This is a genomic window from Pseudomonas sp. COR18 (genome assembly GCF_048568395.1).
Classification (GTDB): Bacteria; Pseudomonadota; Gammaproteobacteria; order Pseudomonadales; family Pseudomonadaceae; genus Aquipseudomonas; species Aquipseudomonas fuscovaginae_B.
On sequence record NZ_CP183808.1, the window covers coordinates 6,856,822 to 6,914,492 of the forward strand.

At 65.5% G+C, this 57,671-nt stretch carries 43 protein-coding genes (1 of these 43 running past the window's edge); 21 read left to right on the forward strand and 22 right to left on the reverse strand.

The annotated features are described in order from the left end of the window. The first annotated feature begins 66 nt into the window (after positions 1 to 66). The 10 genes from ACM62G_RS30755 to ACM62G_RS30800 all read left to right on the forward strand — a co-directional run bounded on the left by ACM62G_RS30755 (position 67) and on the right by ACM62G_RS30800 (position 14,774). Complete coding sequence (locus ACM62G_RS30755) at positions 67 to 513, forward strand: DUF411 domain-containing protein (protein ID WP_419736391.1); 447 nt, start codon at positions 67 to 69, stop codon at positions 511 to 513. Positions 514 to 576: 63 nt separating this feature from the next. After that, entirely contained in the window at positions 577 to 1,599 is a 1,023-nt protein-coding gene (locus ACM62G_RS30760) for an alpha/beta fold hydrolase (protein WP_419736392.1), read from the forward strand. A 10-nt stretch (positions 1,600 to 1,609) separates the two neighbouring features. Further along, entirely contained in the window at positions 1,610 to 2,563 is a 954-nt protein-coding gene (locus ACM62G_RS30765) for a D-2-hydroxyacid dehydrogenase family protein (RefSeq protein WP_419736393.1), read from the forward strand. A gap of 476 nt (positions 2,564 to 3,039) precedes the next feature. Continuing rightward, positions 3,040 to 4,605: a glycogen synthase GlgA gene (gene glgA / locus ACM62G_RS30770; RefSeq protein WP_054056711.1), complete on the forward strand. Its 1,566-nt coding sequence runs from the start codon at positions 3,040 to 3,042 to the stop codon at positions 4,603 to 4,605. Between the two features lie 13 nt (positions 4,606 to 4,618). Further along, positions 4,619 to 6,424: a malto-oligosyltrehalose trehalohydrolase gene (treZ, locus tag ACM62G_RS30775; RefSeq protein ID WP_419736394.1), complete on the forward strand. Its 1,806-nt coding sequence runs from the start codon at positions 4,619 to 4,621 to the stop codon at positions 6,422 to 6,424. Further along, positions 6,421 to 8,502 (forward strand): 4-alpha-glucanotransferase, encoded by a 2,082-nt coding sequence (gene malQ / locus ACM62G_RS30780; protein ID WP_419736395.1) that lies wholly within the window; start codon positions 6,421 to 6,423, stop codon positions 8,500 to 8,502. Before treZ ends, malQ begins: the two co-directional genes overlap by 4 nt. Beyond that, on the forward strand, positions 8,499 to 11,237 hold the full coding sequence (locus tag ACM62G_RS30785) for a malto-oligosyltrehalose synthase (RefSeq protein ID WP_419736396.1): 2,739 nt from the start codon (positions 8,499 to 8,501) through the stop codon (positions 11,235 to 11,237). Before malQ ends, ACM62G_RS30785 begins: the two co-directional genes overlap by 4 nt. Positions 11,238 to 11,259: 22 nt before the next feature. Further along, complete coding sequence (locus ACM62G_RS30790; protein ID WP_419736397.1) at positions 11,260 to 11,541, forward strand: DUF2934 domain-containing protein; 282 nt, start codon at positions 11,260 to 11,262, stop codon at positions 11,539 to 11,541. A 188-nt stretch (positions 11,542 to 11,729) separates the two neighbouring features. Then, on the forward strand, positions 11,730 to 13,874 hold the full coding sequence (gene glgX, locus ACM62G_RS30795; RefSeq protein WP_054056944.1) for a glycogen debranching protein GlgX: 2,145 nt from the start codon (positions 11,730 to 11,732) through the stop codon (positions 13,872 to 13,874). 141 nt (positions 13,875 to 14,015) lie between these two features. After that, positions 14,016 to 14,774 (forward strand): PIG-L deacetylase family protein, encoded by a 759-nt coding sequence (locus ACM62G_RS30800; RefSeq protein WP_054056943.1) that lies wholly within the window; start codon positions 14,016 to 14,018, stop codon positions 14,772 to 14,774. A 68-nt stretch (positions 14,775 to 14,842) separates the two neighbouring features. Here the strand turns inward: ACM62G_RS30800 and glgB are convergent, their stop codons facing one another. The 3 genes from glgB to ACM62G_RS30815 are packed head-to-tail and all read right to left on the reverse strand — an operon-like array spanning position 14,843 to position 22,433. Next, positions 14,843 to 17,071, reverse strand: coding sequence for a 1,4-alpha-glucan branching protein GlgB (glgB, locus tag ACM62G_RS30805; RefSeq protein ID WP_054056942.1), 2,229 nt, complete (start codon positions 17,069 to 17,071; stop codon positions 14,843 to 14,845). Next, a complete protein-coding gene (treS, locus tag ACM62G_RS30810) occupies positions 17,068 to 20,406 on the reverse strand; it encodes a maltose alpha-D-glucosyltransferase (protein WP_419736398.1) in 3,339 nt (1,112 codons plus the stop codon). The genes glgB and treS overlap by 4 nt, the downstream gene beginning before the upstream one ends. Before the next feature lie 29 nt (positions 20,407 to 20,435). Continuing rightward, positions 20,436 to 22,433 (reverse strand): alpha-1,4-glucan--maltose-1-phosphate maltosyltransferase, encoded by a 1,998-nt coding sequence (locus ACM62G_RS30815; protein WP_419736399.1) that lies wholly within the window; start codon positions 22,431 to 22,433, stop codon positions 20,436 to 20,438. A gap of 207 nt (positions 22,434 to 22,640) precedes the next feature. On the opposite strand from ACM62G_RS30815, the gene ACM62G_RS30820 reads away from it, so the two are divergent. Continuing rightward, positions 22,641 to 22,808, forward strand: coding sequence for a hypothetical protein (locus ACM62G_RS30820; protein ID WP_273820406.1), 168 nt, complete (start codon positions 22,641 to 22,643; stop codon positions 22,806 to 22,808). A 104-nt stretch (positions 22,809 to 22,912) separates the two neighbouring features. On the opposite strand, the gene ACM62G_RS30825 is transcribed toward ACM62G_RS30820, so the two are convergent. Next, positions 22,913 to 23,413, reverse strand: a complete 501-nt coding sequence (locus ACM62G_RS30825; RefSeq protein ID WP_054056940.1) for an MgtC/SapB family protein — start codon at positions 23,411 to 23,413, stop codon at positions 22,913 to 22,915. A 144-nt stretch (positions 23,414 to 23,557) separates the two neighbouring features. On the opposite strand from ACM62G_RS30825, the gene ACM62G_RS30830 reads away from it, so the two are divergent. From ACM62G_RS30830 to mapR, 3 genes are all read left to right on the forward strand, one after another. Continuing rightward, a complete protein-coding gene (locus ACM62G_RS30830) occupies positions 23,558 to 23,797 on the forward strand; it encodes a DUF3203 family protein (RefSeq protein ID WP_054056939.1) in 240 nt (79 codons plus the stop codon). 207 nt (positions 23,798 to 24,004) lie between these two features. Beyond that, positions 24,005 to 25,420 (forward strand): cytochrome c oxidase accessory protein CcoG, encoded by a 1,416-nt coding sequence (ccoG, locus tag ACM62G_RS30835; RefSeq protein WP_273820405.1) that lies wholly within the window; start codon positions 24,005 to 24,007, stop codon positions 25,418 to 25,420. Positions 25,421 to 25,597: 177 nt separating this feature from the next. After that, positions 25,598 to 27,007 carry a GntR family transcriptional regulator MpaR gene (gene mapR / locus ACM62G_RS30840; protein WP_054056938.1) on the forward strand — a complete coding sequence of 470 codons (1,410 nt, stop codon included), beginning with the start codon at positions 25,598 to 25,600 and terminating at the stop codon, positions 27,005 to 27,007. 126 nt (positions 27,008 to 27,133) lie between these two features. On the opposite strand, the gene ACM62G_RS30845 is transcribed toward mapR, so the two are convergent. The 6 genes from ACM62G_RS30845 to ACM62G_RS30870 all read right to left on the reverse strand — a co-directional run bounded on the left by ACM62G_RS30845 (position 27,134) and on the right by ACM62G_RS30870 (position 34,368). Further along, positions 27,134 to 27,880, reverse strand: a complete 747-nt coding sequence (locus tag ACM62G_RS30845; RefSeq protein WP_054056937.1) for an SDR family oxidoreductase — start codon at positions 27,878 to 27,880, stop codon at positions 27,134 to 27,136. 120 nt (positions 27,881 to 28,000) lie between these two features. Next, on the reverse strand, positions 28,001 to 29,734 hold the full coding sequence (locus tag ACM62G_RS30850) for a hypothetical protein (protein ID WP_419736400.1): 1,734 nt from the start codon (positions 29,732 to 29,734) through the stop codon (positions 28,001 to 28,003). Between the two features lie 38 nt (positions 29,735 to 29,772). Further along, complete coding sequence (locus tag ACM62G_RS30855; protein ID WP_419736401.1) at positions 29,773 to 30,933, reverse strand: bpX6 domain-containing protein; 1,161 nt, start codon at positions 30,931 to 30,933, stop codon at positions 29,773 to 29,775. Positions 30,934 to 30,943: 10 nt separating this feature from the next. Continuing rightward, positions 30,944 to 32,752, reverse strand: coding sequence for a hypothetical protein (locus ACM62G_RS30860; RefSeq protein ID WP_419736402.1), 1,809 nt, complete (start codon positions 32,750 to 32,752; stop codon positions 30,944 to 30,946). A gap of 57 nt (positions 32,753 to 32,809) precedes the next feature. After that, positions 32,810 to 33,241: a hypothetical protein gene (locus ACM62G_RS30865; protein WP_419736403.1), complete on the reverse strand. Its 432-nt coding sequence runs from the start codon at positions 33,239 to 33,241 to the stop codon at positions 32,810 to 32,812. Continuing rightward, positions 33,238 to 34,368, reverse strand: a complete 1,131-nt coding sequence (locus ACM62G_RS30870; RefSeq protein WP_273820401.1) for an AAA family ATPase — start codon at positions 34,366 to 34,368, stop codon at positions 33,238 to 33,240. The genes ACM62G_RS30865 and ACM62G_RS30870 overlap by 4 nt, the downstream gene beginning before the upstream one ends. Positions 34,369 to 34,577: 209 nt before the next feature. Between ACM62G_RS30870 and ACM62G_RS30875 the strand changes: the two genes are divergently transcribed. Continuing rightward, on the forward strand, positions 34,578 to 35,543 hold the full coding sequence (locus ACM62G_RS30875; protein WP_419736404.1) for an aliphatic sulfonate ABC transporter substrate-binding protein: 966 nt from the start codon (positions 34,578 to 34,580) through the stop codon (positions 35,541 to 35,543). Between the two features lie 3 nt (positions 35,544 to 35,546). On the opposite strand, the gene ACM62G_RS30880 is transcribed toward ACM62G_RS30875, so the two are convergent. The 5 genes from ACM62G_RS30880 to ACM62G_RS30900 all read right to left on the reverse strand — a co-directional run bounded on the left by ACM62G_RS30880 (position 35,547) and on the right by ACM62G_RS30900 (position 41,885). Further along, entirely contained in the window at positions 35,547 to 36,992 is a 1,446-nt protein-coding gene (locus ACM62G_RS30880) for an efflux transporter outer membrane subunit (protein ID WP_419736405.1), read from the reverse strand. Further along, complete coding sequence (locus tag ACM62G_RS30885) at positions 36,989 to 38,050, reverse strand: HlyD family secretion protein (protein ID WP_419736406.1); 1,062 nt, start codon at positions 38,048 to 38,050, stop codon at positions 36,989 to 36,991. Before ACM62G_RS30885 ends, ACM62G_RS30880 begins: the two co-directional genes overlap by 4 nt. A gap of 25 nt (positions 38,051 to 38,075) precedes the next feature. After that, positions 38,076 to 39,617, reverse strand: coding sequence for an MFS transporter (locus ACM62G_RS30890; RefSeq protein WP_273820397.1), 1,542 nt, complete (start codon positions 39,615 to 39,617; stop codon positions 38,076 to 38,078). A 138-nt stretch (positions 39,618 to 39,755) separates the two neighbouring features. Continuing rightward, a complete protein-coding gene (locus tag ACM62G_RS30895) occupies positions 39,756 to 40,664 on the reverse strand; it encodes a LysR family transcriptional regulator (RefSeq protein ID WP_054062784.1) in 909 nt (302 codons plus the stop codon). 93 nt (positions 40,665 to 40,757) lie between these two features. After that, positions 40,758 to 41,885 carry an MFS transporter gene (locus ACM62G_RS30900; RefSeq protein ID WP_273820395.1) on the reverse strand — a complete coding sequence of 376 codons (1,128 nt, stop codon included), beginning with the start codon at positions 41,883 to 41,885 and terminating at the stop codon, positions 40,758 to 40,760. Between the two features lie 359 nt (positions 41,886 to 42,244). Between ACM62G_RS30900 and ACM62G_RS30905 the strand changes: the two genes are divergently transcribed. The 3 genes from ACM62G_RS30905 to ACM62G_RS30915 are packed head-to-tail and all read left to right on the forward strand — an operon-like array spanning position 42,245 to position 44,812. Next, on the forward strand, positions 42,245 to 43,237 hold the full coding sequence (locus ACM62G_RS30905; protein ID WP_419736407.1) for an aliphatic sulfonate ABC transporter substrate-binding protein: 993 nt from the start codon (positions 42,245 to 42,247) through the stop codon (positions 43,235 to 43,237). Between the two features lie 19 nt (positions 43,238 to 43,256). Continuing rightward, on the forward strand, positions 43,257 to 44,096 hold the full coding sequence (locus ACM62G_RS30910) for an ABC transporter permease (protein WP_419736408.1): 840 nt from the start codon (positions 43,257 to 43,259) through the stop codon (positions 44,094 to 44,096). A 2-nt stretch (positions 44,097 to 44,098) separates the two neighbouring features. Then, positions 44,099 to 44,812, forward strand: a complete 714-nt coding sequence (locus ACM62G_RS30915) for an ABC transporter ATP-binding protein (protein ID WP_419736409.1) — start codon at positions 44,099 to 44,101, stop codon at positions 44,810 to 44,812. A gap of 1 nt (position 44,813) precedes the next feature. On the opposite strand, the gene ACM62G_RS30920 is transcribed toward ACM62G_RS30915, so the two are convergent. The 4 genes from ACM62G_RS30920 to ACM62G_RS30935 all read right to left on the reverse strand — a co-directional run bounded on the left by ACM62G_RS30920 (position 44,814) and on the right by ACM62G_RS30935 (position 49,718). Then, positions 44,814 to 46,457 (reverse strand): acetolactate synthase large subunit, encoded by a 1,644-nt coding sequence (locus ACM62G_RS30920; protein ID WP_054060289.1) that lies wholly within the window; start codon positions 46,455 to 46,457, stop codon positions 44,814 to 44,816. 70 nt (positions 46,458 to 46,527) lie between these two features. Then, positions 46,528 to 47,262 (reverse strand): transporter substrate-binding domain-containing protein, encoded by a 735-nt coding sequence (locus tag ACM62G_RS30925; RefSeq protein WP_273820392.1) that lies wholly within the window; start codon positions 47,260 to 47,262, stop codon positions 46,528 to 46,530. A gap of 29 nt (positions 47,263 to 47,291) precedes the next feature. Then, on the reverse strand, positions 47,292 to 48,599 hold the full coding sequence (locus ACM62G_RS30930) for an MFS transporter (protein ID WP_273820391.1): 1,308 nt from the start codon (positions 48,597 to 48,599) through the stop codon (positions 47,292 to 47,294). 66 nt (positions 48,600 to 48,665) lie between these two features. After that, entirely contained in the window at positions 48,666 to 49,718 is a 1,053-nt protein-coding gene (locus ACM62G_RS30935) for a lactonase family protein (protein WP_419736410.1), read from the reverse strand. Between the two features lie 27 nt (positions 49,719 to 49,745). Here ACM62G_RS30935 and ACM62G_RS30940 point away from each other — a divergent pair, with 27 nt between their 5' ends. Beyond that, positions 49,746 to 50,009, forward strand: a complete 264-nt coding sequence (locus ACM62G_RS30940) for a hypothetical protein (RefSeq protein ID WP_273820389.1) — start codon at positions 49,746 to 49,748, stop codon at positions 50,007 to 50,009. Here ACM62G_RS30940 and acnA read toward each other — a convergent pair. From acnA to ACM62G_RS30955, 3 genes are all read right to left on the reverse strand, one after another. Beyond that, complete coding sequence (acnA, locus tag ACM62G_RS30945) at positions 49,984 to 52,668, reverse strand: aconitate hydratase AcnA (RefSeq protein ID WP_273820388.1); 2,685 nt, start codon at positions 52,666 to 52,668, stop codon at positions 49,984 to 49,986. The genes ACM62G_RS30940 and acnA overlap by 26 nt on opposite strands. A 142-nt stretch (positions 52,669 to 52,810) precedes the next feature. Beyond that, positions 52,811 to 53,695, reverse strand: coding sequence for a LysR substrate-binding domain-containing protein (locus tag ACM62G_RS30950; RefSeq protein WP_273820387.1), 885 nt, complete (start codon positions 53,693 to 53,695; stop codon positions 52,811 to 52,813). Between the two features lie 81 nt (positions 53,696 to 53,776). Beyond that, the gene (locus ACM62G_RS30955) at positions 53,777 to 54,949 is read right to left on the reverse strand and encodes a DUF1624 domain-containing protein (RefSeq protein WP_419736411.1); all 1,173 of its coding nucleotides are present in this window, start codon (positions 54,947 to 54,949) and stop codon (positions 53,777 to 53,779) included. 283 nt (positions 54,950 to 55,232) lie between these two features. Here ACM62G_RS30955 and mrdA point away from each other — a divergent pair, with 283 nt between their 5' ends. Next, positions 55,233 to 57,125, forward strand: coding sequence for a penicillin-binding protein 2 (gene mrdA, locus ACM62G_RS30960; RefSeq protein ID WP_273820385.1), 1,893 nt, complete (start codon positions 55,233 to 55,235; stop codon positions 57,123 to 57,125). 381 nt (positions 57,126 to 57,506) lie between these two features. Next, positions 57,507 to 57,671, forward strand: partial view of an alpha/beta hydrolase family protein gene (locus ACM62G_RS30965; protein ID WP_273820384.1) — the beginning only. The gene runs 1,251 nt beyond the window's last position; only the first 165 of its 1,416 coding nucleotides appear in the window; the start codon lies at positions 57,507 to 57,509; the stop codon falls past the right edge of the window.

Sequence of the window (57,671 nt, forward strand, 5' to 3'; positions counted from 1 at the left end):
AACCCCTTGCGATTGGCGTTATCGGCGAAAATGTCGCCCTCTCACCCAGCCTTCCGGAATCTGCCCATGAAAACCCCACTGCGCATGGTCGCCCTCTCGGCCCTGTTGATCGCCTCCCTGGCCAAGGCCGCCGAACCGCTGTCCATCGATGTCCATCGCGATGCCAACTGCGGCTGCTGCAAGCAGTGGATCGCCCACCTGCAAGCCAATGGCTTCAAGGTCAACGACCACGTCGAGGCGGACATGAGCGCGGTCAAGCAACGCCTGGGCGTGGCACCCCGACTGGCCTCCTGTCACACCGCGGTGATCAACGGCAAGTTCGTCGAGGGCCACGTGCCGGCCGAACAGATCAAGGCCCTGAGCCAGCGCGCCGACCTGCGCGGCATTGCCGTGCCCGGCATGCCCATCGGCTCGCCGGGCATGGAGATGGGGGATCGCCAGGACGCCTTCCAGGTCATCGGCCTGACCAAGTACGGCACCGACCAGGTGATCGCCGACTACCCGGCGCGCTGAGCGCCTTAATCGGCCGTTAATCGTTTCTGCGCAGCATCGGGCGGATTCCCCAGGAGGTCGCCCATGCCCACGTCACGCTCCCTTGTCCTTGGCAGCCTGCTGCTCGCCGCCTCGCTGCCGACCCTGTCCCACGCCGCCGAAGGCCCGGCCTACGGGCCGCAGCTGCAAGGTTTCGACTATCCCTATCCGCTCGAGCACTTCGCCTTCCAGTCCCAGGGCCAATCCCTGCAGATGGGCTACATGGATGTGAAACCCAGTGCGCCGGCCAACGGCCAGAGCGTGGTGCTGATGCACGGCAAGAACTTCTGCGGCGCCACCTGGGACAACTCGATCAAGGCCCTGAGCGCAGCCGGCTACCGGGTCATCGCGCCGGACCAGATCGGTTTCTGCACCTCCAGCAAACCCGCCCACTACCAGTACAGCTTCCAGCAACTGGCGGCCAATACCCATGCCCTGCTGGAGAGCCTCGGCATCCACAAGGCCGTGCTGCTCGGCCACTCCACCGGCGGCATGCTCGCCACCCGCTACGCCCTGCTCTACCCGCAGCAGGTCGAGCGCCTGGCACTGGTCAACCCGATCGGTCTGGAGGACTGGAAAGCCCTCGGCGTGCCGTACCGCACCGTCGACCAGTGGAACGAGCGCGAGCTGAAACTCAGCGCCGAGGGCATTCGCAACTACGAGCGCAACACTTACTACGCCGGGCGCTGGAAGCCCGAGTTCGAGCGCTGGGTCGACATGCTCGCCGGGCTGAACAAGGGCCCGGGGCACGTCGCGGTGGCCTGGAACTCGGCGCTGATCTACGACATGATCTTCACCCAGCCGGTGTACTACGAATTCAAGGATCTCAAGGTGCCCACCCTGCTGCTGATCGGCACCGCCGACACCACGGCGATCGGCAGCGATATCGCACCGCCCGAGGTCAAGGCGCGACTGGGCCGCTACGACGTGCTCGGCAAACAGGTGGCCAAGCTGATCCCGCACTCGACACTGGTGGAATTCCCCGGCCTGGGCCACGCCCCGCAGATGGAAGAACCCGACCGGTTCCACAAGGCCCTGCTCGGCTGGCTGGCCGCACGACAATCATGAGGAGCACCCGATGACGTTGCAGATTGCGGTAATCGATGACTGGCAGGGCGTGGCCGGCGAGGTGGTGGACTGGTCGCTGCTGGATGGCATCGGCCAGGTCAGCTTCCTGCATGACTACCCCGCCGCCACCGAGGTCATGGCCGAACGCCTGGCCGGCTATGACGTGATCTGCGTGATGCGCGAACGCAGCACCTTCGACGAAGCCCTGCTGCGCCGGTTGCCGCGCCTCAAGCTGCTGGTGACCGGCGGCATGCGCAATGCCGCCCTCGATATCCAGGCGGCCAGCGCCCTGGGCATCCAGGTCTGCGGTACCGAGAGCTACAAGCATGCGGCGCCGGAACTGACCTGGGCACTGGCCATGGCCCTGAGTCGCAACCTGGTCCGGGAAGCCAACTCCCTGCGCGCCGGCGACTGGCAGGTGGGGCTGGGCAACGACCTCTACGGCAAAACCCTGGGCATCCTCGGTTTGGGCAGCATCGGCCAGAAGATCGCCCGCTATGGCCAGGCCTTCGGCATGCGGGTGATCGCCTGGAGCCAGAACCTCACCGCCGAACGTGCCGCCGAAGCGGGCGTGGAATACGTCAGCAAGCAGGCGCTGTTCGAGCAGGCCGACCTGCTGTCGGTGCATCTGGTGCTCAGTGATCGCTCCCGCGGCCTGGTGGATGCCCAGGCATTGGGCTGGATGAAGCCGTCCGCCTACCTGGTCAACACCGCCCGTGGCCCGATCGTCGACGAGGCGGCGCTGATCAGTGCCCTGCGGCAGGGCCGGCTCGCCGGCGCGGCGCTCGACGTATTCGAACAGGAACCGCTGCCGGCCGGCCACCCGTTCCGCACCCTGGACAACGTCCTGGCCACGCCCCATGTCGGCTACGTCAGCCAGAACAACTACCGGATGTTCTACAGCCAGATGATCGAGGACATCCAGGCCTGGGCCACCGGCGCACCGATCCGCGTCCTCGGCTGACGCCCCGAAACCGGCCACGCCCGTGCCTTGTACGGGCGCGGTCGGCGCCCCCTTCTCGCCCATCCGCCCCTCGCCCCGCGCCAATCCGGTGCAGACCTCCCTGCCCGCTTGTTCCCGAAAGTTGTCGTGAACCACGCGCCTTATATCCAGTAGGAAACTTTTTGAAATTTGTCGTCTAAATACCGCCCCACCAGTCGGCAACATCTCTCCTACACTGTGTTTCTGGGCCTACTGACCAGCCGGTCATTTCCTCGGAAAAAAAATCGAACCTTCTGAACCGGTCGTCAGTCAGGTTAAAGGTAAGGCGCCTGATCCGGGTGGAACAGGCACAGGCGCCACCCCACTCTTTTTCTTGCTCAGGTGCGTCGAGCGGCCTCGTGCCCCAACCACCCGAGCGGGCGTGTCCGACAAAAGGAAGCGGTTTGGGCACGCTGCGTGAAAGCCATGGATCAGATCGGATAAAACGGGAGAGGCACATGATCAGCGCTGCGTTGGAGATTCAGGGAGAAGGTTTGATTCAGGTCAGCGAACCGGTCCACGTGCCCGTCCCTTCAACGGGAGGGAAGACGTTGTCATCGGTGGTAAGCGTCAACCCCAACAAGAAGAAAGTGCTGTTCGTCACCTCCGAGTTCGCCGACCTGGTCAAGGCCGGCGGCCTGGGCGATGTCTCGGCGGCGCTGCCACGGGCCATGCGCCACCTGCATGATGTGCGGGTGCTGATTCCCGGCTACCCGCAAGTGCTGGACAGCGACAACCCGATCCATATCGTCGGCGAGCTCGCCGGCCACGCGGCTCTGCCCCCCTGCCGGATCGGGCGCATGGACATGCCCGACGGCCTGGTGATCTACGTGCTGATCTGCCCCGAACTCTACGAGCGCGATGGCACCCCGTACGGTGCCAACAACGGCCGCGACTGGCCGGACAATCACATCCGCTTCGCCCGCCTGGGCCTGGCCGCGGCCGACATCGCCGCCAACCTGGGCCAGATCCACTGGACCCCGGACCTGGTCCATGCCCATGACTGGCCCGCCGGCCTGGCCCCGGCCTACATGCACTGGCGCGGCCAGCGCACGCCGACCCTGTTCACCATCCACAACCTCGCCTATCAGGGCGTGGTCAGCCTGGCCTGCTGCCCGGAGCTGGGTATTCCGGCCCACGCCCTGCAACAGGAAGGCATGGAGTTCTACGGCAAACTGTCGTTCCTCAAGGCCGGCATGGCCTACTCCAGCCACATCACCACGGTCAGCGCCACCTACGCCGAGGAGATCACCACTCCGGAATTCGGCTGCGGCTTGGACGGTTTCCTTGCCAGCAAGACCTACCAGGGCCTGCTCAGCGGCATCCCCAACGGCATCGACGAAAGCTGGGACGCGGCCACCGACCATCACCTGGTCCAGCCCTTCCACATCGGCGACTGGGAGGGCAAGGCGGTCAATGCCGCCCACGTGCGCCAGCTGTTCGGCCTCGAAGCATCCACCGGCCCGCTGTTCGCCGTGGTCTCGCGGCTGGTCTACCAGAAGGGCCTGGACCTCACCCAGGCGGTGAGCGAGTTCATCGTCCGCTCCGGCGGCCAGATCGCGATCATCGGTCGTGGCGAGCCGGAGGAAGAGGAAGCCATGCGCCAGCTGGCCCTGCGCTTCCCCGGTCGGATCGGCGTACGCATCGGCTTCAACGAAACCGATGCCCGACGCATGTTCGCCGGCAGCGACTTCCTGCTGATGCCCTCGCGCTACGAGCCCTGCGGCCTCAGCCAGATGTATGCCCAGCGCTTCGGCTCGCTGCCGGTGGCGCGCAACACCGGCGGCCTGGCCGATACCATCGAGGACGGCGTGACCGGTTTCCTCTTCGACGAATCCACCGTGCAAAGCTACGAGTCGGCGCTGCGCCGGGCCTTCAAGGTGTTCGCCTACCCGCCGCTGCTCAATGCCATGCGCTGCCGCGCCATGGCCGCACCGTTCAACTGGTGCAAGGCGGTGGAGCCCTACGCCGAGCTCTATGAAACCTTGGTCGCCAATTCCCGGAGCAGGTCGGGCAAGCACTGAGGAGTGGCCAAGGATGTCGCTAAGGACTCTGGAAACCTGGTCCCACGGCGCGGTCATGCTCGACGCGGAACACACCCGTTTCGCGTTGTGGGCACCGGACGCCTTCTACGTCAGCGTCGAGCTGGAGGATGGCCGCTCCCTGGCCATGCTGCCGCAGAACGACGGCTGGTTCACGTTGGAAACCCGCTGCGCCGCCGGGATCCGCTACCGTTACAACATCGACGGCGAACTGCAGGTCTGCGACCCGGCTTCCCGCTCCCAGGCCGGGGGGATAGCCGAACCGAGCCGGGTGGTCGACCCCCTCGCCTATCACTGGCGACACAAGGACTGGCAGGGACGGCCCTGGCACACCGCGATCATCTATGAGCTGCATGTCGGCGCCCTCGGCGGCTACCGCGCGGTGGAGCAGCACCTGCCGCGCCTGGCCGAACTGGGCATCACCGCCATCGAACTGATGCCCCTGGCCGAGTTCCCCGGCGAACGCAACTGGGGCTACGACGGCGTACTGCCTTACGCGCCGCAATCGAGCTATGGAACGCCCGAAGACCTCAAGCACCTGATCGACAGCGCCCACGGTCATGGCCTGGCAGTGATCCTCGACGTGGTCTACAACCACTTCGGCCCGGACGGCAACTATCTGGGGCGCTACGCCCGGGACTTCTTCCGCGAGGACCGCACGACCCCCTGGGGTGCCGCCATCGACTTCCAGCGCCGCGAAGTGCGCAGCTTCTTCATCGACAACGCGCTGATGTGGCTGCTGGAGTACCGCTTCGACGGCCTGCGCCTGGATGCGGTGCACGCGATCGACGACTCGACCTTCCTGCGCGAACTGTCCCGGCAGGTGCACCGTCAGGTCGACCCGGCGCGCCACGTGTGGCTGACCGTGGAGAACGAATTCAACCAGGCCAGCCTCCTGGAAGAAGCCTATGACGGCCAATGGAACGACGACGGCCACAACGCCCTGCACGTGCTGCTGACCGGGGAGACCGAGGCGTATTACGCCGACTATGCCAAGGAAACCACCCACAAGCTGGCGCGCTGCCTGAGCCAGGGTTTCGTCTACCAGGGCCACCCCAACCGCCACGGTCGCTGCCGCGGCGAACCCAGCGCCCACCTGCCGCCCAGCGCGTTCATCCTGTTTCTGCAGAACCACGACCAGATCGGCAACCGCGCCTTCGGTGAACGCCTCAACCAGCTGTGCCCGCCACAGGCCCTGCGCGCGGCCACCGTGCTGTTGCTGTTGTCGCCGATGATCCCGCTGTTGTTCATGGGCGATGAAACCGGCGCCGAGGAACCGTTCCTGTTCTTCACCGACCACCACGGCGAACTGGCCGATGCCGTACGTGAAGGCCGGCGCGGGGAATTCGCCGAATTCGCCGGTTTCGCCGACCCGCAACGCCGCGCGCGGATTCCCGACCCGAACGCCGCGGCCACCTTCGAAGCCTCGCGACCGAACCTGGTCCCGACCACCGAGGGCAACCGTGGCGCCACCGCGCAGCTCTACCGCCAACTGCTGCAGATCCGCCACCGTGAACTGCTGCCCCGCCTGCCCGGCACCCAGGCACTGGACGCCGAGGTGCTGGCCGAGGGAGCCATCAGCGCACGCTGGCGCCTGGGCGATGGCAGCCTGCTGCGTATCGACCTGAACCTGGGGCCCGAGCCGGTCGAACAGGGCGCCGACGGAGTGATCCGTTGGCTGTTCGAAAGCACCGCCGGGGCCGCCCGGCAACTGGATGAAGGCCAACTGGCGCCCTACTGCGCGCTGGTCGGCCTGAGCAACGACGATGACCCGTCGACCCTCGATGGAGAACGCCCATGAGCGATGCGCAACTTGAAATACTCGCCAGCCGGGCGGGCCTGGCCGTTGACTGGATCGACGCCAATGGCCGGCCGCAGAAGGTCCGGCCCGAGGTCCTGCGCAAGGTGCTGGCCGGCCTCGGCCACCCGGCCCATGACGAGGCCGCCATCGAGGCCAGCCTGCTGGAACTGCAACTGGCGCAACAGGACCAGCAACTGCCGCCGCTGCTGACGGCGGACGTCGACAAGGGCCTGGACCTGGCCCGCTATTTCGCCCCCGACACCCACTGCGAGGTCCACCTGGAAAACGGCTCGGTGCTCCGTCTGCGGCTGGACAACGAAGCGGTCCTGCCCGGGGTGGTGCCGGTCGGCTATCAGACGGTGCGCATCGACGGCCAGCAGTTCACCCTGGCCGTGGCCCCCGCCACCTGCTTCAGCGTCGACGCGGCCACCGACACCCGCCCGGCCCGGGCCTGGGGCCTCGGCGTACAGCTCTATAGCCTGCAACGCCCGGCCGACGGTGGCTTCGGCGACACCCAGGCCCTGGAGGAACTGGCCCGGGCCGCCGGCGAGCGCGGGGCCGATGCCCTGGCGATCAGCCCGGTGCACGCGATGTTCAGCAGCGACCCGAGCCGCTACAGCCCGTACTCACCGTCCAGCCGGCTGTTCCTCAACAGCCTGTATGCCGCACCGGGGGCGATCCTCGGCGAACGCGCCCTGCGCCTGGCGATCGACAGCACCGGGCTGGCCGACGAGCTGCACGCGCTGGAGCAGTTGTCGCTGATCGACTGGCCCCGCGCCGCACGGGCCAAGTACCGCCTGCTGCGCGCGCTCTACGAGGGTTTCCGGCTCGGCGACCATCCTCTGGGCGAGGACTTCGCCAGCTTCCGCCGCGCCGGCGGCGAAGCCCTGGAAAACCACTGCCGGTTCGAGGCCCTGCAAACGCGCTGCGTCGCCCGTGGCGAAAGCGGCGACTGGCGCCACTGGCCGCAAGAATGGCGGCAACCGGACAGCCCGGCCCTGGCCCGCTTCGCCGAGGAACACGCCGAAGACATCGAATTCCATGCCTTCAGCCAATGGCTGATCACCCGCAGCCTGGAGCGTGCGCAGGAGGCCGCGCGCAGCAGCGGCATGGCCATCGGGCTGATCGCCGACCTGGCCGTCGGGGCCGACGGCGGCGGCAGCCAGGCCTGGAGCCGGCAGGACGAACTGCTGGCAGAGCTCACCGTCGGAGCACCGCCGGATGTGCTCAATCGCTCGGGCCAGAGCTGGGGCATCTCCGCCTTCGCCCCCGAAGGCCTCAAGCGCCACGGTTTCCGCGCCTTCATCGAAATGCTGCGGGCCAACTTCGCCTATGCCGGCGGCCTGCGCATCGACCACATCATGGGCCTGCAACGGCTCTGGGTGATTCCCCTCGGCTCGCCGTCGAGCGACGGCGCCTACCTCTATTACCCGATCGACGACCTGCTGCGCCTGCTGGCCCTGGAGTCGTCGCGACACCAGGCGATCGTCCTCGGCGAAGACCTCGGCACGGTACCCGATGGCCTGCGGGAAAAGCTGATCGCCCGCTCGATCCTCGGCATGCGCGTGCTGCTGTTCGAACAGGAATACGGCCATCGCTTCAAACCTATCCTCGACTGGCCGGACAATGCCCTGGCCACCACCACCACCCACGACCTGCCGACCCTGAATGGCTGGTGGCACGCCCGCGACATCGACTGGAACATCCGCCTCGGGCTGATCGACACCGCCACCGCCGACCACTGGCGCCAGACCCGCCAACATGAGCGCGACGGACTGCACCGGGCCCTGAGCAACGACCCGCAGAACTTTCGCGACGAAGCCCACGAGACCGACCAGGTCGTCGACGCCAGCGTGCGCTTCCTCGGCCACACCCGCGCCCCGCTGGTGCTGCTGCCGCTGGAGGATGCCCTGGGCGTGGAAGAGCAACCGAACCTGCCCGGTACCATCGACACCCACCCCAACTGGCGCCGACGGCTGCCGGGCTACAGCAGCCAGCTGCTGGACGATGTCGATGCCGCCCGGCGTCTCGAACTGCTGGCCTGCGCCCGGCTGCAGGCCGCCGAGCGTGACCGATGAGCAGCCTGCGCGCCACGCTGCGCCTGCAACTGCACAAGGGTTTCCCGCTGGACGCCGCCATCGAGTGGGTGCCCTATTACGCCCGCCTAGGCATCAGCCACCTCTACGCCTCGCCGCTGCTCTGCGCCCGCGCCGGCTCGATGCACGGCTATGACGTGGTCGACCCGACCCGGGTGAACCCGGAACTGGGAGGCGAGCCGGCGCTGCGACGGCTGGTGGCGGCCCTGCGCGAACACGGCATGGGCCTGATCCTCGATATCGTGTCCAACCACATGGCCGTCGGCGGTGCCGACAACCCCTGGTGGCTCGACCTGCTCGAATGGGGACGACGCAGCCCCTACGGGGAGTTCTTCGACATCCAGTGGCATTCACCGGACCCGCTGCTCGAGGGCCAGTTGCTGATGCCCTTCCTCGGCAACGACTACGGCGCGGCCCTGCTGGAAGGCTCGGTGGTGCTGCGCTTCGATGCCGAACGCGGCGGCTTCCATGTCGAGCACTACCAGCACCATTTCCCGATCTGCCCGCGGGACTATGGCCAGATCCTCGCCGACCTGCCGGAACTGGACGACCTCGCCGCCCGCTTCAAGGCCCTCAACACCCTGCCCGATGCCTACGGCCGGGCCCGGCAGTTGCGCGCGGAACTGGCCAGCCGCACCGCCAGCCACCCCGTCATCGAGGCCAGCCTGCAACGCTACGACGCCCGGGAACCGGAAGGCTTCGAGCGGCTGCACCGGCTGCTCGAACGCCAGCACTACCGGCTCGCCAGCTGGCGCACCGCTGGCGATGACATCAACTGGCGACGCTTCTTCGATGTCAACGAACTGGGCGGCCTGCGCGTCGAGCGTCCGGCGGTGTTCGAGGCCACCCACCAGAAGATCTTCCAGCTGGTCGAGGAAGGCCTGGTCGACGGCTTGCGCATCGACCATGTCGACGGCCTGGCCGATCCCCGCGGCTACTGCCGCCGACTGCGGCGGCGGGTCGACGCCCTGGCGCCGGGGCGACACCTGCCGATCTACGTCGAGAAGATCCTTGGCCAGGGCGAGAAACTGCACCGCGACTGGAGGGTCCATGGCACCACCGGTTACGAATTCATGAACCAGCTGTCGCTGCTGCAGCACGATCCCCGCGGGGCCGAACCGCTGGCCAGGCTCTGGAGCCAGCTCAGCGAGCGGCCCGCCGCGTTCGGCGAAGAAGCCCGGCTGGCGCGCCAGCAGATGCTCAACGGCTCGCTGGCCGGCGACTTCGAGAGCGTCGCCCAGGCCCTGCTGCAGGTCGCCCGGGACAATGTCATGAGCCGCGACCTGACCCTCGGCGCGATCCGTCGGGCGCTGCAGGAACTGATCGTGCACTACCCGGTGTACCGCACCTACATCAACGCGTGCGGCCGCCCGGCCGACGACGAGCCGTTCTTCCAGCAGGCCCTGGCGGGCGCCCGTACCACCCTCGGCGAAGCCGACTGGCCGGTGCTCGACTATCTGCAGCAGTGGCTCGGCGGCCAACCCTGGCGCCAGCGTCCACCGGGCCGCGAGCGCAAGTTGCTGCGCCACGCCTGCGTGCGCTTCCAGCAACTGACCTCGCCGACCGCCGCCAAGGCCGTCGAGGACACCGCGTTCTATCGCTCGGCGGTCCTGCTGTCGCGCAACGACGTGGGCTTTTCCACCGAACAGTTCAGCGCGCCGCCGGCGGACTTCCACCAGGCCAACCGGCAACGGCTGGCAGCCTTCCCCGACAACCTGCTGACCAGCGCCACCCATGACCACAAGCGCGGCGAGGACAGCCGGGCGCGTCTGGCCGTGTTGAGTGAATGCGCCGACACCTATACCGGCTGGGTCGAACACTGGCGTGAGCTGGCGACTGCGCTGCGCAGCAGCCCGGACGCGCCTTCGCCTGGCGATGAGCTGATGCTCTACCAGACCCTGCTCGGCAGTTGGCCCCTGGACCTGGCCGTCGACGACCAGGCCGCCTTGCGCGACTACGCTGAACGTCTCGGCCAATGGCAGCGCAAGGCCCTGCGCGAAGCCAAGTTGCAGAGCAGTTGGAGCGCGCCGAACGAGGCCTATGAAAACGCCTGCCACGACTTTCTCCAGACGCTGCTGCTCAAGCCCGAGGGGCTGGCACTGCGCACGGCGATCGCCACCGCGGTGCACACCATCGCCCCGACCGGTGCGCTCAACAGCCTGGCGCAATGCCTGCTGCGCATGAGCGTGCCGGGGCTGCCGGACCTGTACCAGGGCAACGAGTTCTGGGACTTCAGCCTGGTCGACCCGGACAACCGTCGCCCGGTGGATTTCGCCACCCGGCAAGCGGCACTTCAGGCAGCGGGCACGCCCGGGGAACTGATCGACGACTGGCGCAGCGGACGGATCAAGCAGGCATTGATCGCCCGGACCCTGGACGTGCGGGCCCGGCACCCGGAACTGTTTCGTCGTGGCGACTATCAGCCCCTGGAGGTGTGTGGCGAACACGCCGAAAAGGTACTGGCCTTGCGTCGTGGCCACGCGACGCAACAGGCCATCGTGGTGGTGCCAAGGCTGGCACATGGGTTGTTGGCCGAGGTCGGTCGGCCCTGGGTAGCCCCGGCGACGTGGGGTGATACCCGGATCAAACTGCCGCTCGCCGCCCCGCACGGCAAATTAAGGGGACTTTTTTCCGCAGGTGCAGTCACACCCCATGGGGAGCTTATGGTCGGTGACGCACTGGGAGACTTCCCGGTCAATCTCTTTACCCAAACTTGAGTGTCTGTTCAGGAGCATGGCGATGAGTACCGACGAAAAACGCATCCGCGAGTTTGCCTATCAGATCTGGGAGTCGGAGGGCCGTCCCGACGGCCAGGAGGCCCGCCACTGGGAAATGGCCCGCAAGCTGGCCGAGGCCGAGGCCCTGGCACCGAGCAGGCCGGCCACGGCCGCCAAGGCCAAGCCCAAGGCCGCCACCGCGGCCAAGCCGGCTACCAAGAGCACGGCCAAGCCGGTGGCGACCAAGGCCACGGAGCCGGCCGTCAAGAAGCCCCGGGCGCCACGCAAACCGGCGGCCAACTGAGCCGCTGAAGAACACCTCGATCCTCCTCTCGCTGGAGCCGGCTTGCCGGCTCCCACAGGGTCCGAGTCGCCCATGGATCGGGGGCGGGAACGGGCTTGCCCGCCAATTGCCCCCTCAGGCATGCCCCCACAAAAGTCCGAACGGTGTCGGGGATATTTGAAGGGCCACCACTCTCAGCAGGAGCACCCATGAGCAAGCCAAAGCACGACAAACCCACTCCCCAGGCCTCGCGTATCCGCGAGGGCCTGCCCTTCCCCCTCGGGGCCACCTGGGACGGCCTGGGCGTCAATTTCGCGCTGTTCTCCGCCCATGCCACCAAGGTCGAACTCTGCCTGTTCGACGCCAGCGGCGAGGTGGAACTGGAGCGCATCGAGCTGCCCGAGTACACCGACGAGATCTACCACGGCTACCTGCCCGACGCCCATCCCGGACTGATCTACGGCTACCGGGTGCACGGCCCCTACGACCCGGGCAACGGCCACCGCTTCAACCCCAACAAGCTGCTGATCGACCCCTACGCCAAGCAACTGGTCGGCGAACTGAAATGGTCCGAGGCGCTGTTCGGCTACACCATCGGCCACCCGGACGGCGACCTCAGCTTCGACGAACGCGACAGCGCGCCCTTCGTGCCCAAGAGCAAGGTCATCGACCCCGCCCACACCTGGGGCCGCGACCAGCGGGTAAACGTGCCCTGGGAGCGCACCATCATCTACGAGGCCCACGTGCGCGGCCTGACCAAGCGCCATCCCGCCGTCCCCGAGGCGATCCGTGGCACCTTCGCCGGGCTGATGGTCGACGAAGTGCTGGAGCACATCCGCTCCATCGGCGTGTCCTCGGTGGAACTGCTGCCGATCCACGCCTTCGTCAATGACCAGCACCTGCTGCACAAGGGCATGACCAACTACTGGGGCTACAACAGCATCGCCTTTTTCGCCCCCGACCCACGCTACCTCGCCAGCGGCAAGATCGCCGAGTTCAAGGAGGCCGTCGCGCACCTGCACGCGGCCGGCCTGGAGGTGATCCTCGACGTGGTCTACAACCACACCGCCGAAGGCAACGAGCAGGGCCCGACGCTGTCCATGCGCGGCATCGACAACGCCTCCTACTACCGGCTGATGCCCGACGACAAGCGCTACTACATCAACGACTCGGGCACCGGCAACACCCTCGACCTGAGCCACCCGTGCGTTTTGCAGATGGTCACCGACTCGCTGCGCTACTGGGCCACGGAGATGCACGTGGACGGTTTCCGCTTCGACCTGGCGACCATTCTCGGGCGCTACCACGACGGTTTCGACGAGCGCCACAGCTTCCTCGTCGCCTGTCGCCAGGACCCGGTGCTGCGCCAGGTCAAGCTGATCGCCGAGCCCTGGGACTGCGGCCCCGGCGGCTACCAGGTCGGTGGCTTTCCGCCGGGCTGGGTCGAATGGAACGATCGTTTCCGCGACACCGTGCGCGCCTTCTGGAAAGGCGACGACGGCCAGCTCGCCGACTTCGCCGCGCGCATGACCGCCTCGGGCGAGATGTTCAACCAGCGCGGCCGACGCCCCTACACCTCGGTCAACTTCATCACCGCCCATGACGGGTTCACCCTGCACGACCTGGTGTCGTACAACGACAAGCACAACGAGGCCAACGACGAGAACAACCAGGACGGCAGCAACAATAACCTGTCCTGGAACCATGGCGTCGAGGGCCCCACCGACGACCCGGCGATCAACGCGCTGCGCCTGCGCCAGATGCGCAACTTCTTCGCCACCCTGCTGCTGGCCCAGGGCACGCCGATGATCGTCGCCGGCGACGAATTCGCCCGCACCCAGCACGGCAACAACAACGCCTATTGCCAGGACAGCGAAATCGGCTGGGTGAACTGGAACCTGGACGACGACGGCCACTCCCTGCTCGCCTTCGTCAAACGCCTGGCCAAGCTGCGTCTGGCCTACCCGATTCTGCGGCGCGGGTGTTTCCTGGTCGGCCGCTACAACGAGGAACTCGGGGTCAAGGACGTCACCTGGCTGTCACCCGATGGCAACGAAATGACCACCGAACAGTGGCACGACCGCCACGGCCGCTGCCTGGGCATCCTGCTCGACGGCCGCGCCCAGGTCTCCGGCCTGCGCCGCACCGGGGCCGACGCGACCCTGCTGATCGTGGTCAACGCCCACCATGACGGGGTCAACTTCCGCCTGCCGGCCGTGCCCCAGGGCCGCTACTGGACCTGCATGCTCGACACCAACGACGCGCAGATCCATGGCCGCGAGCAGTTCGACTTCGACCGCGAGTACACCGTGACCGGGCGTTCACTGGTGCTGTTCGAATTGCACCGGGAATAGGGGGCGGCGTCTCGAAGCGACAATAAAAAGTCGCATTTCGGGCCACATGAGCGATACTTGAATTCGGCGCTTCAGGATCGAGGCGCCCGCAGCCCCTCCACCAGGGGCTGCACGAACTTCCCGCACAAGGATGTGGAACCCATGAAATATCAATCCGCTGCCCGACATCAGGCCGCGCCGCCGATCTGGAGTGCTTCCCGGCAACTGGCCAGGGTGCCGTGCCTGAACCTCAACCGCCTGGTCGAACCGGGCGGACGGGTCGTGGTCATTGCCCCCCATCCCGGTGATGAAATCCATGCCTGCGGCGGCGTGCTGCAGATGCTCTCGACCCTCGGGCATCCCCTGCAACTGATTTCCCTGACCGATGGCTGCGCCATCTATCCGGGTTCCCAGCTCTGGTCGGAACAGCGCCTGAGCGTGGTCTGCCCCCAGGAAACCGCCGAGGCGCTGCGGCGCCTGGGGATCGAGTTGCACTGCCTGAAGTGGATACGTGGCGGCTTTCGCCACGGCGCGCTGGAACAGCAGGAGGATGCGATCTGCCAGTATCTGCGGCGTTATCTGCGCCATGACGACGTGGTCTTCACCACCTGGCGCGAGGACGGCGACAGTGACCATGACGCGGTCGGTCGCGCCAGTGCCAGGGCCTGTGCCGCCACGGGCGCGCGGCTGGTCGAGGTGCCGGTCTGGACCTGGTTCCGCCCGCTGCGCGAAGAGTACCTGCTGCCCTGGCACCGGGCCCGCAAGATACGCCTGAACACCTGGGGCGTGGCACGCAAGCAACATGCGCTGCACGCCTTTCACAGCCAGTTGCAGGGCGACCCGGAAAGCGGCATCCCGCCCGTCCTCAAGCCCAACCTGATCGAACAGGCCCGGCAGCCGTTCGAAATGGTGTTCATCTGAGGCCACCGCACCCCATCCTGTAGGCACGAGGAGCCGGGACAAGTGCGGCTCCCGGCGTCATGTCGGCATCAGGACACCGGCTGCAGCATCAGTACCGCCAGCGGCGGCAGGTTCAGCACCAGCGAGGAGCCCTGCCCATGGCTGGCGATGTCCTCGGTGAATGCCCCGCCGCCATTGCCATAGTTGGATCCGGCATAGATCGCCGCATCACTGTTGATCACCTCCTGCCACTGCCCGGCGAACGGCACGCCGATGCGGTAGCCCTCCCGCGGTACCGGCGTGAAGTTGGCGATCACCAGCAGCGGCCGACCTTCGCGACTCCAGCGCAACCAGGCATAGACGCTGTTGCTCGCGTCATCGCCAATCAGCCACTGGAAGCCCTGGGGCAGGTCGTCCTGCTCGTGCAGCGCCGGCTCCTGGCGATACAGCTGGTTCAGATCGCTCACCAGCTTCTGCACTCCCAGGTGCTCGGAGTACTGCAGCAGGTACCAGTCCAGTTGCCGGTCATGGTTCCACTCACGCCACTGGCCGAACTCGCAGCCCATGAACAGCAGTTTCTTGCCCGGGTGCGCCCACATGAAACTCAGGTAGGCCCGCAGGTTGGCGAACTTCTGCCACCGATCACCGGGCATCTTGTCGATCAGCGAATGCTTGCCATGCACCACCTCGTCATGGGAGATCGGCAGGATGAAGCGCTCGGACCAGGCATAGACCAGGCCGAAACTCAGTTCATTGTGGTGATGGGCGCGGTACACCGGGTCCTGCTGGATGTAATGCAGCGAGTCGTGCATCCAGCCCATGTTCCACTTGTAGGCAAAGCCCAGGCCGCCCTGCTGGGTGCCTTGGCTGACCCCCGGCCAGGCCGTCGACTCCTCGGCGATCACCAGCGCCCCCGGCGCCTCGAGGGCCACCACGTCGTTGAGATGGCGCAGGAAATCGATGGCCTCGAGGTTTTCCCGACCGCCGTGGCGGTTGGGCACCCACTCACCGGCCTTGCGCGAATAGTCGCGGTAGAGCATCGACGCCACCGCATCGACCCGCAGCCCGTCGACGTGGAAGTGCTTGAGCCAGTGCAGCGCCGAAGCCAGCATGAAGCCATGCACTTCGGTGCGCCCGAGGTTGTAGATCAGCGTGTCCCAGTCCTGGTGGAAACCCTCCAGCGGGTTGCCGTACTCATACAGGGCGGTGCCATCGAACTGCGCCAGGCCATGGGCATCCGTGGGGAAATGCGCCGGCACCCAGTCGAGAATCACGCCGATACCGGCCTGGTGGCAGGCGTTGACGAACGCGCCGAACTCCTCCGGCGTGCCGTAGCGGGCACTCGGGGCGAACTGCGACAGCGGCTGGTAGCCCCAGGAGCCGCCGAAGGGATGCTCCATGATCGGCATCAGCTCGATATGGGTGAAGCCCAACTGCTGCACATAGGGAATCAGCCGCTCGGCCAGCTCGGCCCAACCGTAGCGGCGGGAAACCTCGCCAACCTCGTCGGTCTCGCACTGCCAGGAGCCGGCGTGCAGTTCGTAGATCGACAGCGCGGCGCTGGTGCGTTGCCGCTCGCCCCGGGACTGCATCCACTCATGGTCCTGCCAGTCGATCCGCAACGGCGCCGCCACCCGCGAGGCGGTGTCCGGCGGCAGCTGGGTGGCCAGGGCCACGGGATCGGACTTGAGCGGCAGAATTGAATGCGGCCCGAGGATCTCGTACTTGTACGACTCGCCGGGCTGCAGCCGCGGGATGAAGATCTCCCAGACCCCGCTGGGGTGACGCAGGCGCATCGGGTGGCGGCGGCCATCCCAACTGTTGAAGTCGCCGACCACCGACACCCGTCGGGCATTCGGCGCCCACACGGCAAAGCGCACACCGTCGATGCCGTCGACCTGGGTCAGTTGCGCCCCCAGGCATGTGCTCAAGTCGCGGTGATTGCCCTCGGCGAACAGGTACAGGTCCATTTCGCCCAGCAACGGGCCGAAGCTGTAGGGGTCTTCACCCACCTGTTCGCCGCCGGCCCACTGGATACGCAACAGATAGGGCCGGGGCGGCTCGAACCGGCCGGCATACAGCCCCGGCACTTCGGTTTCACCGAGGGCGCCGAGCACCTGGCCGTCCTCCCGGGCCAGCACCTCGACACTCAGCGCACCGGGCAGGAACGCACGGATGATCTGCCCGCCCGCCCCGTCGTCATGGGGCCCGAGAACGGCGAACGGGTCCTGGTGTTCGGCCCGCACCAGCGCCTCGATATCACGGGCCGCCGGCAACAGGCCGACCCTGGCTTTACCTTGTTCCTTGCTTGAACTCATAACGACTCTCCACCGGACAAGGTTTTCACCTCACTCAACAGTCTGTCCAGACCGTGCAACGGTACCCGCAGCCAGGTCGGACGATTCTGTGCCTCATAGGCAATTTCATAGGCAGCCTTCTCCAGACTGAACAGGGCCAGGGCCGCTTGCGCGCCCGCCGGATCCTGCCACGCATGAGCAAGACTAGTCGTTGCCTGCTCATATGCCCGGATAAAGGCCTGCCGCGATTCCTTCAGGTAGCGCTCGGTCACTCGCGTCAACGCAGCTTGCGCCGCCTCGGAAGCGTCGACGCTGTGAGAGCTGTCGAGGGCCATCACCGCGGCATAGTCGAACGAGCGCAGCACGCCGCTGACGTCCTTGTACGGACTGTGCTTGCCCCGCCGTTCCTGCAACGAACGCGCCGGTTCGCCCTCGAAGTCGATCAGGTAGGCATCGCCCTGCACCACCAGCACCTGCCCCAGGTGCAGGTCGCCATGCACGCGGATGCGCAAGCCGCCTACCGCCTGGGCGGCCAGGGCCTGGACATGGGCGAGGATGGCCTTTTTCCCGGCGACCAGCCGGGCGACCAGGGCCTGGTCCGCGGCCGGCAACTGCGCCTGGTGCTGTTCGAGCAGTTGCAGGGCACGGGTGACCTGGCTGCCGATGTGCTTGCCCCAGGCCTGGCCGTCCTTGCCGGTGCTGACCTCGGCGCTGAAGGCCGGGTTGTCAGTCGGTGCGGCCAGGACCTGGTGCATTTCGCCCAGACGCTGGCCGAGCAGGCCGGCGAAATTCACCAGTTCGTCGTGGGCATCGATGGACACCTCGTGCTCCGCCGTGCCATCGGCGAGCTCGTCACGAATCGCCCGCTCCAGGTTGTTCTGGGTCCAGACCCAGGCATCGCCCTGGTTGTTCAGCAGGCCCTGGGCAATCATCAGCAGGCTCTCCTCGCCCGCCGGGTCGCGACGCACCACCGAGCCCAGCAATGGCGAAATATGGCGGTAGCCGCCGGCGCCCAGGTAGGCGCTCATTTCCAGTTCCGGGTGGATACCGGCACTGACCTTGCGGATCAGCTTGAGCATCACCCGCTCACCCACCACCACCGAGCTGTTGGACTGCTCGGCCGACAGGTAACGCACTTCGGCATCCGCCGGCAGCGGCTGCGCCAGCAATTCGGCGGTGGCCTGGAAGTGCAGCTCGCCGGCCTCGCCGCTCAGTACGCGGCCCTCCTGCAGTCCCTGGATCACCGCCCGCACGAAGCTGTCGAGGCTGAAGGCATCGGTGATCAGCCCCACCTGCCGTCCACGGCGCACCCGGGCCAGGGCCAGTTGCTGCGGCAACGCGGCGTTGATCTGCTCCTCGGCGAGCAGGCCGAACGGCACCTGGTAGCGACTGACCTGGCCGCCGACGGTGACGTGCACTTCACTGAGCAGCACCGGCCGCTGCGGCTCGCCGAAACGCAGGCCATAGGCGATATGCACCTGCTCGATCGGCGCATGCTTGTCGGCGAACCAGCGGCGCATCGGCAGCCATTCGGGCAGCGAGGTCTGCTCCAGGCTGGTGCGGGCCGGCGCTTCGAGCAGTTCTTCAAGGCGCTTTTTCAACACCAGGGTGGTGAAGTCCGGCATGCACTGCGGCGGCTCCACGTGCCAGGCGGGCATCTGGGTCTGCGAAGCGAGCAGAAACCAGTAGAAGCCGTAGGGCGCCAGGGTCAGCAGGAAGTTCAGTTGACCGATCGGCGGAAAGGCATTGCCACCGAGCATCTCCACTGGCACCCGGCCGGCGAACTGCGACAGCTCCAGCTCCGCCGCCTGGGCCGTGCGCGAGACGTTCGCGACGCAGAGGATGATTTCGCTCTTGCCCTCGGCATCGGTGTACTCGCGGGTGTAGGCGAGAATCCGGCGGTTGGCCGGCGAGAGCATCTTCAGGCTGCCACGGCCGAAAGCCTTCTGCTGCTTGCGCACCGCCAGCAGGCGCCGGGTCCAGTTCAGCAGCGAATGCGGATCGCCGGCCTGGGCCTCGACGTTCACCGACGCATAGCCGTAGAGCGGGTCCATGATCGGCGGCAATACCAGGCTCGCCGGGTCGGCGCGGGAAAAGCCGCCGTTGCGGTCGATCGACCACTGCATCGGCGTGCGCACGCCGTCGCGGTCGCCCAGGTAGATGTTGTCGCCCATACCGATCTCGTCGCCGTAGTACAGGGTCGGCGTGCCCGGCATCGACAGCAGCAGGCTGTTGAGCAGTTCGATGCGCCGACGGTCGCGCTCGAGCAGAGGCGCCAGACGCCGGCGGATGCCAAGGTTGATCCGCGCCCGGCGATCGGCGGCGTAGTAGTTCCACAGGTAGTCGCGCTCGCGGTCGGTGACCATCTCCAGGGTCAGCTCATCGTGGTTGCGCAGGAAGATCGCCCACTGGCAGTTGGCGGGAATCTCCGGGGTCTGGCGCAGGATGTCGGTAATCGGGAAACGGTCCTCCTGGGCCAGCGCCATGTACATGCGCGGCATCAGCGGAAAGTGGAAGGCCATGTGGCATTCGTCGCCGTGGTCGCCCTTCTGCTCGCCGAAATACAACTGGGTGTCTTCCGGCCACTGGTTGGCCTCGGCCAGGAGCATGCGGTCGGGGTAATGGGCGTCGATCTCGGCACGGATGCGCTTGAGCACATCGTGGGTCTCGGGCAGGTTCTCGTTGTTAGTGCCATCGCGTTCGATCAGATACGGGATGGCGTCCAGGCGCAGGCCGTCGACGCCCATGTCGAGCCAGTAGCGCATCACCGACAGCACCGCCTTCATCACCTGCGGGTTGTCGAAGTTCAGGTCCGGCTGGTGGGAATAGAAACGGTGCCAGAAGTACTGGCCGGCCACCGGGTCCCAGGTCCAGTTGGACTTCTCGGTGTCGAGAAAGATGATCCGGGTGCCGTCGTACTTGTCATCGGTGTCGGACCAGACGTAGAAATCCCGCGCGCTGGAACCGCGCCTGGCCCGGCGCGCCCGCTGGAACCATGGGTGCTGGTCGGAGGTGTGGTTGATCACCAGTTCGCAGATCACCCGCAGGCCGCGCTTGTGCGCCTCGGCGATAAAGCGCCGGGCGTCGGCCAGGGTGCCGTAGTCCGGGTGCACCCCACGGTACTCGGCGATGTCATAGCCATCGTCGCGACGTGGCGAGGGGTAGAACGGCAGCAGCCAGATGGTATTGACGCCCAGGTCGGCGATGTAGTCGAGCTTGGCGATCAGCCCGGGAAAGTCGCCGATCCCGTCGTTGTTGGAATCGAAAAAGGACTTTACATGGACCTGGTAGATGACCGCGTCCTTGTACCAGAGCGGGTCGTTGATGAAGGTTGCAGGGCGGGATTTCTTCGCCATGGCGAACTCCTTTGGTTAGCGCCTGCTCATCAGAGCGGCTGGATGCGCCAGATCCCGAACGGCTGGTGCCAGGGCTCGATACGCATCCACTGGGTCTTGCCGTACCAGGTCCAGGTATGGCCATTCATCAGGTCTTCGCCGCGGGTCTGGGCGTCGTCGGGCAGGCCGAACTCCCACAGCGGCAGCTCGAAATGCGCCTCCTGGGCGTTGTGCGGGTCGAGGCTGACCGCCACCAGGATGAAGCTGCTACGGTCCGCGGTGCGCTTGCCGAAATACAGGATGTTGTCGTTCCAGGCGTTGTAGACCTGTAACCCCAGGTGCGTCTGCAACGCCGGATGCTGGCGGCGGATGCGGTTGAGCTGGGCGATCTCGGCGATGATGTTGCCCGGCGCGCTGTAGTCCCGCGGACGGATCTGGTACTTCTCCGAGTCGAGGTATTCCTCCTTGCCCGGCAACGGCGCCGACTCGCAGATCTCGAAACCCGAGTACATGCCCCACAGGCCCGAGCCCATGGTCGCCAGCGCGGCCCGGATGAGGAACCCGGCCCGCCCCGACTCATGCAGGAAGGTGGGGTTGATGTCCGGCGTATTGACGAAGAAGTTCGGCCGGTAGCACTCGCGCCATGGCGACTGATTCAGCTCGGAGAAATAGCTGGCCAGCTCGGCCTTGGTATTGCGCCAGGTGAAATAGGTGTAGCTCTGGGAATAACCGATCTTGCCCAGGCGCGCCATCATCGCCGGTGCGGTGAACGCCTCGGCGAGAAAGATCACCTCGGGGTAACGGCCACGAACGTCGGCGATCAGCCATTGCCAGAACGGCAGCGGCTTGGTGTGCGGGTTGTCGACGCGAAAGATCTTCACGCCCTCCTCGACCCAGCCGACCACGATGTCACGCAGCTCGATCCACAGACTGGGCACGGCGTCGGCGGCATAGAAGTCGACGTTGACGATGTCCTGGTATTTCTTCGGCGGGTTCTCGGCGTACTTGATCGTGCCGTCCGGGCGCCAGTTGAACCAGCCGGGGTGCTGCTGCAGCCAGGGGTGGTCCTGGGAACACTGGATGGCGAAGTCCAGGGCAATCTCCAGGCCGTGCTCGGCGGCGGCGGCCACCAGCCGGCGAAAGTCCTCGCGAGTGCCCAGTTGCGGATGGATCGCCTCGTGCCCGCCCTCTTCGCTGCCGATGGCGTACGGGCTGCCCGGGTCGTCGGGGCCGGCGGTGAGCGAGTTGTTCGGTCCCTTGCGATGACGACGGCCGATCGGATGGATCGGCGGGAAGTACAGCACATCGAAACCCATGTCGCGGATCGCCGGCAGGCGGGCATGCACATCATTGAAGGTGCCATGGCGCGCGGCATCGTCGGTGACCGAACGCGGAAACAGCTCGTACCAACTGGCGAATTGCGCCCGTTGACGCTCCACATCCAGGGCGAAGTCCTGGCTGAGGCTGAGATAGGCCTGGTGGTCGGCCTGGCGCATCAGCACGGCGGTGGCCGGCTTGAGGAAACATTCCACCTGACCCTCGTTCGAACGCTGCGACAGCTCGTCGTACAACGCCGCCAGGCGTTCGGCCTGCTCGCCCTGGCTGCGCTCGCTGGCCTGGCGCACGTGCTCGCGGCCCTCCTGCAATTCCAGGTCGATGGGCACCGCGGCGACGAATTTCTTTTCCAGTTCATAGCAGTAACTGCCGAACTGATCGATCCAGGCCTCGATCCGGTACACGTAACGGCCCTGGCCGCCGACGCGCAGGCGGCCCCGCCAATGGTTGTTGCCCTGGTCGGTCATCACCGCGCGCTGCCAATCCTCGGCCTCGAGCGGCTTCCAGGCCAGCAGCACCGCCAGCTTGTCATGGCCGTCGACGAACACCCGGGCCGTCACGGTCACCTCCTGCCCGACCACGGCCTTGACCGCGAACTGGCCGCCGTCGATGGCCGGCATCACATTCTCGATGGCGATGCGCGGCAGCAATAGCGCCTGGGACAACGGCAGGACTTCGGCGACCTGCTCATCCAGCGGTTTATCAGTTGTCATCGAGCATCGCTCCTTACGTCCTGTGGACGCTCTACCTTGCGTGATCATCCGGCTTCGTCCTGTAAAGGCCGCTCAAGTTCGGAGCCGGTCGGTGGCGCAAAAGTTCAGACGGATTTGGCGAACGGGCCGCTCGTCCAGAAAATGCAGTCGATTGCGTTGCAACGGGGTCAACCGCAGCACCTGATGGCCATGCACCCAGGAGTGCCCATGAACATTCCGATTCCGGCGGAAACCCCCGATCCCAATATCGACCAGCCGACCCTGCCCCCCACCGAACCGCAACCGGTTCCCGAGCGGGAGCCCCCGGAGAGCACACCGCCGCCCAAGATCGATCCACCGACGACCATGCCGCCGGTGATCGCGGAACAAGCATAGTCAAGCCTGAACACGGACACGTCCCTGACGGACACGCTCCCGTAGGAGCCGGGCTTGCCCGCGAAAGCGGTAGTGTCGGCGCCACAATGCCTGGGTGAATGGGATCAGCGACGATCCTTTTCCAACAGCCGGACGATTCCCGGCATCAGGCTGAACACCGCCAGCGCCAGCAGCGTGCTGAGCACCGCCGTGGCCTCGCGCCCCAGGCCCACCGCCACGCCGATGGCGGCGGTCATCCACAACCCGGCGGCGGTGGTCAGGCCCTTGACGTGCTGCCCCGCCTCGTCGGCATGCCCCTTGAGGATCGTACCGGCGCAGAGGAAACCGATGCCGGCGATCACCCCCTGGACCACCCGGCTCATCGCATCGGCCTGGGCACCGGACACCTGCGGCACCAGGACGAACAGCGCCGCACCGAGGGCCACCAGCATGTGCGTGCGCACACCCGCAGCCTTGCCCTTCTGTTCGCGCTCGAAACCGAGCAGGCCGCCCAGCAGCGCGGCGATCAGCAGGCGCAGGGTGATGCGCGTGACCTCGCGGATATCGCCGATATCGGCGAATTCGGCTTGCAGCGTTACCCATACGGTGTGCCACACGGCGTCCATGTCCCCAACCTCTCTGAGCTCGACAGACGGTGGACAGCGGATCGCGGGCAACGGTTCGACCGTTGACCGCTAATCGGCTGCGGCGAACGAAGCCCCCTGCCCGCACCCTAAATCCTGTCAGCCCGGAGAAATGAGGAGAACACCATGCCCGTGCAAATCGATCGCGCCAGCCAGACCTGCACCCTGCAGGAAAACGACACCCGGATCAGCGGCTTGGCCAGGGATGTGAAAATCACCACCGACGACGCCAGGAGCATGTCCCGCGCCGAACTCGATGGCCGGCAGATCTGGATCACCGAGGCCGAAGCCGACGCCCTGACCGTCGCCGGCGCCTTCGACGGCCGTCACCATGTGAAGGCGACGTCGAGTGATTCGGTGATTTGATTGACCCGTGTCAGCCTGCCCGCCCGGCACCTGTGCCAGGCGCCGGCAGGCGCACGCCGGCGTGGCCTGCACCGGGGATGACAAGTTGTCGCAGGGATTTTTCCGGCGCCATCTGATCCGCTTTTTATTCAGATACCTGAGTCTGTTATGCAAACAGTTCGCTCGGCATAGTGTCCTGGCCTGATGGAGGCTGACGAGCGACAGATCATGAGCGAAAGAATCCCCGTCCAGTTAGTTGACACCTTCGAGCCTTCGCGCCCCAACAAGATGAAGGCCAAGTCGAGCGACAACCTGATTCACACCCGCAGTTTCACCGGCCTGTTCCGCAGCCTGCGCATCAGCGGCGCGGGCTTTCTGTTCCTGCTGTTCTTCGGCACCGTCTGGTTGAACTGGGGCGGCCGCCAGGCGGTGCTCTGGGACCTGGCCAACAGCAAGTTCCATATCTTCGGCGCGACCTTCTGGCCGCAGGATTTCATCCTGCTCTCGGCGTTGCTGATCATCTGTGCCTTCGGCCTGTTCGCCATCACCGTGTTCGCCGGACGTGTCTGGTGCGGTTACACCTGCCCGCAGAGTTCCTGGACCTGGCTGTTCATGTGGTGCGAGAAAGTCACCGAGGGCGAGCGCAACCAGCGGATCAAGCTGCAGGCCGCGCCCTGGGGGCCGAACAAGCTGGCCCGGCGCGCCGCCAAGCACACCCTGTGGCTGGCGATCAGCCTGATCACCGGGCTGACCTTCGTCGGCTACTTCACCCCGATCCGCCCGCTGGTGCAGGAACTGCTGAGCCTGCAACTGGGCGGGGTCAGCCTGTTCTGGGTGCTGTTCTTCACCGGCGCCACCTACATCAACGCCGGCTGGCTGCGCGAGGCGGTGTGCATGCACATGTGCCCCTATGCGCGGTTCCAGAGCGTGATGTTCGACAAGGACACCCTGACCATCTCCTACGATGCCGCCCGCGGCGAGAACCGGGGCCCGCGCAAGCGCGAAGTGGCGCCGGCCAGCGTCGGCCTCGGCGACTGCATCGACTGCCGCATGTGCGTGCAGGTCTGCCCCACCGGCATCGACATCCGCGACGGCCTGCAGATGGAATGCATCGGCTGCGCCGCCTGCATCGACGCCTGCGACTCGATCATGGACAAGATGGGCTATGCCCGCGGCCTGGTCAGCTACACCTCCGAGCATCGGTTGCAGGGCGGCCGCACCCACCTGCTGCGGCCGCGCCTGGTCGGCTACAGCGCCGTGCTGCTGATCATGATCGGCGCGCTGGCGGTGGCGCTGGTGCAGCGGCCGATGGTCTCGCTGGATGTCAGCAAGGACCGTGGCCTGTTCCGCGAGAACAGCCTGGGGCAGATCGAGAACATCTACAGCCTCAAGGTCATCAACAAGACCCAGCAGCGCCAGCAGTACCGCCTGGAACTGATCGACGGCGACGGCTTCCAGCTGCAGGGTCGCACCGAACTGAGCCTGGCGGCCGGCGAGATCGCCGACTTCCCGGTCTCGGTGGCGATGACCACCGAGCGGGCGAAGAGCAGCTCCCAGGAGCTCGCCTTCCGCCTGGTCGACATCGATGAGCCAGGCGTCTACAGCGTGGCGAACAGCCGCTTCGTCGCCCCGATGAACCGTTGATGACCTAGAATCCCCGGGGCGCCAACCCCAGGGCCTGCGGGGAGTGTGGGACGCAACACTGTGGGAGCCGGCGGTCCGGCTCCCACAGGTTAGCGTCCCGACAGTTACAACAGCCAGCTCCAACAAGACAACCGAAAACCTGCCGTTGCGTGCCCGTATCCAATGAGCCAAGCCACCATGAAACGCTACGAAAAATTCGCCGACGACATCGCTGAACTGATCCGCTCCGGCGTCCTCGGCCCCGGCCAGCGGGTGCCGTCGGTCCGTTATGCCAGCCAGACCTACGGCGTCAGCCCGTCCACGGTGTTCCAGGCCTACTACCTGCTGGAACGCCGTGGGCTGATCCGGGCCCGGCCGCGCTCGGGCTACTTCGTCAACACCCATGCGCCCAGCCCGTTCTCGGAGCCGGTGATCAGCAGCCAGGTGCACGAGTCCACCGAGGTCGACGTCAGCGAACTGGTGTTCTCGGTGCTCGACTCGATCAAGGACCCGACCACCGTGCCCTTCGGCTCGGCCTTCCCCAGCCCGACGCTGTTCCCGCTGCAACGCCTGGCCCGTTCCCTGGCCAGCGCCAGCCGCGAGATGGACCCGCGCATGGTGGTCACCGACCTGTCACCGGGCAACCCGCAACTGCGCCGGCAGATCGCCCTGCGCTACATGGTCGGCGGGCTGATGCTGCCGATGGAGGAGCTGCTGATCACCAACGGCGCCCTGGAGGCGCTGAACCTGTGCCTGCAGGCGGTGACCGAACCCGGCGACCTGGTGGCCATCGAGGCCCCGGCGTTCTATGCCTGTCTGCAGGTGTTGGAGCGCCTGAAGCTCAAGGCCGTGGAGATCCCGGTGCACCCGCGTGACGGTATCGACCTCGGCGTGCTGGCGCAGAACCTCGAAAAGCATCCGATCAAGGCCGTGTGGTGCATGACCAGTTTCCAGAACCCGATGGGCGCGACCATGCCCGAGGCGAAGAAACAGGCACTGGTGGAGTTGCTGCGCGAGCACCAGGTGCCGCTGATCGAGGACGATGTCTACGCCGAGTTGTACTACGGGCAGCAGGCGCCCAAGCCGGCCAAGGCCTTCGACACCGAGGGGCTGGTGATGCACTGCGGTTCGTTCGCCAAGAGCCTGGCGCCCGGCTACCGCATCGGCTGGGTGTCGGCGGGGCGGTATGCGCAGAAGATCGAGCGGCTGAAGCTGATGACCTCGCTGTGCGCCTCGATGCCGGCCCAGGCGGCCATTGCCGACTACCTGCAGCACGGCGGCTACGACCGCCACCTGCGCCGCCTGCGCTATGCCCTGGAAGAACAGCAGAGTGCGATGCTCGCGGCGATCGCCCGCTATTTCCCGGCACAGACCCGGGTCAGCCAGCCGGCTGGTGGCTACTTCCTCTGGCTGGAGCTGCCGGAACAGATGGATTCGCTGAAGCTGTTCCAGATGGCGCTGGCCCAGGGCATCAGCATCGCACCGGGACCGATCTTCTCCCCGGCGCGGCGCTTTCGCAATTGCATCCGCCTCAACTATGGCAGCCCATGGAACGAGGCTTCGGAGAAAGCCATGGAGACCCTGGGGCGGATCGTGCGTTCGTTCTGAGCGGACCTATTCGCGGGCAAGCCCTGCTCCTACAGAGTGGGTCTGGTAATCCTGAGTACGACTCCGGCCTGTAGGAGCAGGGCTTGCCCGCGAATAGGCCGTCAAGCCTTGCGCCCAGTCAGGAGATCAGCGCCCGCCGGCAAGGTCGACGAAAGTCCCGGTGGTGTAGGACGCCTTGTCCGAGAGCAGCCAGATAATGCCCTCGGCCACCTCTTCGGCACGCCCGCCGCGTCCCATGGGAATTCCCGGCTCCAGCTTGCTGACCCGGTCCGGGTCGCCGCTCAGCGCATGAAACTCGGTAAAGATGTACCCGGGACGCACGGCATTGACCCGGATCCCCTCACCTGCCAGCTCCTTCGACAACCCCAGGGTAAAGGTGTCCAGCGCGCCCTTGGACGCCGCATAGTCGACATACTCGTTCGCCGAACCGAGCCGAGCCGCCGCCGACGACACGTTGACGATGCTGCCGCCCTGCCCGCCATGCCGTGTCGACATGCGCAGCACCGCGTGCTTGGCGCAGAGCATCGGCCCCAGCACGTTGGTCTTCAGGGTCTGCAGGATGCGGAACTCGGACATCTCGTCGACCCGCGACTTCTGCCCCACCGTTCCGGCATTGTTCACCAGTGCGGTGACCGGTCCGAGTTCGGCGTCGACCCGCTGGAACAGGTGGATCACCCCGTCCTCGTCGCTGACATCCGCGCGCACCGTGATCGCCTGGGCGCCCAGCGCCCGTACCTGTTCCTGCACCCGGTGGGCCGCATCTTCGTCCCGCAGGTAGTTGATGCAGATGCGGTAGCCCTGCCGTGCCGCCAACAACGCCGTCGCCGCGCCGATACCACGGCTACCACCGGTGATGACGATGACTTTTTCCATGACACCCTTCCCCCGTCGCCTGGTCGCTCTGAACCTTCAGAATAACCGCGGGACGAGGCGCTTGTGTAGCCGTCAAACACTGTCGCGGCTGCTCGCCGCCCGCCGTGAGCGGGCGCGCCTTCAGCGAATACTCAGGCCACGGGCCAGGCCGGTCTCGACATTCACATGGAACAGGCGTCCACGCCAATCGAAGAACACCCAGTCCGAGCCGACCTGCCGGCAGCGGAGGTATTCTTCAGAGGGCCACTGCAGGATCGCGCAGAGCTGCGACTGGCTGCGGCTCATGAAGTGGAGTTCATAATTCCCATCGTTTGCCATGAACTGCGCCACCAACCACTGTTCGTTACCGAACAGCACTTCGGGTGCCTCTCCCAACCTCTCGTCGAGGCGAAACCGTCGCAAGGTCTTGCTGCCGTTGACCACCAGTTCCAAGCCAGCACCGGCAACCGGCTCCAGCCAGTACTCCAGATATTCGCCAAGGCTGTATCGGTACAATGAAGTCTCGGGGCGAATACGCTTGGTCGCCCGCTCACGGTGGAGCAGGCGACGTTCCGGCAGGCGGTAGGTCCATTGCTCGGTCGTGCCGTCGGCCAGGCTTAGCAACCAGTACTCATGATCAGCCGAGGCCTCCAGGGACATCAGGTCGCCAGGCAGGTCGCTGACATGCCAGAGCGTAGCGAAGTCCCTGTCGACATCCACCACCCGCACCTGCCCGCGGCTCGCGATAGTCCAGGCCAGCCCGTCGAATCGGCGTGCAAAGAACTCCAGTGGTAACACCCCCAGGTCCCTGGCCTGCCCCGTCACCAGATCCAGCCTGCTGATGCGCCAGACTGTATCGCGCTGCGCCAGGGCCAGGGCGACACGGCGGTTGCCAGCAATCACCAGGCGAGTGGCCGGTACGGCGAAACGCTGACGGATACTGCCAAGCCGATCGAGCATGACCGCTCCCGATTCACCCAGCGCCGCCAGGTAGTGGTCATCCCGCAACGGCACAACGTCATGCAGAGCACGGCTACCTGGGGCGGGTGCCGACCAGTGCAGCGGCGGAACCACAGGGCGCAGGCCCACCGGCTCATTGCCGGCAATCGCCCCCTTGGGCATATCGAGCTTGAGCAACTCGTCACCGCTGAGCTTGACCAGGGCCGACATGTCCTTGGCGGTGATACCGGGATGGCCGTCGCCATGATCGGCCAGGACAGCATGCACCACCGCGGCCGCCAGCGAGCGCACGGTGTGCGTCGATGGCGAGATGCAGATGAGCTCGATAGCCAGCACGGCACGTTCGTCAGCCCGTTCGGGGTCGTCACGCAAGGCACGCAGGTAGGGGCCATGGACAGCCAGGGTGTCGGGCAGCAACACCGCCCGCTTGACCAGCGCCGCAGCGGCCAGGGAGCCACCGGCAGCCTCGGCGGCAAGCAGCCATTGCCGGGCTCGCTCGCGCTCGACGGGCAGTGGCCAGATCACCTCCACCGCTCCAAGCCAGTCGCCCTGGCCGACCAGCATTTCGGCCCACTCCAGACGCAACCGTTCGGCAGCCTCCGGCCAGTCGGCCTGCAGGCTCAGCACGGCAGCGGCAAAAGCCTTGTCGCGACGGGCGACCAGTACCGCCCGCTGCCAATCGTCAGCCAGGCACAGCAGCCGGACGATCGTCGACGGTTGCATATCCCAGGTCAGTGCCAGCTCCGCCGCCTGTTTGTAGCGCTGGTGCTTTTCCAGGTAGTCCAGGGCTTCCTGGCGCGCGTGCAGCAGCTCGGCGAGGACATACACGGCTTCCTCGATGCGTCCCTTGCGGTCGAGATCCCCGAAGGTTCGACGATAGAGCTGGAGCAGATGGGCCTTGAGGTCTTCCGCCATGTCCACACCTTGTACGCGGCCAGCGACGTGACCCACTGTCAGGTTATCGCGAGCCTTGAGCGCCCCCAGTGCCTGTTCGCTGGCAGCATTGCCCCCATGGGAATGGCATGCCGCAGCGCTGCCTCGATATCGCCCCGCTCGAACATCTCGAGCATGCGCCGCATGTAGGCGGCATGCTGGCGGTTCAACAGTGCATCCAGGTGCGAAGCCATCGCCATCCGCTTCAGCCATTGGCGCCAACGCGACAGTAGAGCGGGCACATGTCTGCGCCGCTCAGGCACCGATGCGCCGCTGGTGGCGGTGGGCGAAGCGACCTGCCCCGCCGGCGTCTGCTGGCGAGCACGTGCCTGTTTGACCAATGCCTGCCGTTCGGCCTCGATACGCTGACGCATGAACCGACGCAACAACCAGAGTCCGGCGGTCACCACCCCGGCAGAGCCAAGGAACCACAGCGGATCGAAGCCTCCACCCGCCGTTGCCGTTGTCACAGCGGGCGGCCTTGTGCCGGGTGCGACCGGCGTGCCATAGGGGTCCTGCCAGTAGATGAGCAGGATCACCACCGCGACCAGACCCGGCACCAGCCAGGTACGCCCTACCGTTACTCGCCCTTGCGAGCGCCCCGCGGCTGCGGAGCCCTTCAGCGCACCCGAGGCGACCCTGCTCCCGGAGGTGCCAGCCAACTCCAGTGCCTTGAGTACGCTATCGCGTTCGGCACTCGGGGCACCGACCACATCCCCCAGCACCTGGCGAATGTCCTGCGGCTCCCAGGTTTCGAGCACCGCATCGGGCAAGGCCTCCGTGCAGTCGTAGGTATCCAGCAGACCGTAGTCTCCCAGGTCGAACCACTGACCCGGTTGCAGTTCCCGCCCATCCGCCAGGTTCAGTGCATGAGCGCGGGCATCACGGATCAGCCACAGGTCCGCCAAGGGTAGTTGGGAGATTTCAGCCGGCTCGAGCCAGGCCGAACACAACGCCCGTCCCTGCCGGACCAGAGGCCAGGAACTGAGGCGATCACAGGACATCGCGACCGGCGTGCGGAAACACAGTACATCGCCCTCGGCGAACCGATAGGCCCGCGACCCGGTCTGCCAGTGCCTGATGATCTGCTGTTGACTGGCGGCTTCGTCAAAGCGCTCACGCGGGAACCACAACGCATCGACTTGGCGCCAACCGGTCAGGCCAGGGCGTCTGATGGACATTGAAAGCGAATCACTCATCGGCGAGGTCCTTGTGAGCGGTCTGCAACTGCATCCTCACACTTCGTGTCGCCACATCCAAAACCAGCAGCCCGCGGGTCTCGGTGACCAGCGCCAGCGACCCGGAAGCCGGGCAGAAACTGATCTTCAGGATGCGTGAAGGGCTGGCATGGAGACTTTCGGTCTTCTCCGGGCTGACCAGCAGGATGTTCTTGCCGCCACCGGTCTTGACCACCAGGGCGAACTGTCCGCGCTGCACGTCATGAAACAGCCCGATAGCCTTGCAGTTCGGTGGCAGCTCAAGTCGTGCCTGGGGTTGGGGATGGCTGCTGGGGGTGAACAGCGTCCAGGTTTCGCTGGTACCCTGACCGTGCTGCACTGCGCAAGCACCGAAGCCACGGCGCCAGCGCTGCAGGTCGCCAAACAGCACCGCGCTGGCGTCCGTTCCATCGCCCAGCGCGAACGGCTGATGACGCGTGTAGCCCAAGGTCGCGTAACAGACAGACAACTGGCCAGCGTGGCGTCGGGCGTAGACCAGCGTCCAGTCGTCAATCTGCTGCATACCGAGCACATCCCGATCCAGGTAGTGCGTGGTGCCGGTGGCCGGCGGCTGCTCGGCCCCGGCCGTGGCCCAGTATGCCAGGGTCCGGTCGCTGGTCAGAACAAACAGCCGTGTGTGCCTGGCCATCTTCAAGCGAATGGCACGCAGCAGTGTTGCCGTACCGGCCGGAATCAGCAGTTCCTCCCGGGGTGGGCGGGCCACCGACTCCATTCCGGGCAGATGCCAGAAACACAATCGCTCGCCAGCGCTCAACAACGCGCAGGCCTGGCGCCCATCCAGGGCCAAGCCAAGCGGGGCCGCCTCACGCGACCAGAGCTGGCGCTTGGATTTCGCCGGTTTCCTTTGTCCCGGCCGAGGCACCGAAAAGATCATCAGGCCCGCCTCATCCAACAGTCGTACCGCGACATGGCTGCCGGTACTGGAGATCAGCGGCGCGGCGGTCAACGAGATGCGCGCCGCTGTAGTCATGTGAGCCTCAAGCGCAACCACCTTCTCGAACTGCCCACTGAGCAGGCGTCGCCCGGCGGCCTCATCGGGCGCAGGCAGGACAACCGGCACGGCGTGCGAAGCCTGCATCCGCAACTCCAACCCCTCGCCGAACAGCCCCTGCTGGATCTGCACCAGACGCAGCCCCCGCGAGCCTGGGACTTGTGGCAGGCGCTGGCCAACCAGCCAGAACTCGCTGGCTTGCTCAGGGTGCTCGGCCAACGCCTGTTGCCAATCCTGCCAGTGCGCCTCGGTGACCGTCGCATAGGTTCGGGCCTTGAGCAGCCCACGCAGTTGCACGGCAGAGTGCAGCTCGAACAGCTCCGGCTTGTGTTGCAACACCCCCCAGCGAAACTGCGCGCCGTTTTCAGCGGCCCGCCGGGCCAGAAGAATCATCAGCGCCAGGTGTACCAGGCGAGCTCCGCCCAATTGCAGGGGCCCGGCATCGAACAGCACCACGATCAAGCGGGACGCCTGTCGTGCCCGGTACTGAGGGGCGAGAAACAAGTGTTCACCACTGGAGGCACGGCGCAGGAACTCATCGGCGAACTCGTCGGCCAATAGCCACTCACTGCTCAGCAGTCGCTCATAGGAGCCACGCCGGTGCAGGTTGCCCAAGCCATCGGGCTCAGGGACGCCCCCCAGGTGCACGCCCTTGAACGGCCCGAGCAGCGGGCTGATGCAACTGAGCAAGGCACCGAGGCTGGGCACCAGTTGCGGGTCGAACCATTCCAGCCATTGCCGCCAGGGTTGCAGGGATTCGGGTAATTCCATGACAGACCTACACAAGCGGGACGCATTCAGTTGCGTCGCGCGAAAAAAGAACCGGCTTCAGCTCCAGTACGCAGCGATACGCGCCAACAGCTCGGCGGTGACCGGCAGGGAGCGATCCAGCGGCACACAGGTGGCCGGCTGATGCCACACCAGCAACGGTTGCCGGGCGAACTTCGCCAACAGCGCCTGGGCCAGAAGGTCCATGGGCGCATCCGGCTGCCAGAGGCTCGGCAAGCAGAGTTGCGGGGCCTGCTCGCAGGCACGGGCGTATTCGACACCGGCCACCCAGGGCAGGCGCGATGACTCGCCGCTGACGATCAGCACATCCCGACTGGCGGTAGCCTGCAGCCCTCGCAGCCGCTCGGCGCTCATCGACGCCAGGCGCGCATGCAGGTCCCTGGCCACTTCGCCCCAGGCCACTGCCGCCACTGGCTCGGTGGGTTCGGGCAGGGCTTTCCAGCCCCAGCTCAAGAGCGCTGGCGGGCTCATGTCGCAGGCGTCAGTTGCTTGACCAACAACCCCCTCAGGCCAAGCAGCTCGGGAGGCATGCTGTGCGCGGAAAAGTTCGCATCGATCTCGCGCAAGACCGCCTCGGACTCGTTCGGATCGAACCCTTCACCCGAGGCCCCACGCATCAGGCAGCCCTGCGCCGACTCGATCAGGCGGCTGGCGCGGGACATCGGCAACAGCGTCGCCTCCTCCACGGCCGTGAACAGGTTACGGTTGCTCGACAGGTGCAACACCTCGCGCAATATCTCGCGACCGTGCTGCTGGGCCTCCTTGGTCGCCAGTGCATAGAGCAATGGCCAGAGATCCGCTTCGGTCGCTTGCAGGCGCCCGCCCAGCAAAGCAGCGGCGGCGATCAGCCGCTGGGACTTGACGATACGCCGGTCGGACAACTGGATACCGGCAGCGCGCAGCAGGCGAATCGCATTGGCCAGCGCCGGCCGGACCTGCTCCATGTCGACCTGCGGCAGCGCCTGGCTGAGCGTGTCGAGTTCATGCAGGCCAAGCCATTGTCGAACAGGTAGGCGATCGGCCTGCCAGCCACCACTGAGCATTGCTTCCAGTTGGTTGTCCGGTACCGACTCGACGAATAGATGCAACAGGAAGCGATCGCCGAATGCGGCCAGGGCCTCGTCGTCAGGCAAGCCGTTGGCCGCCCCGACGCAGACGCGCAACGGGCATTTTATCTGGGTGTGGCCGCGCCGGAACTGCCGCTCGTTGAGCACGCCGAGCAGGGTATTGAGGATCGCGGTGGAACCGAGGAAGACCTCGTCGAGAAAGACGATATCGGCTTCGGGCAACATGCCACTGACGTCGGTTTCCACACTGCCTTCACGTAATTTCTTCAGATCGACCGGGCCGAACAGCTCCGACGGCTCGGTGAAGCGTCCCAGCAGGTATTCGAAGTAGCGCCCACCCATGGCCTGGGCCACGCGCCGCACCACGGCGCTCTTGGCCGTCCCTGGCGGGCCGACCACCAGCAAGTGCTCCTGCGCCACGGCGGCCAGCACGATCAATTCAGCCAGTTGCTCACGCCCGACCAGGCCTTCGGTTGCAGCCCTGACACCCTGGCGAATCTGTTGCGCAGCTAGCGAAATGGCAGACAACATGAACCGAATCCTTTCCTGGGCAAAAGAGCCGATCTTGCCTCAAACACGCCTGGTAGCAAAGAGCCTGCTTTCTAGGAGGTAAGGACCCATTGCGCTCGCCTCTATGGTTATGCGAAGAGGTTATTTAACCAACGCGCCCCTCTCTCATTAAGCTGCGCTCACCGGACCACCGGCCCCGCCCTTCTCTCAATTGTCTTCACGAGGTGTTCATGGTCGCTCCGGCTCCCGTTCTTGCCCGTTCCCGCCTATTGCTCTGCGCCCTGGCCGTCGCCTGCGCCCTGAGCGCGCCCTTCGTCGACGCCAACGAAACCCTGCGTATCGGCTACCAGAAGTCCTCGACCCTGATCACCCTGCTCAAGAGCCAGGGGACCCTGGAAAAGGAGCTGGCCAAGGAACATATCGACGTCAGCTGGCACGAGTTTCCCAGTGGCCTACCATTGCTCGAGTCGCTGAACGTGGGCAATGTCGACATCAGTGCCGATGTCGCCGACACCGTGCCGGTGTTCGCCCAGGCGGCCAAGGCCAGGCTCACCTACTTCGCCCAGGAAGCCGCATCGCCTGCGGCCCAGGCGATCGTGGTCAAAAGCGACTCGCCGATCACCAGCCTGGCCGGGCTCAAGGGCCACAAGGTGGCGGTGACCAAGGCCGCCGGCAGCCATTACCTGCTGATTGCCGCGCTGGCCAGGGCCGGGTTGAAGTTCAACGATATCACCCCGGCCTACCTGACGCCCGCCGATGGCCGCGCGGCCTTCGAGAATGGCAAGGTCGATGCCTGGGTGACCTGGGAGCCGTTCCTCAGCGGCGTACAGCGCCAACTACCGACCCGTACCCTCGCCGACGGCCAGGGCCTGGCCAGCTACAAGCGCTACTACCTGGCGAGCACGCCCTACGCCCAGGCGCATCCGCAAGTCTTGAAACGGGTGTTTGCCGAACTGCAGAAATCCGGTGCATGGATCAAGGCCCATCCGCAAGACGCCGCCAAGATCCTCGGTCCCTTGTGGGGTGGCCTCGATGCGGCGACGGTCGAAGCCGCCAACCGGCATCGCAGCTATGAAGTGCAGGCGGTCACGGTCGATCAGTTGAGCGAACAGCAGCAGATCGCCGATGCCTTCTTCACCGAGGGCCTGCTGCCACAGAAGGTCGACACACGCGACGTCGGTATCTGGAAACCTTGACGGCTAGCGCTGTGCCTGTTCGGGCAACGCCTGCTCCCAGCCACCGCCAAGGGCCCCGTACAGTCCGACCAGCGCCAGCGACACCGCCGCCGTGCTGTCCACCAGCGCGTCCTCGTTGGCGAGCAAGGCGCCCTGCACCGTCAGCACGTTGAGAAAGTCCACGGTGCCCTGCTCGTACTGCTGGCGGGCACTGGCCAGGGCCAGGCGGCTCTGTTCCACCGCCTGGCGCAAACTGTCGCGCCGACGCTGCCCGGCCTGATAGGCACTGAGCGCGTCGTCCACCTCGTGCCAGGCATCCAGCACGGTCTGCCGGTAGCGCAAGGCGGCTTCCTGCTGGCGACTCTCGCGCAACTGTAACTGCCCTTGCAGGCGCCCACCCTCGAACAGCGGCACACTCAGGCTGGGCCCCACGGCCAGCGTATGCGAACCCCAACTGCCCAGGTCGGACAACTGCAGCGCCTGGAAGCCGAGGTTGCCGGAGAGGCTGATACGCGGGTAAAAGTCCGCCCGGGCCATGCCAATCGCCGCCGTGGCCGCATGCAGGTCGGCCTCGGCCCGACGGATGTCCGGGCGCCGTCGTGCCAGTTCGCTGGGCAGGCCGATCGGCACGCTGGCGGGTGGCACGGGAATCGCCGTCGCCGCCTGCAGTTGCCCGGCCAGGGCCTGGGGTTCGAGCCCCATCAGGCGGCTGAGGGCATTGATCAACCGCGCTTCGCCCTGTTGCAGGGCCGGCAGTTGCGCCTCGATGGTGGCGACCTGCGCCGTGGCCTGGGCCACTTCCAGTTCGGTGGCCACGCCCTCGTCGCGACGCAGGTGCGTCAGGGCCCGGGTCCGTCGGGCAATCTCCAGGTTCTGCCGGGTCACCGCCTGCTCGTTCTGCAGCGCCCGCAGCTGGATATAATCGCGGGCGGTTTCGGCCAGGATCGCCACCAGCACGGCGCGGCGGTCCTCTTCGGCGACCTGCACATTGGCGTCGGCCGCCTCCACCGAACGTTTCACCCGCCCCCACAGATCGGCCTCCCAACTGATGCCCAGGCCGGTACTCCAGAGGTTGTAGTCGTGCCGGCCGTTCTCGCCGGAAGGGTCGCTCAGGCCTCGACTGCTGTTGCGCGCGCGGCTGTAGCCGGCGGCGCCGTCGACCTTCGGCAGTTCATCGGCGGCGATACTGCGCCGTGCCGCGCGACTCTGCGCCAGTCGGCTGGCGGCCCGTTGCAGATCGAGATTGCCCGCCTGGACCTGGCGCATCAGCGCGGCCAGTTGAGGATCAGCGAAACCCTCCCACCAGGCGGCTTCGGTCGCCCCCTCAGCCGGCTGGCTGTGCCCGGGCTCGCCCTGTCGGGTGTGCCAACGCTCACCCAACTCAGGCTTCGGCGCCTCAAAGTCGGGGCCCAGCGTGCAACTCTGTACCAGCAGCGTGGTGATCAACAACCAGGGGAAATACCGGTTCATCGCAAGCTGACCTCACGCACGGCCGTCGAAGCGGTATCGATTCGCGCCTCCACCGACATGCCCGGCCGCAGGCGCTCAAGCAGCGGCTGCCCACGGTCGAGGACGATCTTCACCGGAATACGCTGAACCACCTTGGTGAAGTTGCCGCTGGCATTCTCCGGAGCGATCGAGGCAAAGGTCACGCCGGTGGCCGGGGCGATGCTCTCGACCTGGCCCGTCAGCGGCGTATCGGCAAAGGTGTCGACGGTGATACTCACCGATTGGCCGGGGCTGACATGGGTCATCTGGTTTTCGAGGAAGTTGCCCACGACATAGGCTGCGTTCACCGGCACCACGGCCAGCAGCACATCGCCCGGCTTGACATAGGCGCCCTGGCGCACACTGCGCCGCCCGACCACGCCGTCGAACGGCGCCACCAGCACGGTGTGCGCCAGGTCCAGTTCGGCCCGTGCCTGGCGTGCCTCGGCCTGCTGCACGGCCGCCTGGGCGGTATCGCGCCGGGCCAGCAGGACATCGGTCTGCTTGCGGGTCGCCTCCAGGGCCGCCCGGTGTTCGGCCAGCCGGGCCGCGGCGGTGCGCTGGCGGGTCTCGGCCTGCTGGGCATTCTGCAGGGTGCCGGCGCCCTGCCCGGCCAGGTGCTGGTAACGCTGCCACTCATGGGCGGCGAACTGCACATCGGCCTGATCGGCGTCGACCACCGCCCGCGCCTGCTCGATCAGCGCCTGCTGGCGCAGGAGGCTCGCCGCGGCATTGGCCAGCTGTGCCCGGGCACTGGCGACACCGGCGCGGGCCGCCGCCAGGTCGGCCTGGTAGTCCTGGTCATCGATGCGCACCAGCACCTGCCCCGCCTCTACCCGCTGGTTGTCACGCACCAGCACCTGGCCGATGAAGCCGGCGACTTTCGGTGCCACCAGGGTGTAGTCGGCGTTGACGTAGGCATCGTTGGTGCTCTGCACCGGGCCGCCGCCGAGCAGCAGGTACCAGAGTCCGTAAAGCAAGGCGCCGGCCAGGAGCACGGCGAGGATCAGCAGGGGTTTGCGTGAAATTGAAGTATTCATGGTCAGTGTCCGAAAAAGGGGGAGATCAGGCCGCGGCGCGCGGTGGGTAGATGCGCGTCGGCAGGATCGGGATCAACAGGATCAGCGCGATGGCGAGGCCCGCCACGCACAGGTAGAGGTCGGCGCTGGTCAGGGTCACCACCTGCTCGTGCAGCCGATGGGCCAGTTGCCCAGGCTCCACCGAGTCCGCCAGCCAGGGCTGGCTGCCCAGGCGGTCGACCAGGTGACTGGAGTGAAAGTGCTCGCGGCGCACCGTCAGGGTTTCCAGCAGGCTGCCCGCCGCCACTGCGGCAAAGCCCTTGATGGTGTTGAACCAGGCCGAGGCGAACGGCCCATCCGCCGGGGTGATGCTGCCGGTCGAGAGCATCAGCAACGGGATCACCGCCATCGGCTGGGCCACGATCTGAATGGCCTGCAACAGGTAGAAGTTCTCGCGGTTCCAGGCCACGGTGACCTGGGAGCCGATCACGCAGACCAGTGCCAGCAGGAACAGCCCGGTGGCCAGTACCCAGCGGCAATCCACCACCCGGTTGTTGCACAGCGCGACCACCAGCGGCAGCGCCAGCAGTTGCGGCACGGCGACCCAGAGCAGCACCGGCGCGGTCTGCAGCGGCCGGTAGCCCTGGACCTGGGCCAGGTAGCTGGACGGGATCATGATCACCGCCAGCAGCACGAACAGCACGCCACCGAGGGTGACCAGCGCGTGGGTCAGGTTGCGGATGCCGAGCATCTGCAACTTGAAGAACGGCAGCGGGTGCGACCATTCGTTGATAAAGAACAGCACCAGCAACAGCAATCCACCGCCGACCAGCACCCGGATAAGCTGCGCATCGAACCAGCCCAGGCGCTCGCCCTGCTGCAGGCCGAGCACCAGCATCACCAGGCCGGGAAAACCCAGCAGCAGCCCGCGCCAGTCGAACTGGCGCAAGCGTTCCAGGCGCAGCGGGTCCTGCGGTATGCCCCAGGCCACGCAGGCCATGGCCACCAGCCCGAGCGGGATGACCTGCCAGAACGCCCATTGCCAGCCGGCGTATTCCACCCACCAAGCGGCCAGGGGCGTGCCGAAGCTGGGTCCGAAAGTCGCGGTCAGGGCATAGCCGCCCAGGCCATAGAGCTTGATGCCCGGCGGCAGGAAGCGCAGCGCCACCGACATCAGCATCGGCGGCAAGGCGCCGCCGGCAAAGCCCTGGACCACGCGGATCAGCATCAGCACCTGGGCATTGGGTGCGAACGGCGCCAGCAGGGCCAGTACCAGCAAGCTGCCGATGGCGCAGAGGGTGAAGCGGCGCAGGGAAAAGGTCACGGCGCACCAGGGGGCAAAGGCCATGGCGCTGACCGACATCGCTGCGTAGGCCGCAATCAGCCAGGTACCCTGGTCGTAGCTCAGGCCCATGGCGCCGCGGATATCGGCCATCGCCACCTTGGTCACGTTTTCGTTGAAGCCCGAGGCCAGCACCGCCAGCAACACGCCGACCAGGCCGACGCCGATGCGCAGGCCCAAAGGTGTGGCGGCCGCTGCGGGCCTGGCTGCGGCCGCCAGCGGCAGGCTGGTTTGCAGGGCGGTCATGAGCCGGCCGTCCGGGCAGGCTCGGAGGGAAGAGACATCGCAAAAACTCCGGTTTCACTGGGAAACCCGAGTCTATGCAGGGCCTGAAGCTATAAAAATTGACAAATACCTACAGCTGGATTGCACCAGACACAATGATTACGCCGGCGTAGCGTCGCACATGTCCTTCAGCGTGCGGCGCAACCAGCGATGGGCGTGGTCATTGTCCAGCCGGGGATGCCAGGCCTGGATCACCACGATGGTTTCCACCGGCACCGGCAATTCGAAAGTGCGCAGGGGCAGCCCCAGACTTATCAGGTTGCGCACCATTGGCCGCGGTATCGACGGCAGGATCAGGTCGGAGCCGGCCACGGCGAACATCGCCGCATGAAAGGTCGGCAGCACCAGGGAGACCCGCCGCCGCAGATTCAGCTCGGCCAGCAGCGCATCGATCGGCCCACGTGCCCGGCCACGGCGCGACACGCTGATATGGTCGTAGCGGGCAAAGCGCTCGGCATCCAGTTCCTCGTCGAACAGCGGATGACCTGCCCGGGCGATACCGATCAGCGAAGTGTTGAACAGACGTTGCACCTTGATATCGGCACCGAACTTGCGAGGGGCACAGATCGCCAGGTCGATGCGCCCCTCGTTGAGCGCATCGTCGTCGGTATCGCCTTCCGGCACCATGCGCAGCGTGGCGTTGGGCATATCCCGGGCCAGGCGTTCGAGCAACTGGTTGCCGAAAGCGCCGAAGAACATGTCGTTGGCCCGCACGCTGAAGGTCCGCTCCAGGGTCGTCAGGTCGGTTTCCTGGCCGGGGGCGAAGACCCCATGGGCCAGCTCCACCACGCCGCGCACCTGTTCGCGCAGCTCCAGCGCCCGCGGGGTCGGCGCCAGACCACGCCCGGAGCGGACCAGGATCGGGTCATTGAGGGCTTCGCGGATGCGCGTCAGCGTGCGACTCATGGCCGGGGCACTGAGGTTCATCCGCCGGGCGGCCGCGGTGACCGAGCCTTCTTCGAGCAGGATGTCGAGGGCTACCAGCAGATTCAGATCAGGTATTTGCATGGGCTGAGCATACCCGGCAGCCGCGTCGATCACCAGCCCGAACCCTTGCGCAGGGTGCAATCCTCAGGTGAACGGATGCAGCAGTCGAACGGCTCAATCAGCCTTGTAACGCGCGCAGGCCAGTGCACTGAGGGCAATGGCCAGGCCGGCCAGGGAATAGACCCAACTGGCCGAGGCGACCGGCAGCAGCACACCCGCCAGTAACGGGCCGACACCGGCACCGATGTCGCGCCATACCGCATTCGAGGCCAGGGCCTGGACACGCCCGGCGCCGGGATTGCGCTCGGCCACCAGGGTCACCACCAGCGGCAATTGCAGCGCCCGCAGGACCAGCACCGAACCGGCGCCGAGAATCAGCCAGTGGCTGCCGAAGGCTGCCAGGGCCAGACCGCTGAGAATCGAGAACAGCAACAGCATGCGTACCACGCCATAACGGTCGGCCACCCGTCCGCCGAGGGGGCTGAGGAACATTTCCGAGACATAGCGCAAAGCCATCAGCCCGCCGGCGATCACCACCGCATTGCCACCGAGCACGGCACTGGCCTGCAGCGACAGGCCGAAGATGAACAGCCCGTCCAGCGCCACCCCTTCGACGAAGGACCAGAGCGCGACACTGTCCGGCCACTTGAAGCGTCGCCCGGCCGGTGCCGCCAGTTCGTGCCCCTGGCTCGGCAGGCCGTGCGCCACCCACAGGCCGATCAATGAAGTGGCGCACAGCAGCAGGAAAATCAGCCGCGGGCCGATCTGCAGACTCAACCAGCCCCCCAGGGCCAGGGCGATCATCGGACCGATGGCGATGATCCCCCGCGAGCGCCCTGCCCGGCGTGCCGCGCCGGCAGGCTCGAGGGTCGCCAGCACCTGCGTCGACAGGTTCAACGCGGCAAACGACAGGCCCCAGCCCAGGCGCAACAGCAGCAGCCAGAAGAACCCTGAAATCAGCGAATTGCCCAGGGCGCACACGGCACTGACGGCTGCGGCCAGCATCAGGGTGGCGCGGTCGCCCTGGCGGGCGTAATAGCGCAGCACGTGGCCGTAACCGAAGATCCGCACCAGCCGGTTGGCCGCCAGCAGCACCCCGGCCTGGGCCAGGGTCACGCCAAAGGCCTGGGTGTTCATCGGCAGCAGCAGGTACAGCAGGACATCGCTGGGCAGACACAGTGCCAGGACAATCGCCGCACGGCGGGAGGCGGAGTCGGTCGAGTGAGCGGCCACGGCTGACATGAGGGCAGGATCTTCGCGTGGTGGAACAATCCCGTCAGCATGCCGGGTCGAAACGATCGACCGCAACATTTTTTGAAACATGTTTGTCATGTTGCTGGAGCAACAGCCGTTCAACAAAGTGCATGCGAACAAACACCAGCGCCCCCCCCGGCAGGAGCCGGATTGCCGGCAATAGCTATCGCGCTGGCACCCTCCTTTTCATTGGATCGTTCCCACGCAGAGCGTCATCGTAGGCTATTTGCGGGCAAGCCCTGCACACAGCTGGCATAGAGACTGCATTATTCCTTTTAAGCAGCTCATCATCACCATGACTGCTCAATTAAGAATAAGCCCTGCAGTCCCTCTCCCTGGAGCATTCGATGAAATCCCTCAACCCGATCACCAAGGCCGCCCGCCTTCTGGCCGCCGCCACGGCGCTGGTACTGGGCCTGCATCCGCTGGCGCAGGCCGCCGAAACCACCCCGGCCGAAGTCAAACTGGACTACGCCTATTACTCGCCGGTCAGCCTGGCATTGCGGCATTTCGGCTGGCTGGAGAAAGCCCTGCCGCAGACCAAGGTCACCTGGGTCCTGAGCCAGGGCAGCAACCGTTCCCTGGAATACCTCAACAGCGGTGGCGTCGACTTCGGCTCCTCAGCCAGCCTGGCTGCCGTACTCAGCCGGGCCAACGGCAGCCCGATCAAGTCGATCTATGTCTACAGTCGCGCCGAGTGGACCGCACTGCTGGTGCGCAAGGACTCGCCTTACCAGAGCCTCGCCGACCTCAGAGGCAAGAAGATCGCCGCCACCAAGGGCACCGACCCCTACCTGTTCACCCTGCGCGCCCTGCAGCAGGCCGGCCTGGGCAAGAACGACGTGGAACTGGTGCACCTGCAGCATCCCGATGGCCGCACCGCCCTGGAAAAAGGCGACGTCGACGCCTGGGCCGGGCTCGATCCGCACATGGCCGCCAGCGAACTCCAGGCCGGTTCGCGCCTGCTCTACAGCAATCCCGACTTCAACAGCTACGGGGTGATCAGCGTCACTGAGAAGTTTGCCAAGGAACATCCACAGACCATCGAAACCGTAATCGGCGCCTATGAAAAAGCCCGCGAGTGGGCCCTGCACAACCCTGACGAACTGGCCGGCCTGCTGGCCAGCGAATCCGGCCTGCCGTTGGATGTGGCCAAGCTGCAACTGTCGCGCACCGACCTGAAAAACGCCCGTCTCGGCCCTCAGGACCTGGTGGCCTCGAAAGCCGCCGCCCCGATCCTGGTATCCGAGGAGCTGGTTCGTCGTGGGGTGAATGTCGATCAGGTCATCGACCAGTTGATCGAAACCCGGTTCAACCCTGTCGCGGTCGCCCGCCAGTAAGCGCGTCCCGGGAGCCCCCATGAACGCCAAAAGCAAAGCCCTGCCTGCCGCCCTGGACACACCCGCCCCCGCCGCCAGCACCACGTCGGTCTGGCCTCGGCGACTCAAGGGGCTGGTGCTGCCGGTGCTGATCATCGCCCTGCTGGAGGGAGTGGTGCGCCTCGGGTGGGTGCCCGCGTATCAGATGCCGGCACCGAGCGATATCGTCCTGACCCTGCGCGATCTCGGTCAGGGAGCTCTGTGGAAACACATTAGCGCCAGCCTGCTGCGGGTGCTCAGCGGCTTCGCCATCGGTACCGGCCTGGCCCTGCTCTTCGCCGCCTGGGTCGGACTCAGCCGCGAAGCCGAAGCCTACCTGGAACCGACGTTCGCCGGACTGCGCTCGATCCCGAGCCTGGCCTGGGTGCCCCTGCTGCTGTTATGGCTGGGCATCGATGAAACCTCGAAGATCGTCCTGATCGCCATCGGCGCATTTTTCCCGGTGTACCTCAACGGTGTCGCGGCGATCCGCAATATTGACCGCAAACTGGTCGAGGTCGGACAGATGCTCGGCTTCAGCCGTTACCGGCTGGTGCGCCGAATCCTGCTGCCGGCGGCCCTGCCGGGGCTGTTCACCGGCCTGCGCAGTGGCATGAGTCTGGCGTGGATGTTCCTGGTGGCCGCCGAGTTGATCGCCGCAACCAAGGGCCTGGGTTACCTGCTCAGCGACGGCCGGGAAACCTCGCGCCCGGATATCGTGCTGGCGGCGATTATCGTTCTGGCCCTGCTCGGCAAACTCAGCGACGGCCTGCTGGCCGGCCTGGAAAAACGCTGGCTGTCCTGGCGCGACACTTTCAATGGCCAGGACCGGGAGTCTTGAACATGAGCGAAACACTGCTGGACCTCTACGTCGAACGCAAGGCGTTTGCCCAGACCACCGTGCTCAGGCAGGTCAGTCTGCAACTGCACGCAGGGGAAACCGTCAGCCTGCTGGGCCCCAGCGGCTGCGGCAAGAGCACGCTGCTGAGGATCGTCGCCGGGTTGGAAAAGGACTTCGAAGGTGAACTGAAACACACGGCCTCGCCCATCGCTTTCGTCTTCCAGGAACCCCGCCTGATGCCCTGGCTGACGGTGGAGCAGAACATCGGCTTCAGTGAAGACGAGGGTTACGACCGCGCCTGGGTGACACAACTGATCGAGGAGGTCGGTCTGAGTGGTTTCGCCCAGGCCTTGCCCAAGCAACTGTCAGGCGGCATGGCGCAACGGGTGGCGATTGCACGCGGATTGTATTCGAAACCACGGGTGCTGCTGCTCGACGAGCCATTCAGCGCGGTCGACGCCTTTACCCGCATGAAGTTGCAGGATTTGCTCCTGCAACTGGCTCGGCGGCATGGCATCGCGCTGTTGCTGGTGACTCACGATGTCGACGAAGCGTTGTACCTGAGCGACCGGGTGCTGGTGATGGATAACCGCCCCAGCCGCATTCGCCAGGCCCTGGCGGTCGACCTGCCACATCCTCGCGATCGTCGCGATTCGCAGTTGGCCGACCTCAAGGCCCTGTCACTGACCGAATTGCACCGGGCTCATGTGATCTAGATCAGACCAGCAATGCGCGACGCTTGAGCTCGTTGTTGAGAATGAAGTCATTCTCCGAGTAGTCGATCGGGCAGTCGATCACGTGCACGCCCGGGGTCTTGATGCAGTGCTCTAGCAGCGGCAGCAGGCCCTCGGCGCTTTCCACGCGGTGGCCGTTGGCGCCATAGGCTTCGGCGTACTTGACGAAGTCCGGGTTGCCGTAGTCCAGGCCGAAGTCGGTGAAGCCCATGTTCGCCTGCTTCCAGCGGATCATGCCGTAGCCGTCGTCACGCAGGATCACCACGGTGATGTGCATGCCCAGGCGTACCGCGGTTTCCAGCTCCTGGCTGTTCATCATGAAGCCGCCGTCGCCGCAGACCGAGATCACCGGACGGTCCGGGTGCACCAGGTGCGCCGCCATCGCCGAGGGCAGGCCGGCGCCCATGGTCGCCAGGGCGTTGTCCAGCAGCACGGTGTTGGGCTTGTGCGCCTTGTAGTTGCGGGCGAACCAGATCTTGTAGATGCCGTTGTCCAGCGCGACGATGCCTTCGGACGGCAGCACCCGGCGGATGTCGGCGACCAGGCGTTGCGGGTACACCGGGAAGCGGTTGTCGTCGGCGCCTTCGGCGATCTGCGCTTCGTTGGCCTCGCGAATCGCCATCAGGCGGCTGAAGTCCCAGTGCGGGTTGTCGCCCAGGGCTTCGCCGATCTGCCAGACGGCGTTGGCGATGTCGCCGATCACTTCGATCTGCGGGAAGTACACCGCATCGACTTCGGCGGAGCGGAAGTTGATGTGGATGACTTCGGTGCCGCCACGGACCATGAAGAACGGCGGCTTCTCGATCACGTCGTGGCCGATGTTGACGATCAGGTCGGCCGCTTCGACGGCGCGGTGGACGAAGTCGCCGGACGACAGCGCGGCGTTGCCGAGGAAACGCGGGTGACGCTCGTCGACCACGCCCTTGCCCATCTGGGTGGTGATGAACGGGATGCCGGTCTGGTCGATCAGTTGCTTGAGGACCTTGGCGGTCATCTTGCGGTTGGCGCCGGCGCCGATCACCAGGATCGGGCTGCGGGCCTTCTGCAGTTTCTCCACGGCAGCTTCGACGGCCTTGTGCTCGGCCAGCGGACGGCGGTGCAGGCTCGGCGGGATCGGCATCGAGTCGGTCTGCTCGGCGGCGATGTCTTCCGGCAGTTCCAGGTGCACGGCACCGGGTTTCTCTTCTTCAGCCAGGCGGAAGGCTTCGCGCATGCGCGCCGGGATGTTGTCGGCCGAGGCGAACTGGTGGGTGTACTTGGTGATCGGGTCCATCATGCCGCAGACGTCGATGATCTGGAACCGGCCCTGCTTGGACTTCTTGATTGGCTTCTGGCCGGTGATCATCATCATCGGCATGCCGCCCAGGTAGGCGTAGGCGCTGGCGGTCACCAGGTTGGTCGCGCCGGGGCCGAGGGTCGACAGGCTGACGCCGGTCTTGCCGGTGAGGCGGCCGTAGGTGGCGGCCATGAAACCGGCGGATTGCTCGTGGCGGGTCAGGACCAGCTTGATCGGCGACTTGCGCAGCGATTCCAGCAGGTCGAGGTTTTCCTCGCCAGGAATGCCGAACACATACTCGACACCTTCGTTTTCCAGGCATTGCACAACGACATCGGCGGCCTTGGCCATTTATCTACCTCAATCTCGACAAGCGCTTTCGCGCGTCTTGCAGTTGTTGTCAGGGGACGGACCCGGTTTTTCACGCAGGCGGTGCCACAGTAACATCGCTCTGGCCACTCTGGACCAACGCAGAGCGCACAAAACCTTCGACTTTGCGCCGTTCGACGAAGTCACGGATAAAGGCGGCTGCGGCCTTGCGACGAATTGGCACAGCCATGGCCTGGCGAATCGAGGTGAAGGCCCCCTCCAGTACACGCTGGCGCGGGTCACCCGCCGCGACCTTCTCCAGCGGCTGACGCACACCGGCCGCGGCGTCGAGGCCCTGGGCCAGGTACAGGTCCACCGCCCCCGCCGAGGTGTCCGCGCGCTCGAGCTGCGCATGCTGCAGCGTACGGGACAGGAACAGGTCGTAGGCCGCCCCCTTGCCGACCGCGAGGCGCAGGCCCGGTCGGTCAAGATCCTCGACCTTCAAGTAGGGCGAATCGGCTGCCACCAGGTAGGTGCCCTCGATCAGCACGTAGGGTTCGCTGAAGGCGATCTGCCGGGCGCGCACCGGCTCGATCGCCAGGAATGCGACATCCCAGGCGCCCTCTTCCAGCGCCGCGAAGACCTTGCCGGCGGCATCGAAGGTGACCATCTCCAGCCGTACACCCAGTTCTTCGGCCAGGGCCTTGGCCAAGGCGACGGAAACGCCCTGGGGTGAGCCGTCCCTGCCCTTTTGGGCCAGCACGGGGTTGCCGTAGTTGATCGCCGCACGCAATACGCCACCTGGCGCCAGTTCGTCGATCACCGCCGGGTTGACAGGATTGCTCATCTCTATACTCCGTGAATGTCTGGCAAATGCTAGTGAGCGGCCGCCGGTGCGCCTGGATCCCTGTTGTTCACCCGCATCAGCAGGGTCATCAGGAAGCCGGCTACCAGCAACGCACTGAGGAACAGCAGGCCATTGGCCGCGCTCTGACTGTTGCCCTTGACCATGCCGATCAGCGAAGGACCGACGAAGCCGCCCAGGTTGCCGACCGAGTTGATCACGGCGATGGACACCGCGGCCGTAGTGCGATCGAGAAACAGCGTCGGCAAGGCCCAGAACGGCGACTTGAAGCTGTACAGGCCGGACAGCGCCACGCAGATCATCGCCATCGCCATATAGGGATTGTGCAACAGACCGGCGCCTATCAGACCGAGCGCGGCGACAAACAGCGGAATCGCCGAATGCAGCTTGCGCTCATTGCGTTTGTCCGAGCTGCGCGACCAGGCGATCATCGAGGCGGTGGCGATGATGTAGGGCAGCATCGCCAGCAGGCCGATCTGGGTGTGACTGAGCGACTCCGAGAACCCCTTGATGATCTGCGGCATCCAATAGCCGATGCCCAGGCTGCCGCACTGGTAGACGAAATAGATGAACGCCAGGTACAGCACCTTGGGGTTGCCCATGGTCTTGAACACGCCGAGGCTCTTGACGTTCCTGCGGCTCTGGCGGTCGCGTTCCAGCTCGGCCAGCAGCCAGTCGCGTTCCTCGGGCTTGAGCCACTTGGCCTGCTGCGGCTTGTCGGTGAGGAAGAAGTAACAGGCGACCCCCAGGAACACCGCCGGGATACCCTCGAGGAACAGCATCCAGCGCCAGCCGCTCCAGTCCAGCCAATGGATGTTGTCCATGATCCAGGTGCTCATCGGCGCACCGATGATGTAGCTCACCGGAATCGCCGCAGTGAACAGCGCGACAGTGGTGGCCAGTTCCTTGGAACGGAACCAGTAGGTCAGGTAGACGATGATGCCGGGGAAAAAACCGGCCTCGGCAATGCCGAGCAGAAAACGCAGCACATACAGTTGATTGGCGGTCTGGGCGAACGCGGTCAGCGCGGCGATGCAACCCCAGGTCACCAGGATCCGGGCGATCCACACCCGGGCGCCGAACTTGTTCAACATGACGTTGCTCGGCACTTCGAAGAGGAAATAACCGATGAAGAAGATCCCCGAGATGAAGCCGAAGGCCTCGCTGGACAGCGCCAGCTCCTTGTTCATCTGCAAGGCGGCATAACCGATGTTGGCCCGGTCGAGATAAGAGACGATGTAGAGCAGGAAAACGAAAGGAATGATGCGCAACGTGACCTTGCGGACGATGGCGCTTTCATCAGGCTTATTGTTGTTCATTATGACCTCTGTGGAGGCAGGCTGATGCCCGCCTCTGTCATTGCATTAGTGTAAAGCCGAATGCGCTCAGGCCGAAAAGACCATACAGACCGGGCTGCCGCTGCTCACCGAGAAACCGGTCTTGCGCAGGCTGCCGGTGTGCGGGTCGACCGCCAGCGAGACGATGCTGTCGCTGTCTTCGTTGAGCGCGAACAGGAAGCGGCCATTGGGTGCCAGGGTGAAGAAGCGCGGAGTCTTGCCCGTCGTCGGCGTGAACTCCATCGGGCTCAACAGACCGCTGCCCTGGTCGATGGCGAACACCGCGATGCTGTCGTAGCCACGATTGGAGGCATAGAGGAAGCGCCCGCTGCGGTCGACCTCGATCTCCGACGCCCGGCTGTTGCCGGTGAAGGTAGCCGGTACCGACGGCAGGATCTGCAGGGCCGTCAGCGCACCGCTGTGGGCGTCGAAGCGATAGGTGGTGACGGTGGAATCCAGCTCGTTGATCACATAGGCGAACGCCGCCTTGGGGTGCAACGCCAGGTGCCGCGGCCCCGCCCCTTCGCGGGTCGTGACGAAGGGCTGCTCGGCAGGTACCAGCTTGCCGTGGTCGAAACGGAAGCTGAACACCCGGTCCAGGCCCTTGTCCGGTACCAGCACGAACTGGCCGGAATGGTCGAACAGGTTGAAATGCGGCTTGGCGAACGGCTGTTCGACCCGATGCGGTCCCAGTGGCCCTTCCAGCTTGAGCAACTGGTTGAGCGTACCGAGCGAACCGTCTTCGGCGATGTTCATCACCGCCAGGCTGCCGGTGATGTGGTTGGACACCACCAGGAAGCGCTCGCTCGGGTCCAGCGCCAGGTGCACCGGGTTCTTGCCCTCGCAGCTCTGGCGGTTGATGAACGTCAACTTGCCGCTGGCCTTGTCGACGCCGAAGGCGCTGACATCGCTCAGGTCGCCATGGACCGTGTAGAGGCGATCGCCGGCCTTGTTCAGGGCCAGGAACGACGGGTTGACCAGGTCCTTGACGACCTGGACGAGGGACAACGAACCCTCCTCCTGGTCGACCTTGTAGACACTGATGCCTTCACCACGGGCGTTGCGCTCGCGGGTGGTCCGTGACCCGACATAGGCGTACATAGGGGTGGTTCTCCGAGTAACGGGTTGATGATTGAGAAGTTCGGCGGCCTGGGCAAGGCCGGCAGGCAGCAGCGAGCCGAGCGCCGAGACACCGGCGAGCGTGACCATCTGCTGAAGCAGTTGTCGACGGGTTGCCCCGTCCCGGGAAGTGGCAGAAACCTGAATTTCGGGCTCGGGCAGGCCTGCGCCGTGTTCATCGCCATGCATGGTTGCGTTTCCTTGTTATTGTTGATCGCAATGGCCGGCCCCTTGGCGGGGCCGGTTTTCAAACTCGCTGGCGGGTGCGCTTGACCACCTTGCGGATCACGAACGGCAACACCCCGCCGTTGACCAGGTAGCGAACCTCCTGCGTGGAGTCGATGCGCACGCCCAGTTGCACTTCCTGCGTCGTGCCATTGGCACGATGAATCAGCAGGGCAACGCGGTTGTCGCCCACATCGAGATCATCGAGACCGAGGAAATCGAGGCGCTCATCGCCCTGCAGTTGCAGATCGTCGACCGACTGGCCGGCCCTGAACTGCAAGGGGATCACGCCCATGCCGATCAGGTTGCTGCGGTGGATGCGCTCGATGCTCTGCGCCACCACCGCCTTGACTCCCAGCAGGGCCTGGGCCTTGGCCGCCCAGTCGCGGCTGGAGCCGGCGCCATAGTTGATCCCGGCGAACACCACCATCGGCGTGTGCTGCGCCGCGTAGCTGCGGGCTGCTTCGTAGAGCGGCAGGCACTCGCTGTGATCGGCATTCCAGGCCCAGGCGCCGAGCCCGGGCTGCCGGTCACCGAGCAGGCGGTTCTTCACCGCCTTGTTGGTGAAAGCGCCTCGCAACATCACCTCATGATTGCTGCGGCGGGTCGAGTACTGGTTGAGGTCACGTGGGTCTTCGCCATGTGCCAGCAGCCATTGCCCGGCCAGGCTGTCGGCAGGGATGGAATAGGCCGGCGAGATATGGTCGGTGGTGACGTTGTCGCCCAGCACCATCAGCACGCGCGCCGCACTGATGGCCAGGCTGGTTTTCGGCTCGGCCGGAATATCCGCCAGGTACTGCGGGCGACGCAGGTAGGTCGATTCCGGGCTCCAGGGAAATTGCACACGCCCTTCGGCCGACAGCGACTGCCAGTGGTGCGTACCCTCCCAGACCTTGGCCAGGCGCTGCCGGAAGAACTCAGGCTTGACCACTTTCGCGGCCTCGGCGGCAATCTCCGCATCCGACGGCATCAGGTCACGCAGGTACACCGGACTGCCGTTGCGGTCCACGGCCAGGGCTTGGGATTCGAGGTCGATATCGATGGTACCGGCGATGGCATAGGCCACGCACAGAGCCGGAGAGGCCAGGTAACCGGCTGGGACCTTGGGGTTCACCCGACCTTCGAAGTTGCGGTTGCCGGACAGTACCACCACGCCCTTGAGGCCCTGGTCGGCGAAATGCTCGACGTGCTCCTCGAGCGAACCGGAGTTGCCGATGCAGGTCATGCAGCCAAAGCCGGCCAGGTCGAAACCCAACGCGGAAAAGTCTTCCAGCAGGTTGGCTTGCGCCAGGTAGTCGGCGACCACCCGCGAGCCAGGCGACAACGAGGTCTTCACCCAGGGCTTGCGGCTGAGACCCAACTGGCGCGCCTTGCGGGCCAGCAGGCCGGCCTGGATCATCTGCGCCGGGTTGGCGGTGTTGGTGCAACTGGTGATTGCACTGATCACCACCGCGCCGTGGGTGATGGGTTGGCCGAAGGACGGTTCGAAGAAGCGCTGCCCGGCAGGTGCATTGATCAGCTTGCCGGCGCCCAGCACCTCCTCCCGGAACGAGTGGGCGGCGTTCGAGAGTTTCTGCCGCTGATGAGGCTGGTAAGGGCCAGCAACGCTGACCTCGATACTGGCCAGGTCGAGTTCGATGAGTTCGTCGAATTGCGGCTCGGCCAGTTCGTCGCGACGCCACAGCGGCTGGGCATTCATGTAACTGCTGACCTTGCTGCACAGCTCAGGCGAACGACCGCTCAATTGCAGGTAGGACAGGGTCTCATTGTCGAACGGGAAAAACACCACGGTGGCACCGTACTCCGGCGCCATGTTCGATACGGTGCCGCGGGCGGCCCAGCTCAGTGTGGACAAACCAGGGCCGGTGAACTCGACGAACTTGCCGACCACCGAACGCTGGCGCAGGATCTCGGCCACATGCAACGACAGGTCGGTGGCCGTGACACCCGGGCGCAGCGCATGGGTCACGCGGATACCGATGACTTTCGGAAAACTGATCGGCACCGGCTCGCCGAGCATCGCCGCCTGCCCCTCCAGGCCACCGACGCCCCAGCCCAGCACGCCGATGGCATTGATCATCGGGGTGTGGCTGTCGGTGGCGACCATGTCGTCCGGGTGCAGCAGACGCTGGCCGTCCGCACTGCGACTCTCCCAGACCACCTGGGCCAGCGCCTCCATGTTCATCTGGTGGATGATGCCGGTACCCGGCGGGATCACGCCGAAATTATCCAGGCTCTTCTGCGCCCACTTGATGAAGCGATAACGCTCGCTGTTGCGGCGAAAGTCGATGTCGAGGTTCTGCTCCACCGCGTCGGCCTCGGCGTAACGTTCGACGATCACCGAATGGTCGATGGTCAGCACCGCCGGAATCAGCGGGTTCATCGCCTGCGGATCGCCGCCCAGTTCGGCGACCACGTCGCGCATGCCGGCAAAGTCGGCCAGTGCCGGCAGGCAGGTGGTGTCGTGGAACATCAGGCGGTTGGGTTGGAACGGCACTTCGCAGTCCGGACCCTGGCCGGTGGCTCGCGCCAGCACCGAAGGCAGCGACTCGGGCGAGCAGCGCGCCACGTTCTCCAGCAGGATACGGATCGAGTAAGGCAGCTTCGACAGCTGCGCGGGCGACAGCATCCGGTTCAGGTCAACGTAGGCGAACAGCTCATTGTCGACCGTCAGGTGGTTGATCAGGTCGCGGGCAGTCTCGGTCATGCTCATATCGCTCAGGCTTTTATAAGGATCGCGGGGTCTGGGGCCGCCGCTGATGAGCCGATACTAGGAGCAATGCCGGTCAGTGAAAATTGATCAATTACCACAGCAGCGTTCGCCAATGGAGAACGCTGCAACGGCGATCTCAGGCCAGGCGCAATTGATCGATCAGGGTTTTCAGGGTCGGTGAGGCAGTGTCGTACTTCCTGAACGCCAACAGCAACGAACGCTGCGCCCAGGGTTCGTCGAGGCTCACCGCCTTGAGCTTGTGGCTGCGCAGGTACTGGTTGACCACGCTGCGCGGCAGCACCGCCAACCCCAGTCCATTGGAAACCATCCGACACATGCAATCGAAGCTGCTGATGCGGATCCTCAGCTTGAGCGCCATGCCCAGCTTCTCCGCCTCGCGGGTCAACAGCGTGTGCATCGAGCTCTCCAGGTGCGGGCCGACGAACTCGTGCTCAAGCACTTCCTCGAATCGGATCGACTTGCGCGCCGCCAGGGCATGCCCGGCCGGCACCACCAGCGCCAGCTCATCGTGGCGATAGGGACAGGTCTCCAGGCCCTGGGCGGAGGTCTGCACAGCGATGATACCCAGGTCGGCCCGGCCGTCGGCGACCGCGCGAATCACTGCTGAACCGACCCGCTCCTCGATGTCGAACTTGATCTGCGGATACAGCGCGACGAACCGCGCGACATCGCCCGGCAGGAACTGCGACAGTGCCGAGGTGATGGCGTGGATGCGGATATGGCCCTTGACCCCGGCGGCGTAGTCGCCGAGTTCATGGTCCAGTTGCTCGATGGTCTGTTTCACCTGCCGCGCGTAGTACAGCAGCGACTGCCCGGCCGGCGTCAGGTCGACACCACGTGCATTGCGAATCAGCAGCGGCGAGCCGACCTGGGCCTCCAGCTCGGTGATGCGCTTGCTGATGGCTGATACCGCCAGGTGCCTGATCCGACCGGCACGGGTCAGGTTGCGCTCCTCGGCCACGGTGATGAACAGATCCAGGCTGGTAATGTCGTATCGCACCTGTGGAAACCTCGCCGAGTGGGTGTGCGCGCGTTTTCTCACACCCCACCGGATAGGGAAAGGATTTCCTCGATACGGGTTTCAGAAATACTTGAGCCAGGCGATATCCCGCCGTCGCTGCTTGAGACGGGCGAACCAGCGGGTCGGGAAGAACAGCGCGAAGCCCAGCAGCAGGCTCAGCAGCCAGACGCTGGAGAGTTGGCTGAACGCATAGACCCCACCCTCGGTCGCCCCCCAGAGAGCAAAGGCCGGCAGGTACATCGCCTTCAGCACATACAGGTGCAATAGGTAGAAAAACATCGGCGCCCCGCCATAGATCGCCAGGATCGCCACCACCTTGCGTTGCTGCAGTTGCTCGAACAGGGCCAGCAGTAACAGGCCGACGCCCAGGGTCGGCAGCAGGAACATCAGCGACGGTGGGTACTTCTTCGCACTCAGGAAGCTCATGACCGTGCGCAGTGCATCGCCGGTACGTACCCAGGGCGCATCGCCATAGACATTCAGGTAGCGGATCAGCACGAAGGCCAGCAACAGACCGCCACCCAGTTTCAGCAGATGCGCGCGACGCACCGCCGACTCGACGCCGCTGGCGAACCAGGGACCGATACTCCAGCCGAGCAGGATCACGCCGATCCACGGCAGTACCGGGTAGGTGGTCCGGGCACGGGTGTACTCGGTGAGCTGGATGAAGACCTTCTGGTGCAGCACCGACCAGGGGATGAAGAACGGCGACTCGGGCCCCAGCACTATGCCATCAAGCAGATTGTGCCCGCCGACGATCACCAGCCCGAGCCATACCAGCCAGGCCCGCCGCAGGTGCAGCAGGCCGGCCAGCACGATCATGCAGATGCCGATGCACCAGATCACCTGCAGCCACAGGGTCTTGGGTGGGAACTCGCCGTTCCAGGCGAAGCAGACCAGGGTCAGCTCCAGCAGCACCAGGAAGACGCCGCGCTTGAGCAGGAAGATCGACGTCTCGCGGGCGCTGTGTTTCTGGCTGTAGAGAAACGCCGACAGACCGGTGAGGAAGATGAACACCGGGGCACAGAGGGTAGCGAGCAGGCGGGTGAAGAACAGGTCCGGTGCGACCGTCAACGCATCGACCGGGTCGCTGACCTGGCGGTGCATGAAAAAAGTTTCACGAACATGATCGAGCACCATGCACAGCATGACAAAGCCACGCAGCGCGTCGATGGCACAGAGACGGAGGTTGGGACCGGCCGATGAGGCGAACGGCCCGGAAGTGGGCGTCATATCGATAGCTTACGGAGAGGAATGAGGCGGCAGAATCTAATTTCGATACGATATAACATCAATAAAAGAAACATCTTGAAACGTTTGTGCCGTGGTTTAACCGAAGAGATTGCAGGCTCGAACCGCCCCGCCCTCGCCGCCTTTTGGCGGATGCTGCGGCAATAACGTCCCTAAATCCGGTGCTTCTTGCTATCTTGTGCGCCGTTTTAAATAGCCAGCTATGCATTTTCTCTATTAGCTGCCGCTTTCATAGTCATTTTCCTTTGCACGAAACAGGTTCCTCATGTCCGATCCCATTCATCTCAAGGATCACGAGACCGAAAAACGCCTGGTCAACAAGCGCCTGATCGCCTGCGGGCTGCTGGTGCTGGGCCTGGCCGGCGCCCTGGTGGGCCGCCTGTACTTCCTCCAGGTCGTCGAGTTCAGCTACAACTCCACCGTGTCGGAAAACAACCGCGTCCACGTCCTGCCGATTCCACCGGAGCGCGGGATCATTTTCGACCGCAACGGCGAAGTGCTGGCCGACAACCAGCCCAGCTTCAACATGACCCTGACCCGCGAACGTGCAGGCAATGTCGCCCAGGTGCTGGACACGGTGATGAACGTGCTCAACCTGCCGGAAGAAGACCGGGCGATGTTCGCCAAGGCGCTCAAGCAGTCACGCCATCCGTTCGAGCCGGTGACCCTGCTCTACGAACTGACCGAACAGCAGATCGCCCTGCTGGCGGTGAACGAATTCAAGCTGCCGGGGATCGAGGTCGAGCCGCAGTTCGTCCGGCATTACCCGCTGGGCGACCACTTCGCCCATTCGGTGGGGTATGTCGGGCGGATCAACGAGAAGGAAATCAAGCAGCTCGACCCGGTGGAATACCGCGGCACCCAGTCCATCGGCAAGACCGGCATCGAGCGCTTCTACGAGAGCGAACTGCACGGCCACGTCGGCTACGAGGAAGTCGAAACCAACGCCCAGGGCCGGGTGATGCGGGTGCTCAGGCACACCGACCCGATTCCCGGCAAGAACATCGTCCTGAGCCTGGACATCAAGCTGCAGGAAGCTGCGGAAAACGCCCTGGGCGACCGCCGCGGCTCGGTGGTGGCCATCGACCCGAAAACCGGCGAAGTGCTGGCGATGGTCAGCAAGCCGAGCTTCGACCCCAACCTGTTCGTCACCGGCATCCGCGCCAGGGACTACTCGGCCCTGCGCGACTCCATCGACCGCCCGCTGTTCAACCGCGCCCTGCGCGGGCTGTATGCGCCGGGCTCGACGATCAAGCCGGAAGTGGCCATCGCCGGCCTCGACAGCGGGGTGATCTCGCCGACGACGCGGGTGTTCGACCCCGGCTACTTCCAACTGCCGAACGTCGATCACAAGTACCGCAACTGGAACCACAGCGGTGACGGCTGGGTCGACCTGAACGCGGCGATCATGCGCTCCAACGACACCTACTTCTATGACCTGGCCAACAAGCTCGGCATCGACCGCCTGCATGAGTACCTGGACAAGTTCGGCCTCGGCCAGAAGGTGTCCCTGGACATGTTCGAGGAATCCCCCGGCCTGATGCCGTCCCGCGAGTGGAAACGCGCCACTCGCCGCCAGGCCTGGTTCCCGGGCGAGACGGTAATCCTCGGCATCGGCCAGGGCTACATGCAGGTCACCCCGCTGCAACTGGCCCAGGCCACCACCCTGATCGCCAACAAGGGCGTGTGGAACCGCCCGCACCTGGCCAAGACGATCGGCCAGGAGGCGCCGGTGGACGAGCATCCGATTCCGAACCTGGTGCTGCGCGATCCGCGGGAATGGGAACAGGTCAACTACGCCATGCAACTGGTGATGCACGACCCTCGCGGCATCGCCCGGGCGGCGGCGCAGGGTGCGCAATACCGCATCGCCGGCAAGAGTGGTACCGCGCAGGTGGTGGCGATCAAGCAGGGCGAGCGCTACGACCGCCTCAAGACCGCCGAGCGTCACCGCGACAACGCCCTGTTCGTCGGCTTCGCCCCGGCGGAGGATCCGCAGATCGTGATTTCGGTGATGATCGAGAACGGCGAGGCCGGCGGCCGCGTCGCCGGCCCCGTGGTACGCGAGATCCTCGACGCCTGGCTGCTGGACAAGGACGGCAAGCTCAAGCCGCAGTATGCGCACCCGCTCAAGGCGCATGAGGATCCGAAGGTCTGAGGCCAGCGACACTCGAGGCCGGTCACTCCCGGGAGGCTTCGCGCCCGTCCTGTTGACCCAGAGCGCCACCGGCAGTGTTCCCACGCAGAGCGTGGAACGAGCATCCTCAAGCCAGTCGAGATCGAAGCCTCATAACTTCCGTAGGAGCCGGCTTGCTGGCTCCTACGGGCAATAGCGCAACGTCACACCTGACGCTGATAAAACACCAGCCCTCATCCGCCGGATGTTCCGTCTGGAACCGGTTCGAGCCCAATATTTCATTTGGAAAAATGCCCGAAACGAGACATCGTTGGCCGTTCATCGCCCTTCGAGTCCGGACTCGTCGGAGCGCAGCACTATTGCTGAGCGCTCTCTCGCTCAGATCCCTGCAGCGAGCCACTGATGCCAGCACGATTCAAGCCTCTCATCGCCATCCTCTTGTGTGCCCTCTTGCACGGGCTGAATCCTGCCTACGCCGCGAATGAGGACGCGGATGCCATCAAGATGCCCCAGGCCTCCATGAATGAACGGGTGCTCACTGTTCCCGGGGATAGCGGGCGGCCCGTC

What these genes read in the sequence shown, in the direction of transcription:
- ACM62G_RS30830 (WP_054056939.1), top strand. Translation starts at nt 23,558, where the DNA reads ATGCCCGTGCAAATCGATCGCGCCAGCCAGACCTGCACCCTGCAGGAA.
- ACM62G_RS30845 (WP_054056937.1), bottom strand. Translation starts at nt 27,880, where the DNA reads ATGGAAAAAGTCATCGTCATCACCGGTGGTAGCCGTGGTATCGGCGCG.
- ACM62G_RS30870 (WP_273820401.1), bottom strand. Translation starts at nt 34,368, where the DNA reads ATGTTGTCTGCCATTTCGCTAGCTGCGCAACAGATTCGCCAGGGTGTC.
- ACM62G_RS30880 (WP_419736405.1), bottom strand. Translation starts at nt 36,992, where the DNA reads ATGAACCGGTATTTCCCCTGGTTGTTGATCACCACGCTGCTGGTACAG.
- treZ (WP_419736394.1), top strand. Translation starts at nt 4,619, where the DNA reads ATGTCGCTAAGGACTCTGGAAACCTGGTCCCACGGCGCGGTCATGCTC.
- ACM62G_RS30755 (WP_419736391.1), top strand. Translation starts at nt 67, where the DNA reads ATGAAAACCCCACTGCGCATGGTCGCCCTCTCGGCCCTGTTGATCGCC.
- ACM62G_RS30930 (WP_273820391.1), bottom strand. Translation starts at nt 48,599, where the DNA reads ATGAACAACAATAAGCCTGATGAAAGCGCCATCGTCCGCAAGGTCACG.
- ACM62G_RS30825 (WP_054056940.1), bottom strand. Translation starts at nt 23,413, where the DNA reads ATGGACGCCGTGTGGCACACCGTATGGGTAACGCTGCAAGCCGAATTC.
- ACM62G_RS30920 (WP_054060289.1), bottom strand. Translation starts at nt 46,457, where the DNA reads ATGGCCAAGGCCGCCGATGTCGTTGTGCAATGCCTGGAAAACGAAGGT.
- ACM62G_RS30860 (WP_419736402.1), bottom strand. Translation starts at nt 32,752, where the DNA reads ATGGAATTACCCGAATCCCTGCAACCCTGGCGGCAATGGCTGGAATGG.
- ACM62G_RS30760 (WP_419736392.1), top strand. Translation starts at nt 577, where the DNA reads ATGCCCACGTCACGCTCCCTTGTCCTTGGCAGCCTGCTGCTCGCCGCC.
- ACM62G_RS30785 (WP_419736396.1), top strand. Translation starts at nt 8,499, where the DNA reads ATGAGCAGCCTGCGCGCCACGCTGCGCCTGCAACTGCACAAGGGTTTC.
- ACM62G_RS30955 (WP_419736411.1), bottom strand. Translation starts at nt 54,949, where the DNA reads ATGACGCCCACTTCCGGGCCGTTCGCCTCATCGGCCGGTCCCAACCTC.
- ACM62G_RS30900 (WP_273820395.1), bottom strand. Translation starts at nt 41,885, where the DNA reads ATGTCAGCCGTGGCCGCTCACTCGACCGACTCCGCCTCCCGCCGTGCG.
- ACM62G_RS30885 (WP_419736406.1), bottom strand. Translation starts at nt 38,050, where the DNA reads ATGAATACTTCAATTTCACGCAAACCCCTGCTGATCCTCGCCGTGCTC.
- ACM62G_RS30820 (WP_273820406.1), top strand. Translation starts at nt 22,641, where the DNA reads ATGAACATTCCGATTCCGGCGGAAACCCCCGATCCCAATATCGACCAG.
- ACM62G_RS30935 (WP_419736410.1), bottom strand. Translation starts at nt 49,718, where the DNA reads ATGTACGCCTATGTCGGGTCACGGACCACCCGCGAGCGCAACGCCCGT.
- ACM62G_RS30905 (WP_419736407.1), top strand. Translation starts at nt 42,245, where the DNA reads ATGAAATCCCTCAACCCGATCACCAAGGCCGCCCGCCTTCTGGCCGCC.
- mapR (WP_054056938.1), top strand. Translation starts at nt 25,598, where the DNA reads ATGAAACGCTACGAAAAATTCGCCGACGACATCGCTGAACTGATCCGC.
- glgX (WP_054056944.1), top strand. Translation starts at nt 11,730, where the DNA reads ATGAGCAAGCCAAAGCACGACAAACCCACTCCCCAGGCCTCGCGTATC.
- ACM62G_RS30940 (WP_273820389.1), top strand. Translation starts at nt 49,746, where the DNA reads ATGATTGAGAAGTTCGGCGGCCTGGGCAAGGCCGGCAGGCAGCAGCGA.
- ACM62G_RS30865 (WP_419736403.1), bottom strand. Translation starts at nt 33,241, where the DNA reads ATGAGCCCGCCAGCGCTCTTGAGCTGGGGCTGGAAAGCCCTGCCCGAA.
- ACM62G_RS30875 (WP_419736404.1), top strand. Translation starts at nt 34,578, where the DNA reads ATGGTCGCTCCGGCTCCCGTTCTTGCCCGTTCCCGCCTATTGCTCTGC.
- acnA (WP_273820388.1), bottom strand. Translation starts at nt 52,668, where the DNA reads ATGACCGAGACTGCCCGCGACCTGATCAACCACCTGACGGTCGACAAT.
- ACM62G_RS30765 (WP_419736393.1), top strand. Translation starts at nt 1,610, where the DNA reads ATGACGTTGCAGATTGCGGTAATCGATGACTGGCAGGGCGTGGCCGGC.
- ACM62G_RS30895 (WP_054062784.1), bottom strand. Translation starts at nt 40,664, where the DNA reads ATGCAAATACCTGATCTGAATCTGCTGGTAGCCCTCGACATCCTGCTC.
- treS (WP_419736398.1), bottom strand. Translation starts at nt 20,406, where the DNA reads ATGGCGAAGAAATCCCGCCCTGCAACCTTCATCAACGACCCGCTCTGG.
- ACM62G_RS30800 (WP_054056943.1), top strand. Translation starts at nt 14,016, where the DNA reads ATGAAATATCAATCCGCTGCCCGACATCAGGCCGCGCCGCCGATCTGG.
- malQ (WP_419736395.1), top strand. Translation starts at nt 6,421, where the DNA reads ATGAGCGATGCGCAACTTGAAATACTCGCCAGCCGGGCGGGCCTGGCC.
- ACM62G_RS30815 (WP_419736399.1), bottom strand. Translation starts at nt 22,433, where the DNA reads ATGACAACTGATAAACCGCTGGATGAGCAGGTCGCCGAAGTCCTGCCG.
- glgB (WP_054056942.1), bottom strand. Translation starts at nt 17,071, where the DNA reads ATGAGTTCAAGCAAGGAACAAGGTAAAGCCAGGGTCGGCCTGTTGCCG.
- ACM62G_RS30925 (WP_273820392.1), bottom strand. Translation starts at nt 47,262, where the DNA reads ATGAGCAATCCTGTCAACCCGGCGGTGATCGACGAACTGGCGCCAGGT.
- ccoG (WP_273820405.1), top strand. Translation starts at nt 24,005, where the DNA reads ATGAGCGAAAGAATCCCCGTCCAGTTAGTTGACACCTTCGAGCCTTCG.
- ACM62G_RS30850 (WP_419736400.1), bottom strand. Translation starts at nt 29,734, where the DNA reads ATGGCGGAAGACCTCAAGGCCCATCTGCTCCAGCTCTATCGTCGAACC.
- ACM62G_RS30790 (WP_419736397.1), top strand. Translation starts at nt 11,260, where the DNA reads ATGAGTACCGACGAAAAACGCATCCGCGAGTTTGCCTATCAGATCTGG.
- ACM62G_RS30890 (WP_273820397.1), bottom strand. Translation starts at nt 39,617, where the DNA reads ATGACCGCCCTGCAAACCAGCCTGCCGCTGGCGGCCGCAGCCAGGCCC.
- glgA (WP_054056711.1), top strand. Translation starts at nt 3,040, where the DNA reads ATGATCAGCGCTGCGTTGGAGATTCAGGGAGAAGGTTTGATTCAGGTC.
- ACM62G_RS30915 (WP_419736409.1), top strand. Translation starts at nt 44,099, where the DNA reads ATGAGCGAAACACTGCTGGACCTCTACGTCGAACGCAAGGCGTTTGCC.
- mrdA (WP_273820385.1), top strand. Translation starts at nt 55,233, where the DNA reads ATGTCCGATCCCATTCATCTCAAGGATCACGAGACCGAAAAACGCCTG.
- ACM62G_RS30855 (WP_419736401.1), bottom strand. Translation starts at nt 30,933, where the DNA reads ATGTCCATCAGACGCCCTGGCCTGACCGGTTGGCGCCAAGTCGATGCG.
- ACM62G_RS30910 (WP_419736408.1), top strand. Translation starts at nt 43,257, where the DNA reads ATGAACGCCAAAAGCAAAGCCCTGCCTGCCGCCCTGGACACACCCGCC.